This is a genomic window from Zhihengliuella salsuginis (genome assembly GCF_014651715.1).
Taxonomy (GTDB): domain Bacteria; phylum Actinomycetota; class Actinomycetes; order Actinomycetales; family Micrococcaceae; genus Zhihengliuella; species Zhihengliuella salsuginis.
In genome coordinates, this window is record NZ_BMXK01000009.1 from 55,669 (window position 1) to 112,412 (window position 56,744).

General features: G+C 70.2%; 55 protein-coding genes and 1 tRNA gene (2 of these 56 only partly in view). 43 read left to right on the top strand and 13 right to left on the bottom strand.

Annotation, left to right across the window (positions count from 1 at the left end; all coding sequences use genetic code 11):
• From glyA to IE069_RS11060, 3 genes are all read left to right on the top strand, one after another.
• Nucleotides 1-768, top strand: partial view of a serine hydroxymethyltransferase gene (gene glyA, locus IE069_RS11050; protein WP_189350491.1) — the 3' portion only. It extends 522 nt beyond the left edge of the window; only the last 768 of its 1,290 coding nucleotides appear in the window; its start codon lies off the left edge, out of view; it ends in the stop codon at nt 766-768.
• 20 nt (nt 769-788) lie between these two features.
• Entirely contained in the window at nt 789-1,676 is an 888-nt protein-coding gene (locus IE069_RS11055) for a bifunctional methylenetetrahydrofolate dehydrogenase/methenyltetrahydrofolate cyclohydrolase (protein WP_189350493.1), read from the top strand.
• A gap of 99 nt (nt 1,677-1,775) precedes the next feature.
• A complete protein-coding gene (locus IE069_RS11060) occupies nt 1,776-2,699 on the top strand; it encodes a macrolide 2'-phosphotransferase (RefSeq protein ID WP_189350495.1) in 924 nt (307 codons plus the stop codon).
• A gap of 74 nt (nt 2,700-2,773) precedes the next feature.
• On the opposite strand, the gene IE069_RS11065 is transcribed toward IE069_RS11060, so the two are convergent.
• Entirely contained in the window at nt 2,774-4,378 is a 1,605-nt protein-coding gene (locus tag IE069_RS11065) for a Na+/H+ antiporter NhaC family protein (protein WP_189350497.1), read from the bottom strand.
• A 158-nt stretch (nt 4,379-4,536) separates the two neighbouring features.
• Here IE069_RS11065 and IE069_RS11070 point away from each other — a divergent pair, with 158 nt between their 5' ends.
• The 10 genes from IE069_RS11070 to IE069_RS11115 all read left to right on the top strand — a co-directional run bounded on the left by IE069_RS11070 (nt 4,537) and on the right by IE069_RS11115 (nt 12,819).
• Complete coding sequence (locus IE069_RS11070; protein WP_189350693.1) at nt 4,537-5,508, top strand: ABC transporter ATP-binding protein; 972 nt, start codon at nt 4,537-4,539, stop codon at nt 5,506-5,508.
• Nucleotides 5,498-6,352: an ABC transporter permease gene (locus tag IE069_RS11075; RefSeq protein WP_229791098.1), complete on the top strand. Its 855-nt coding sequence runs from the start codon at nt 5,498-5,500 to the stop codon at nt 6,350-6,352. The genes IE069_RS11070 and IE069_RS11075 overlap by 11 nt, the downstream gene beginning before the upstream one ends.
• Nucleotide 6,353: 1 nt before the next feature.
• On the top strand, nt 6,354-7,175 hold the full coding sequence (locus tag IE069_RS11080) for an ABC transporter permease (RefSeq protein ID WP_189350499.1): 822 nt from the start codon (nt 6,354-6,356) through the stop codon (nt 7,173-7,175).
• Between the two features lie 50 nt (nt 7,176-7,225).
• The gene (locus tag IE069_RS11085; RefSeq protein ID WP_189350501.1) at nt 7,226-8,044 is read left to right on the top strand and encodes a DUF4232 domain-containing protein; all 819 of its coding nucleotides are present in this window, start codon (nt 7,226-7,228) and stop codon (nt 8,042-8,044) included.
• 109 nt (nt 8,045-8,153) lie between these two features.
• Nucleotides 8,154-8,510: a VOC family protein gene (locus tag IE069_RS11090; RefSeq protein WP_189350502.1), complete on the top strand. Its 357-nt coding sequence runs from the start codon at nt 8,154-8,156 to the stop codon at nt 8,508-8,510.
• A 126-nt stretch (nt 8,511-8,636) separates the two neighbouring features.
• Entirely contained in the window at nt 8,637-9,134 is a 498-nt protein-coding gene (locus tag IE069_RS11095) for a hypothetical protein (protein ID WP_189350504.1), read from the top strand.
• Between the two features lie 142 nt (nt 9,135-9,276).
• Nucleotides 9,277-10,017: an exodeoxyribonuclease III gene (locus tag IE069_RS11100; protein ID WP_373287814.1), complete on the top strand. Its 741-nt coding sequence runs from the start codon at nt 9,277-9,279 to the stop codon at nt 10,015-10,017.
• Between the two features lie 20 nt (nt 10,018-10,037).
• Nucleotides 10,038-11,108, top strand: coding sequence for a tryptophan--tRNA ligase (trpS, locus tag IE069_RS11105; protein WP_189350506.1), 1,071 nt, complete (start codon nt 10,038-10,040; stop codon nt 11,106-11,108).
• Nucleotides 11,109-11,144: 36 nt separating this feature from the next.
• On the top strand, nt 11,145-11,705 hold the full coding sequence (locus IE069_RS11110; protein WP_189350508.1) for a 2'-5' RNA ligase family protein: 561 nt from the start codon (nt 11,145-11,147) through the stop codon (nt 11,703-11,705).
• Complete coding sequence (locus IE069_RS11115) at nt 11,680-12,819, top strand: YihY/virulence factor BrkB family protein (RefSeq protein WP_189350510.1); 1,140 nt, start codon at nt 11,680-11,682, stop codon at nt 12,817-12,819. Before IE069_RS11110 ends, IE069_RS11115 begins: the two co-directional genes overlap by 26 nt.
• Nucleotides 12,820-12,823: 4 nt before the next feature.
• On the opposite strand, the gene IE069_RS11120 is transcribed toward IE069_RS11115, so the two are convergent.
• From IE069_RS11120 to sdhC, 5 genes are all read right to left on the bottom strand, one after another.
• On the bottom strand, nt 12,824-13,588 hold the full coding sequence (locus tag IE069_RS11120) for an alpha/beta hydrolase family protein (protein ID WP_229791100.1): 765 nt from the start codon (nt 13,586-13,588) through the stop codon (nt 12,824-12,826).
• Between the two features lie 101 nt (nt 13,589-13,689).
• Nucleotides 13,690-14,472, bottom strand: coding sequence for a succinate dehydrogenase iron-sulfur subunit (locus IE069_RS11125; protein WP_189350512.1), 783 nt, complete (start codon nt 14,470-14,472; stop codon nt 13,690-13,692).
• The gene (gene sdhA, locus IE069_RS11130) at nt 14,472-16,259 is read right to left on the bottom strand and encodes a succinate dehydrogenase flavoprotein subunit (RefSeq protein WP_189350514.1); all 1,788 of its coding nucleotides are present in this window, start codon (nt 16,257-16,259) and stop codon (nt 14,472-14,474) included. The genes IE069_RS11125 and sdhA overlap by 1 nt, the downstream gene beginning before the upstream one ends.
• Nucleotides 16,260-16,308: 49 nt before the next feature.
• A complete protein-coding gene (locus IE069_RS11135) occupies nt 16,309-16,761 on the bottom strand; it encodes a succinate dehydrogenase hydrophobic membrane anchor subunit (protein ID WP_189350516.1) in 453 nt (150 codons plus the stop codon).
• Nucleotides 16,762-16,764: 3 nt separating this feature from the next.
• Nucleotides 16,765-17,160 carry a succinate dehydrogenase, cytochrome b556 subunit gene (gene sdhC / locus IE069_RS11140; protein ID WP_189350702.1) on the bottom strand — a complete coding sequence of 132 codons (396 nt, stop codon included), beginning with the start codon at nt 17,158-17,160 and terminating at the stop codon, nt 16,765-16,767.
• Between the two features lie 248 nt (nt 17,161-17,408).
• Between sdhC and IE069_RS11145 the strand changes: the two genes are divergently transcribed.
• The 9 genes from IE069_RS11145 to IE069_RS11185 all read left to right on the top strand — a co-directional run bounded on the left by IE069_RS11145 (nt 17,409) and on the right by IE069_RS11185 (nt 27,868).
• On the top strand, nt 17,409-18,521 hold the full coding sequence (locus tag IE069_RS11145; protein WP_189350518.1) for a mannose-1-phosphate guanylyltransferase: 1,113 nt from the start codon (nt 17,409-17,411) through the stop codon (nt 18,519-18,521).
• Nucleotides 18,522-18,656: 135 nt separating this feature from the next.
• On the top strand, nt 18,657-19,862 hold the full coding sequence (locus IE069_RS11150) for an amidohydrolase (RefSeq protein WP_189350704.1): 1,206 nt from the start codon (nt 18,657-18,659) through the stop codon (nt 19,860-19,862).
• A 231-nt stretch (nt 19,863-20,093) separates the two neighbouring features.
• The gene (locus IE069_RS11155; RefSeq protein WP_229791101.1) at nt 20,094-21,155 is read left to right on the top strand and encodes a BMP family lipoprotein; all 1,062 of its coding nucleotides are present in this window, start codon (nt 20,094-20,096) and stop codon (nt 21,153-21,155) included.
• A 113-nt stretch (nt 21,156-21,268) separates the two neighbouring features.
• Nucleotides 21,269-22,849: an ABC transporter ATP-binding protein gene (locus IE069_RS11160; RefSeq protein ID WP_189350520.1), complete on the top strand. Its 1,581-nt coding sequence runs from the start codon at nt 21,269-21,271 to the stop codon at nt 22,847-22,849.
• Entirely contained in the window at nt 22,846-24,063 is a 1,218-nt protein-coding gene (locus IE069_RS11165; protein ID WP_189350522.1) for an ABC transporter permease, read from the top strand. The genes IE069_RS11160 and IE069_RS11165 overlap by 4 nt, the downstream gene beginning before the upstream one ends.
• Before the next feature lie 38 nt (nt 24,064-24,101).
• The gene (locus IE069_RS11170; RefSeq protein WP_189350708.1) at nt 24,102-25,331 is read left to right on the top strand and encodes an ABC transporter permease; all 1,230 of its coding nucleotides are present in this window, start codon (nt 24,102-24,104) and stop codon (nt 25,329-25,331) included.
• Nucleotides 25,332-25,334: 3 nt separating this feature from the next.
• On the top strand, nt 25,335-25,745 hold the full coding sequence (locus tag IE069_RS11175) for a cytidine deaminase (RefSeq protein WP_268245177.1): 411 nt from the start codon (nt 25,335-25,337) through the stop codon (nt 25,743-25,745).
• An 18-nt stretch (nt 25,746-25,763) separates the two neighbouring features.
• On the top strand, nt 25,764-27,071 hold the full coding sequence (locus IE069_RS11180) for a thymidine phosphorylase (protein ID WP_189350524.1): 1,308 nt from the start codon (nt 25,764-25,766) through the stop codon (nt 27,069-27,071).
• A 149-nt stretch (nt 27,072-27,220) separates the two neighbouring features.
• Nucleotides 27,221-27,868: a DedA family protein gene (locus IE069_RS11185; protein WP_229791102.1), complete on the top strand. Its 648-nt coding sequence runs from the start codon at nt 27,221-27,223 to the stop codon at nt 27,866-27,868.
• Nucleotides 27,869-27,877: 9 nt separating this feature from the next.
• Here IE069_RS11185 and IE069_RS11190 read toward each other — a convergent pair whose 3' ends face one another.
• Nucleotides 27,878-28,654 carry a GntR family transcriptional regulator gene (locus IE069_RS11190; RefSeq protein ID WP_189350526.1) on the bottom strand — a complete coding sequence of 259 codons (777 nt, stop codon included), beginning with the start codon at nt 28,652-28,654 and terminating at the stop codon, nt 27,878-27,880.
• A gap of 158 nt (nt 28,655-28,812) precedes the next feature.
• On the opposite strand from IE069_RS11190, the gene IE069_RS11195 reads away from it, so the two are divergent.
• From IE069_RS11195 to ilvA, 15 genes are all read left to right on the top strand, one after another.
• Nucleotides 28,813-30,255 (top strand): MFS transporter, encoded by a 1,443-nt coding sequence (locus tag IE069_RS11195; RefSeq protein ID WP_189350528.1) that lies wholly within the window; start codon nt 28,813-28,815, stop codon nt 30,253-30,255.
• Nucleotides 30,256-30,280: 25 nt separating this feature from the next.
• Entirely contained in the window at nt 30,281-31,264 is a 984-nt protein-coding gene (locus IE069_RS11200) for a nucleoside hydrolase (RefSeq protein WP_189350530.1), read from the top strand.
• Nucleotides 31,265-31,346: 82 nt separating this feature from the next.
• Nucleotides 31,347-32,522: an adenosine deaminase gene (locus IE069_RS11205; protein WP_373287815.1), complete on the top strand. Its 1,176-nt coding sequence runs from the start codon at nt 31,347-31,349 to the stop codon at nt 32,520-32,522.
• 11 nt (nt 32,523-32,533) lie between these two features.
• Entirely contained in the window at nt 32,534-33,298 is a 765-nt protein-coding gene (locus IE069_RS11210; protein WP_189350534.1) for a MazG nucleotide pyrophosphohydrolase domain-containing protein, read from the top strand.
• A gap of 64 nt (nt 33,299-33,362) precedes the next feature.
• The gene (gene eno / locus IE069_RS11215) at nt 33,363-34,643 is read left to right on the top strand and encodes a phosphopyruvate hydratase (protein WP_189350536.1); all 1,281 of its coding nucleotides are present in this window, start codon (nt 33,363-33,365) and stop codon (nt 34,641-34,643) included.
• 136 nt (nt 34,644-34,779) lie between these two features.
• Entirely contained in the window at nt 34,780-35,544 is a 765-nt protein-coding gene (locus IE069_RS11220) for an FtsB family cell division protein (protein ID WP_189350538.1), read from the top strand.
• A gap of 91 nt (nt 35,545-35,635) precedes the next feature.
• Nucleotides 35,636-36,292, top strand: coding sequence for a DUF501 domain-containing protein (locus tag IE069_RS11225; protein ID WP_229791113.1), 657 nt, complete (start codon nt 35,636-35,638; stop codon nt 36,290-36,292).
• A gap of 67 nt (nt 36,293-36,359) precedes the next feature.
• A complete protein-coding gene (locus tag IE069_RS11230) occupies nt 36,360-37,322 on the top strand; it encodes a Ppx/GppA phosphatase family protein (RefSeq protein WP_189350542.1) in 963 nt (320 codons plus the stop codon).
• Between the two features lie 47 nt (nt 37,323-37,369).
• Nucleotides 37,370-38,872 (top strand): S8 family serine peptidase, encoded by a 1,503-nt coding sequence (locus tag IE069_RS11235; RefSeq protein WP_189350544.1) that lies wholly within the window; start codon nt 37,370-37,372, stop codon nt 38,870-38,872.
• 86 nt (nt 38,873-38,958) lie between these two features.
• The gene (locus IE069_RS11240) at nt 38,959-40,428 is read left to right on the top strand and encodes an NAD(P)/FAD-dependent oxidoreductase (RefSeq protein ID WP_189350546.1); all 1,470 of its coding nucleotides are present in this window, start codon (nt 38,959-38,961) and stop codon (nt 40,426-40,428) included.
• 20 nt (nt 40,429-40,448) lie between these two features.
• A tRNA-Leu gene (locus IE069_RS11245) sits at nt 40,449-40,522 on the top strand.
• A gap of 201 nt (nt 40,523-40,723) precedes the next feature.
• Complete coding sequence (locus IE069_RS11250) at nt 40,724-41,530, top strand: Bax inhibitor-1/YccA family protein (RefSeq protein WP_189350548.1); 807 nt, start codon at nt 40,724-40,726, stop codon at nt 41,528-41,530.
• A gap of 250 nt (nt 41,531-41,780) precedes the next feature.
• A complete protein-coding gene (locus IE069_RS11255) occupies nt 41,781-42,719 on the top strand; it encodes an aldose 1-epimerase family protein (protein WP_189350549.1) in 939 nt (312 codons plus the stop codon).
• Complete coding sequence (locus IE069_RS11260; protein ID WP_189350551.1) at nt 42,710-44,005, top strand: AI-2E family transporter; 1,296 nt, start codon at nt 42,710-42,712, stop codon at nt 44,003-44,005. Before IE069_RS11255 ends, IE069_RS11260 begins: the two co-directional genes overlap by 10 nt.
• A 26-nt stretch (nt 44,006-44,031) precedes the next feature.
• Complete coding sequence (gene ilvA, locus IE069_RS11265) at nt 44,032-45,285, top strand: threonine ammonia-lyase (protein ID WP_189350553.1); 1,254 nt, start codon at nt 44,032-44,034, stop codon at nt 45,283-45,285.
• A 100-nt stretch (nt 45,286-45,385) separates the two neighbouring features.
• Here ilvA and greA read toward each other — a convergent pair whose 3' ends face one another.
• A complete protein-coding gene (gene greA, locus IE069_RS11270) occupies nt 45,386-45,877 on the bottom strand; it encodes a transcription elongation factor GreA (protein ID WP_189350555.1) in 492 nt (163 codons plus the stop codon).
• Between the two features lie 177 nt (nt 45,878-46,054).
• Complete coding sequence (locus IE069_RS11275; RefSeq protein WP_189350557.1) at nt 46,055-46,510, bottom strand: DUF4307 domain-containing protein; 456 nt, start codon at nt 46,508-46,510, stop codon at nt 46,055-46,057.
• 110 nt (nt 46,511-46,620) lie between these two features.
• On the opposite strand from IE069_RS11275, the gene mca reads away from it, so the two are divergent.
• From mca to IE069_RS11290, 3 genes are all read left to right on the top strand, one after another.
• Nucleotides 46,621-47,553, top strand: a complete 933-nt coding sequence (gene mca / locus IE069_RS11280; protein WP_268245178.1) for a mycothiol conjugate amidase Mca — start codon at nt 46,621-46,623, stop codon at nt 47,551-47,553.
• A 94-nt stretch (nt 47,554-47,647) separates the two neighbouring features.
• Nucleotides 47,648-48,007, top strand: a complete 360-nt coding sequence (locus IE069_RS11285) for a hypothetical protein (RefSeq protein WP_189350559.1) — start codon at nt 47,648-47,650, stop codon at nt 48,005-48,007.
• 44 nt (nt 48,008-48,051) lie between these two features.
• Entirely contained in the window at nt 48,052-50,226 is a 2,175-nt protein-coding gene (locus IE069_RS11290) for a thioredoxin domain-containing protein (protein WP_189350560.1), read from the top strand.
• Here IE069_RS11290 and trhA read toward each other — a convergent pair.
• Nucleotides 50,201-50,947 carry a PAQR family membrane homeostasis protein TrhA gene (gene trhA, locus IE069_RS11295; RefSeq protein WP_189350561.1) on the bottom strand — a complete coding sequence of 249 codons (747 nt, stop codon included), beginning with the start codon at nt 50,945-50,947 and terminating at the stop codon, nt 50,201-50,203. The two genes, IE069_RS11290 and trhA, sit on opposite strands and share 26 nt — an antisense overlap.
• Nucleotides 50,948-51,080: 133 nt before the next feature.
• On the opposite strand from trhA, the gene IE069_RS11300 reads away from it, so the two are divergent.
• Entirely contained in the window at nt 51,081-51,854 is a 774-nt protein-coding gene (locus IE069_RS11300; protein WP_189350562.1) for an isoprenyl transferase, read from the top strand.
• A gap of 287 nt (nt 51,855-52,141) precedes the next feature.
• Nucleotides 52,142-53,542 (top strand): RNA 5'-3' helicase PhoH2, encoded by a 1,401-nt coding sequence (gene phoH2, locus IE069_RS11305; RefSeq protein ID WP_189350716.1) that lies wholly within the window; start codon nt 52,142-52,144, stop codon nt 53,540-53,542.
• Between the two features lie 30 nt (nt 53,543-53,572).
• Here phoH2 and IE069_RS11310 read toward each other — a convergent pair whose 3' ends face one another.
• Together IE069_RS11310 and IE069_RS11315 are read right to left on the bottom strand one after the other, a co-directional pair.
• Nucleotides 53,573-54,214, bottom strand: coding sequence for a GNAT family N-acetyltransferase (locus IE069_RS11310; RefSeq protein WP_189350564.1), 642 nt, complete (start codon nt 54,212-54,214; stop codon nt 53,573-53,575).
• Nucleotides 54,208-55,056, bottom strand: coding sequence for a hypothetical protein (locus IE069_RS11315; protein WP_189350566.1), 849 nt, complete (start codon nt 55,054-55,056; stop codon nt 54,208-54,210). Before IE069_RS11315 ends, IE069_RS11310 begins: the two co-directional genes overlap by 7 nt.
• Before the next feature lie 59 nt (nt 55,057-55,115).
• On the opposite strand from IE069_RS11315, the gene IE069_RS11320 reads away from it, so the two are divergent.
• The gene (locus IE069_RS11320) at nt 55,116-55,616 is read left to right on the top strand and encodes a prepilin peptidase (RefSeq protein ID WP_189350568.1); all 501 of its coding nucleotides are present in this window, start codon (nt 55,116-55,118) and stop codon (nt 55,614-55,616) included.
• A gap of 3 nt (nt 55,617-55,619) precedes the next feature.
• On the opposite strand, the gene IE069_RS11325 is transcribed toward IE069_RS11320, so the two are convergent.
• Nucleotides 55,620-56,744: the 3' portion of a class II fumarate hydratase gene (locus IE069_RS11325; RefSeq protein ID WP_189350569.1), read on the bottom strand. 291 nt of this gene lie beyond the right edge of the window; 1,125 of the gene's 1,416 nt are visible here — the last part of the coding sequence; its start codon lies off the right edge, out of view; its stop codon occupies nt 55,620-55,622.

Sequence of the window (56,744 nt, forward strand, 5' to 3'; positions counted from 1 at the left end):
ATCATCGCCGGCTGGTCCGCGTACCCCCGCCAGCTGGACTTCGCGAAGTTCCGCGAGATCGCAGACGAGGTCGGCGCCAAGCTGTGGGTGGACATGGCCCACTTCGCCGGGCTCGTCGCCGCCGGCCTGCACCCGAGCCCGGTCCCGCACGCCGACATCGTCTCCTCGACCGTGCACAAGACCCTCGCCGGCCCGCGCTCCGGCCTGATCCTGACCAACGACCTCGAGCTGTTCAAGAAGATCAACTCGAACGTCTTCCCGGGCCAGCAGGGCGGCCCGCTCATGCACGCGATCGCCGGCAAGGCCGTGGCCTTCAAGATCGCCGCCTCCGAGGAGTTCCGCGAGCGCCAGGAGCGCACCCTCGCCGGTGCCCGCGCGCTCGCCGACCGCCTGAACCAGCCGGACGTCGCCGAGGCGGGCGTCTCCGTCCTGACCGGCGGCACCGACGTGCACCTGGCCCTGGTGGACCTGCGCAACTCGGAGCTCGACGGCCAGCAGGCCGAGGACCTCCTGCACGAGATCGGCATCACCGTGAACCGCAACGCCGTGCCGTTCGACCCGCGCCCGCCGATGGTCACCTCCGGGCTGCGCATCGGCACGCCGGCGCTGGCCACCCGCGGCTTCGGCGAGAAGGAGTTCATCGAGGTCGCCGACATCATCGCCACCGCCCTCATCAAGGGCCAGGAAGCGGACAAGGAGGCCCTGAAGGCGCGCGTCGACGCGCTGGCCGAGGCCTTCCCGCTCTACCCGGGCCACGAGGAATGGTAAGCGAGGCGGGCACCGGGACCATGACGGCACAGATTCTCGACGGCAAGGCCGCCTCAGCAGCCATCAAGGACGAGCTGGCCGAACGCGTCGCCGCGCTCAAGGCCCGGGGCGTCACCCCGGGCATCGCCACGGTGCTGGTGGGCGCGGATCCGGCGTCGCAGCTCTACGTCGGCATGAAGCACAAGCGCTCCGAGGCGATCGGGATGAACTCGATCCAGCGCGAGCTGCCGGCCGACGCCACGCAGGAGCAGGTCGAGGCGCTGATCGACGAGCTCAACGCGGACGAGTCCTGCCACGGGTACATCGTGCAGCTGCCGCTGCCGAAGCACCTGGACACCGACGCGATACTCGAGCGCATCGACCCGGCGAAGGACGCCGACGGCCTGCACCCGACCAACCTCGGGCGCCTGGTCCTCAACGTCAACGGCCCGATCGAAACGCCGCTGCCGTGCACGCCCCGCGGCGTGATCGAGCTGCTGCTGCGCAACGACTACGATCTGGCCGGCAAGCACGTCGTCGTCGTCGGCCGCGGCGTGACGATCGGCCGGTCGATGGGCCTGCTGCTGACCCGCCGACAGGTCAACGCCACCGTGACCCTCACCCACACGGGGACAGTGGACATGGCGCACCACCTGAAGCAGGCGGACGTGATCGTCGCCGCCGCCGGCGTCAAGCACATCGTCAAGCCGGAACACGTGAAGCCGGGAGCTGCGGTGCTCGACGTGGGCGTGACCCGCGAGGACGACCCGGAGACCGGCAAGCAGAAGGTCTACGGCGACGTCGATCCGGGAGTGCGCGAGGTCGCGGGCTTCCTCTCGCCGAACCCCGGCGGAGTCGGCCCCATGACGGTCGCGCTGCTGATGACCAACGTGGTGGAGACCGCCGAACGCCAGGCGGGAATCGCGTAGTCCCGCCCGCCCGGCACGACGGCGCCCCCGCACCGAACCCTGTTCGGTGCGGGGGCGTTCGCCGTTGTCAGCCGGACGCCGACATGCAAAAGTGAGGGCATGAACGACGAAACCGACCCACGTCAGGCCGACCTCGCCGACTCGCTCGTCCAACTCGCCGCACGGCACGACCTGGCTCTGCAGCCGGACTCGCTGCGCGTCAACGAGGCCGGGCTCGACTACCAGGTCGCCCTCGCCCAGGACGCCGCCGGCGACGGGTGGGTGCTGCGCGTCCCGCGCCGCGACGACGTCTCCGCCAAGATCCACGACGAGCGCCGAATCCTCGAATTCCTCGCCCCGCGCCTCAGCGTGGAGATCCCCGACTGGCGGGTCGCCGCCGCCGACCTCGTCGCCTACCCGCTGCTGCCCGGCGAGCCCGGGCTGACGATCGACGACGACGGGTCGCCCGTGATGCACTTCGACCCGGGCGCGCCCGAGTACCTGCGGTCCTTCGGCCGCCTGCTCGCCGAACTGCACGCGGTCGATGCCGACGAGGCCCGGATCGCCGGGCTCGTCATCGAGACGCCCGACGACGTCCGCACCGCCTGGCGGGCCAGGCTCGACGCCGCGGTGGCCGAGTTCGACGTCCCCGCGCCGGCCCGCGAGCAGTGGAGCCGGTGGATCGGCGACGACTCGATGTGGGCCGACGCTATGCGCTTCTGCCACGGCGAGCTCTACCCGGCGCACCTGCTCCTCGCCGACGACGGCCGGGTCCTCTCGGTCCTGGACTGGACGACGGCCAAGGTCACCGACCCGATCGCGGACTTCGCCCTGCAGCAGGCGATGTCCCCGCCGGAGGACTTCGAGATCGTGCTCGACGCCTACCGGGGCGCCGGGGGAGTGGTGCCGGACCGGCTGGCCGAGCGCGGGGCGGCGCTGATCGGGGCCAGCGCTCTCGGCTATGCCGAGTTCGCCCTGCTGACAGGGGAGGATGAGCACCGCGCGGCGACGCAGGCCCTGCTCGACGCCGCCGCCGGCGGTTGAAGAAGTCCGTCGTCAGTTTCGTCTGGTTCGCGCCGGCGGCGCCAGGTGAAACCGACGGCGGAACGGCCGGGGCGTCAGGCCGCCGTCGTGCCTGCCCGTACGGCGTCGCCGACCGGCGTCGACACCATTCGCATGACGACGACGAAGGCGACGAGCGCCACCGCGAGAGCGGACAATCCGATGACGGTGCTGCCCGTCAGGGCGAGCGCGACGTAGCCCAGCGCGGCGCACACGGCGGCGCTGGCGACGTACGGCAGCTGCGTGATCACGTGCGTGATGACGTTGCAGCTGGAGCCGGTGGCCGAGAGGATCGTGGTGTCCGAGATCGGGGAGGCGTGGTCGCCGGCGACGGCGCCGGCCAGGACCGCGCCGAGAACCGGCAGCAGCAGCGCCGGCTCGTCCATGGAGTTGATGATGCCGCCGGCGATCGGCAGGAGCAGCCCGAAGGACCCCCACGACGTGCCGGTCGCGAAGGCCATGGCCCCGGCGATGAGGAAGACGACGGGGGCGAGCCAGCCGGCCGAGATGTTGGAGACCTCGACGAGGTGTCCGAGGTAGTCGCCCGTGCCGAGCTGGGAGACGACGTCGCCGAGCATCCAGGCCGGCAGGAGGATCGCGATCGCCGGGAGCATCGACTTGACGCCCTCGAGCCAGCCCCGGGCGAACATCGACCCCGTGAACGCGGGGTCCCTGCGCGTGTTCCGCAGGTAGTAGTACACCGCCGCGGCGAGGCCGAGGACGCCGCCGACGACGAGGGCGGCGCTGGCATCGGTCTCGGCGAGGATGTCGATGATGTTCCACGTCCCCGCCGCGCGTCGGCCCGTCCAGACGATCCCGGCGAAGACGCCGAGCACGAGCAGCAGGAACGGGACGAAGAGCGCCCGCCGCGTGCCCGGTTCGTGCACGGGAAGGTCGTCGGAGAGCCGGCCGGGGACGGTGTCCTCCGGGTCGAACAGGTGCCCGTCGACGAGCGCGCGGCGCTCCTCCTTCCGCATCGGGCCGAGGTCGATCCGGAACACGATCACGAGCCACACCATGAGCGCGGCGGCGATGGCGTAGAAGTTGGCGACGGCGGCGCCCAGGAACGCCTGCACGCTGCTGATCGAGAGCGTCGACGCCGCGATGATCGGGGCCAGGATGCCCATGATGTACGCGCCCCAGCTGGAGAACGGGGACAGGACCGAGACGGGCGCCGAGGTGGAGTCGATGATGTAGGCCAGCTTGGCGCGCGAGACCCGGTGCTGGTCGGTGACCGGCCGCGAGATCTGGCCCACCGCCAGCGCGTTGAAGTAGTCGTCGATGAAGATGGCGATGCCGAGGACGGCGGGCAGGATCATCGAGCCCGGCCGCTTGCGGATCCGGCGCATCGCCCACGCGGCGAACGCCGTCGTGCCGCCCGACATCAGGACGAACGCCGCGATGACGCCGAGCAGCAGCAGGAACAGGAGGATGTAGACCGACCAGGTGTTGACGGCGCCGTCGGCCCAGAAGATCGCCGCGAACGCCTGCCACACCGTCAGAAGCGCGTCCAGCGGGTTCAGGTCCTGGATCAGCAGCGCGGCCGCCAGCACGCCGGCTCCCAGGCTGATCAGCACCTTCCTGGTGAGGATCACCAGGGTGAGCGCCAGCACCGGGGGTGCCAGTGTCAGGAGCGGGTACGACGTCGTGAGATCGGTCATGGTGCCTTTCCGAGGGTGGGAGGCGCGTCCCTGCCTCGGCAGACGAGGTTAGCAGAGGCCCGGTGCGGGCGGCGCAGGCCCCGACTGATTGGCTTGTGGCAATCAATCGAGAGGACTAGGCTCGCCGTGTGTCCGAAACCACTCCTTCAGTCCGCTCCCTGCCGCCCGAGCCGGCGCCCCGGCGCGGGGCTGCGGCCGCCGCCGAGCGCCCGGTCGTGATCCGCGCCGAGAACCTGGTCAAGCGCTACGGCGATTTCACCGCCGTCGACGGCATCTCCTTCGAGGTGCCGGCCGGCGAGTCCTTCGGTCTCCTCGGTCCCAACGGCGCCGGCAAGTCGACCACGATGCGGATGATCGGCGGCGTCTCCCGGCGCACGGGCGGCCGGCTCGAGATCATGGGGCTCGACCCGGAGGAGCAGGGCCCCGTGGTCCGTGCGCACCTCGGCGTCGTGCCCCAGCAGGACAACCTCGACGAGGAGCTGCGGGTCCGCGACAACCTGCTGATCTACGGACGCTATTTCGGACTGCCGCGCGCCTACCTCAAGCCGAAGGTCGAACAGCTGCTGGATTTCGCCCAGCTCTCCGACAAGGCGAATTCGCGCGTGGACGACCTCTCCGGCGGCATGAAGCGCCGCCTGACGATCGCCCGGTCGCTGGTCAACGAGCCGAAGATCCTCCTCCTCGACGAGCCGACCACCGGGCTCGACCCGCAGGCGCGCCACGTCCTGTGGGACCGGCTGTTCCGGCTCAAGGAGCAGGGCGTGACGCTCGTGCTGACCACGCACCACATGGACGAGGCCGAGCAGCTCTGCGACCGGCTCATCGTCGTCGACGAGGGCCGCATCATGGCCGAGGGCTCGCCCGCCGAGCTGATCCGCCGCTACTCGACCCGCGAGGTGGTCGAGCTGCGCTTCGGCGCGGACCGCAACGCCGCCGTCGCGCAGCAGATCGGCGACCTCGGCGACCGCGTCGAGGCTCTGCCGGACCGCGTCCTGATCTACGCCCGCGACGGCGAGGCCGTCCTGGAGGCCGTCGTCGCCCGCGGGCTGAGCCCCGTCACCTCGCTCGTGCGCCGCAGCTCGCTCGAGGACGTCTTCCTGAAGCTCACGGGCAGATCCCTTGCGGACTAGCACGACGCCGTCACCCCGCCCCGCGCTGCCGCCGCCGGGTCCCGAGGAACTCGCCCGCCGCGGGCGCCGGTTCGGCGTCTGGTACTTCGCCGAGCACCAGCTGCTCGCGATGCGCAGCTACCTGTCGGTGATCGTCGCTTTCTCGGTGGGGCACCCGCTGCTCTACCTGGTGGCGATGGGCGTCGGGCTGGCCTCCCTGGTCGACGCCAACGGGGGCGGCGACTTTGGCGGCGTCGACTATCTGGTCTTCATCGTGCCGGCGCTGCTGGCCACTGGCGCGTTCATGGCCGCCTCCGGCGAGTTCACGTGGCCGATCATGGACGGGTTCAAGTGGCACCGGCTCTACTACGGCCCGCTCGTCAGCCCGCTGCAGCCCTGGCAGATTGCCGCGGGCCACACCCTCGCAGTGGCGATCCGCCTCTTCTCCCAGTCGCTCGTCTACTACCTGATCGTCGCCGCCTTCGGGGCGGTGCCGAGCGGGTTCGGCATCCTCTCCGTGGTGACGGCGACGCTCGCGGGACTGGCGATCGGCACGCCGCTCATGGCGTACGCGGCGACGATCCGCGAGGAGAAGGCGCAGTTCGTGATGATCCAGCGCTTCGGTGTCATGCCGCTCATGCTCTTCTCCGGGACGTTCTTCCCGCTGACCAACCTGCCGGTCTTCCTGCAGTGGATCGGCTGGCTGTCCCCGCTCTGGCACGCCAGCGAGATCGGCCGCGTGTTCAGCTACGGGTACGACGAGCCGCTCTGGCTCTCCATCGCGCACGTGGCCTACCTCGTGGCGCTGGCCGCCGGGGGCCTCGCGCTCGCGTTCCGCACCTATCGGCAGAGGCTGGTGGACTGACATGACGGAACTGGCAACCCGGCTCGAACCCAGCCGGCGCCCGCTCGCGGGGCTCTACTCGGGCAACGTGCGCGCCGTCGTCGTGCGGGGTCTGATGGCGCTGAAGACCAACAACTGGGCGGTCTTCATCTCCGGATTCGTCGAGCCGGTTCTCTACCTGGCCGCGATGGGCATCGGCCTCGGCCCGCTGATCGGGTCGGTGGAGGGACCCGGCGGCGAGGAGCTGGCCTACAGTGCGTACATCGCGCCGGCCCTGCTCGCGGTCTCGGCCATGAACGGCGCGGTCTACGACTCGACGAACAACGTGTTCTTCAAGCTGCGCTTCTCGAAGCTCTACCAGAACATGCTCTACACCTCGCTCGGGCCGCTGGACGTCGCCATCGGCGAGATCTACCTCGCGCTGCAGCGCGGATTCCTCTACGCGACGGGGTTCATGATCATCATGAGCACGATGGGCCTGGTGACCACGCCGGCGGCGCTGCTGATGATCCCGGCGTCGGTCCTCATCGCCTTCGGGTTCGCCGCGCTCGGCATGGGCATCACGAGCTTCATGAAGCGTTTCCAGCACCTCGACTGGATCAACTTCGCCCTCCTGCCGATGTTCCTCTTCTCGGCCACGCTGTACCCGCTGTCCGTCTACCCGGGCGGGATCCAGCTGTTCATCCAGGCGCTGCCGCTGTGGCACGGGGTGGAGCTGCTCCGGTCCCTCTCGGTCGCCCACTTCACCACGGACATGCTCTGGCACGTCGCGTACTACGTGGTGATGATCGTGGTCGGCGTCGTCCTCACCACCTCGCGCCTGCGGACGCTCTTCCTGAAGTAGGGCCGGAGGGTCCGCAGGGCACGCGCCCGCGGCGGGATACGGTGTGTTGCATGAGACGCGCGCTGACCGCACTGCCCGTGGCCTCCCTCCTGCTGCTCGCCGGATGCGGCGCGGGGACGACGACGCCCGCGTCGCCTCCGGCTGATTCGCCGGCTCCGTCCGCCAACCCGCCCGGCGAGGTGGGGGAGGCCACCGAGGAGGAGGTGGGCGCCGGCTGGGACGAGGTCCCGGACACGCCGATCGCAGAGGAGGAGGACCTGTCCGACGACGAGCGCAGCGACTTCCTGCGGCTCGAGGCGACCGACCCCGCCCGAGAGACCAGCTGCCGCCCTGAAGACCTGACAGGGCAGCTGCGGTACTGGGACGCGGCGCTGGGGCATCGGTTCGGCTCGATCCTGTTGCGCAACGACGCCGACACCGACTGCACGCTCTCCGGCTTTCCGGGTCTGGGGGCACGCGGGGAGTGGGGCAACAAGTTCCACGTGGAAGCTGAGCAGGAGCTCTATCATCGGCCGGAGGAGCACCTCGCGCGGGACGTCGACGGCGAGGCGCCGCCTCCCGTGTCACTGGCGCCGGGGGAGATCGCGGAGGCCTACCTCGAATGGACCGGAGCGCTCGCCGGCTCGGGGTCCGAATGGGCGCAGACGCTCTACGTCCAGACCGATCGTGAAGCGACGCCCGTCGCCGTCCCGATGGATCTGCAGGCGATCGTCGAGGATCCGCAGGACCCCATGTATCCGGGGGAGCCCTTGTCGATCGACATCGGGATGTTCACGAAGCTGCGCGTCGGCCCGTTCGAGGAGCCCGGCGAGTATGTGTTCAGGTTGGCCGACGAGTACGAGCTCCTGCCGCCCGGCGACACACGCTGACGCCGGGGCCGGATCAGTCGTCGTGCCCGCCGCAGGCCTTCTCAGCGCCGGCCGTCCGGAGTAGCGTGACATCACGATCCGACGCGTGGCGACCAGGAGGGATCAGGTCATGATTGGTGCTTGGGAATCGGTGGTCTTCGACTGTGAGGATCCGGAGGCACTGGCGGTCTTCTACGAGCAGGTGCTCGGCATGGTGCGCGTCCAGACGGATGCTGACTGGGTCACGATCGGTGACGGTCCGGACCGTCCGGCCGTCGCCTTCCAGCGCGTGGACGTCTACGTCCCGCCGGAGTGGCCGGGGCACGTCCACCCGCAGCAGGCCCATCTGGACGTCAAGGTCCGGGACCTGGATCTGGCCGAGGAGCAGGTGCTGAAGCTCGGGGCGGTGGCGATGAACGCCGGAAACGAGAACTTCCGGGTCTACCTCGACCCCCAAAGACACCCGTTCTGCCTCGTCAAGTGGTGATCGCCCCGGACTTGTTCGCCTGCGGCCCAACGGGCACGCTCCGCCGTCCGGGTTTGAGACAATAGCCTCATGCAAACTCTTCCCGGCGGATCGGCCGCGACCAACGCGGCTGGAAAGAACAGGACCATGCAAGACAGCAAGATCACCATCAAGGCCAGCACGATCGCACTCGCGGTGATGGTGACGGTGTTCCTGGTGGCCGTCGTGTTCGCCGCCAATCAGAACGACGTGATCGGCTGGCTGGTCGTCATCATCTCGCTGGGCTGGCTGCTGCTCTCGGCCTTCCTCGTCTTCGGCATCTCCCGCGGTGCCAAGAAGATGCAGGAGCAGGTCGCCGGAGTGCGCGCCGACATGGCCAAGCAGACGGGCGGCGCGACCACGGTCGTCGACGAGTCGACTAGGGCCCGCGACATGAAGCTGGACCACTCGTTCAAGATCGTCGAGGTCCAGGCCGGCGTCGTGAAGGAGTACCTCGGCCAGGACGGCGAGGAGGCGCGGGGGATGGTCGACCGCGCCGTCGAGACCATCGAGATCACCGCCCACAACGCACGCGGCATGATGAAGGACGGCAAGGGGTCGAAGCGCGGGGACGGCGAGCCGCTCTCCGGCGACATCGTGGACTAGCCCACGCACCCGAACGGGTAATGTGGTCCAGGTGAGTGACGTCGTAGCTGCTGAAACCGTGAACCACCCCGCCAAGCCCGCCGGCGCCCTGCGTGTCGCGTCCGTGAACGTCAACGGGATCCGCGCGGCCTACAAGAAGGGCATGGCCGACTGGCTCGTCGACCGCGACGTCGACATTCTGAACCTGCAGGAGGTCCGCGCCCCCGACGCGATCGTGCGCGAGCTGATCGGCGACGGATGGCACATCCTGCACGCCGAGGCCGCCGCCAAGGGGCGCGCCGGCGTGGCCATCGCCTCCCGCGCGGAGCCGGTCGCCGTCCGCGGCGACATCGGCGAGGAGTACTTCGCCGATGCGGGCCGCTGGGTCGAGGCCGACTTCCGGATCGGCGGCGAGACGCTGACCGTTGCGAGCGCCTACGTGAATTCGGGCGAACTCGGAACCGAGAAGCAGGACGACAAGTACAAGTTCCTCGAGGCGATGATCGTGCGGATGCCGCAGCTGAAGGCGGCGAGCGACCACGTGCTCGTCACCGGCGACCTCAACGTCTGCCACACCGAGCGGGACATCAAGAACTGGAAGCCGAACCACAACAAGCGTTCGGGTGTCATGGACGAGGAGATCGCCTACTTCGACCGGTTCTTCGGCGAGGAGATCGGGTACAAGGACGTGGCCCGCGAACTCGCCGGCGACGTCGACGGCCCCTACAGCTGGTGGTCCTACCGCGGGCAGGCGTTCGACAACAACGCCGGATGGCGCATCGACTACCACATGGCCACGCCGGGGCTCCTGCCCAAGGCGGCCAACGCCGTCGTCGACCGGGCCCCGAGCTACGACACGCGCTTCTCCGACCACGCGCCCGTCGTGGTCGACTACCAGTTCTGAACCTCGCGCCAAGGAAGATCATGATGCTCGAAGCCAGCAGCACCCACCGTCCGCGCGTCCTGTCGGGGATGCAGCCGTCCGCCGAGTCCCTGCACCTGGGCAATTATCTCGGCGCACTCGTCAACTGGGTCAAGGCTCAGGACGAGTACGACGCCTTCTTCTTCGTCCCGGACATGCACGCCATCACCGCCGCCCACGACCCGGTCGAGCTGCGCGAGCGCACCCGCCGCACCGTGGCCCAGTACATCGCCGGTGGCATCGACGTCGACACGTCGACCCTGTTCGTGCAGTCGCACGTGCCCGAGCACGCCCAGCTGGCCTGGGTCATGACCTGCCTGACCGGCTTCGGCGAGGCCTCGCGGATGACGCAGTTCAAGGACAAGTCCGCCAAGGGCGGCGTGGAGAACGCCGGCGTCGGGCTGTTCACCTATCCGATGCTCATGGCCGCCGACATCCTGCTCTACCAGCCGCACGGGGTTCCCGTCGGCGACGACCAGCGCCAGCACGTCGAGCTCGCCCGCACGCTCGCCAACCGGTTCAACCACCGGTACGGCGAGACCTTCCGCGTCCCCGAGGCGTTCATCCCGCAGGGCGGGGCGCGCATCTACGACCTGCAGGCCCCGACGCGGAAGATGTCGAAGTCTGCTGAGAGCCCCAACGGCCTGATCAACGTCCTGGACCCGTCCAAGACGATCGCCAAGCGCATCAAGTCCGCCGTGACCGACGACCAGACGGTCGTCGCCTACGACCGCGAGAACAAGCCGGGCGTCTCCAACCTGCTCGACATCCTCGCCACCGTGACCGGCAGGACCGTGGAGCAGCTCGTGCCCGAGTACGAGGGCAGGATGTACGGGCACCTCAAGGTCGACGTCGCGGACGCCGTCGTCGCCGCCGTGGAACCGGTGCGCGAGCGCACGTTCGAGCTCCTCGACGACCCGGCCGAGCTCGACCGCCTGCTCGCCGTCGGCGCGTCGAAGGCCCGTCAGGTAGCCACACGGACGCTCGACGACGTGTACCGGAACATCGGGTTCCTCCAGCTCGGCAGGGACGCGGCCGCCGTCGTCAGCCGCGCCGGCGAGGGCACGGCCTAGCCCACGAGCCGGGCCGAACTCATTATGCTGGCGGGTATGGAGCAACGCGACGTGCCGATCGGCCGCGGGAGCGCCCGGTTCAGTCTGGGCATCGTGATCGCGCTGCCGCCTGCCCTCAGCGGCCGGATCGGCCGGCTGCGCTCGTCGTTCGGCGATCCCTTCGCGGATCACGAGGCCCCCCACATCACCCTGATCTCCGGTGCCGCCAGCGGCGCCTGGGACGAAGCGCACCGGCACGTCGCACGGGTGGCCGCGCAGACGGACGCCTTCACGATCCGGCTGCGCGGCACCGCCAGCTTCCGGCCTGCGAGCGAGGTCGTCTACCTCAAGGTCGCCCAAGGGGAGGGCGCCTGCAGGAACCTGCATGCGCGGCTCTGTGACGGGCCCTTGGAGCACCAGGTTGCGTTCGAGTATCACCCGCACCTTACCGTTGCACATGACGCACCACCGGACGGCATGGAACGGGCCCTCCACGAGCTTGCGGACTTCGACGCCGAGTTCGTCGTGGAACGCATCGGGCTCTTCTCGACCGATGACGATGGACAATGGACGCTCAGCGAGGAGCTGACTCTTGGCACGAACGGACGCGAAAACTAAGAATCCGGCGGACGGGCAGCAGGCCTCGGTCGCGGAGATCGAGGCGCTGGACCGCGCCCACCTGCGCCGGGCGGCGCTGGGCAAGCGCACGGACGTCGGCCGGAGCCGGCGCGAGGGGCAGTCCCTCGTCAAACGCCTGCTGGCCGTGGCCATGTGGCTGCTGGCCGAGCTGAAGGCGTTCCGGCCCATGCGCGTCTGGACGGTCTACACCCAGCGGCACGGGCCGCTCATGGCCGCGGGAGCCGCCTACCGCATGTTCTTCTCCATCGCTGCGCTGCTCGTGGCGGGGTTCTCCATCTTCGGCATCATCGCCTCCGGCAATCAGGAGCTGCAGGACACGATCGTGAGCACGGTCGACGAGAGCACGCCCGGCCTGATCGACACCGGGGACGGCGGACTGGCGAAACCAGAGCAGCTCTTCGACAACGGGCGTGGCTTCGGTTGGGCGCTCGCGATTTCGATCGCCGCCGGGCTGCTGACCTCGCTCGGCTGGATCAAGGGCCTGCGCGAGGGGATGCGCGGGGTCTCCGGCCTCGCCACGGTCGAGATGAATCCGGTGCTGGCCAAGCTCCGCGACTTCGGCGTCCTGCTCGTCCTCGGCGTCGGGCTCGTCGTCACGAGCGGCCTCGGCTTCGTGGCCGGCGCGGCGCTGGACTGGATCATCGACCTGCTGAACATCGACTCGTCGTTCGGGCGGGTCATGACCCGTTCCGTGCCGCTGCTGGTCATGCTGCTGCTGGACATGCTCGTCGCCGTCATCCTGTTCCGGCTCGCGTCGTCGATCAGCATGCCGCGGCGGGCCCTGTTCGAGGCCTCGTTGATCGCCGGCGCCGGGTCGACGCTCCTGCGGACCTTCTCTTCGGTTCTCCTTGGCAGCGTTGGCGACGGGAATGAACTGCTCGCCCCGTTCGCGGTGATCCTCGGCCTCTTCATCTGGTTCTTCCTGCTCAGCCAGGTCTACCTGATCGCCGCGTCGTGGGGCTCAGTGCGCTCCGCCGACGTGGAGGCGGAACGGCTCGCCGCCGGGGGAGCGCGCCTCAGCCTGCGCCAGAAGGCCCAGCTGCGGAGGGCGCAGGCCGCCCCGAGGACGGCTGAAGAGGGCTGGGAGGGCTAGGAGACTACTCCGAGTCGGCGAAGTACTGCTCGGCCCACGCCGCGATCATGTTCGCCGCGCGCTGGCCGTGGACCCGCTTGGTGAGCAGGTGGTCTGCTCCGTCGAGGGAGAAGAACGACTTCGGGTGCTTGGCTTTCACGAAGATCTTCCCGGCGTTCTCCAGCCCGACCGTGTTGTCCGTCGGGGAGTGGATCACCATGAGCGGGGCCTTGAGGCTGGAGATGAACCCGGTGAGGTCGTGGGCCTGGACGTCCTCGATGAACGCGCGGGTGATCTCGAGCCGGCGGGGGCCGAGCTTGAGCTCGGCGCTGCCGGCCGATTCGATCTCCTCCATGAGGTGTTCGAAGTTGTGGACGACGTGTCCGGGGTCGAATGGTGCGCCGATCGTCGCGATCGCGTTCGGCTGGATCTCCTGTGCGGCGGCGATGGCGGCGGCTCCGCCCATCGAGTGTCCGACGAGCAGCTCTGGCTCGTGGCCGCGCTCGCGGAGGGCCCCCGCCGCGCGGATCGTGTCCTGGACCTTCAGGCTGAAGGACGTGTCCGCGAAGTCGCCCTCGGATTCGCCGAGTCCGAGGTTGTCGAAGCGCAGCATGCCGATCCCGTGCTGGGCCAGGCCGCGGCAGACGCGCGCGGTCGCAAGCGAGTCCTTGCCGAGCGTGAACCCGTGCGACATGAGGCCCCAGCCCTTGACCGGGCCCTCCGGGTGGTCGATTGCGGCGGTCAACTCCGCGCCGCTTGCGCTGGTGAAAGTACATTTCTCGGTGGCCACGCACTCAGTCTAGAGCGGTCGTCACGTGAGCCCAAACGACGGCGGGGCCGGCGAACTCGTGGTGAATTCGCCGGCCCCGCCGTCGTCGGTGCGCGTCCGAGTTACATGGAGCGGGCCAGGACGGCCTGCTTGACCTCGGCGATGGCCTTGGTCACCTGGATGCCGCGCGGGCACGCCTCGGTGCAGTTGAAGGTGGTGCGGCAGCGCCACACGCCTTCCTTGTCGTTGAGGATCTCCAGACGCATGTCGCCGGCGTCGTCGCGGCTGTCGAAGATGAAGCGGTGCGCGTTCACGATCGCAGCCGGGCCGAAGTACTGGCCGTCGGTCCAGAACACCGGGCAGGAGGACGTGCACGCGGCGCAGAGGATGCACTTGGTGGTGTCGTCGTAGCGCTCGCGGTCCTCGGGGGACTGGTAGCGCTCGCCCGAGGGCTCGTGGCCCTTGGAGACGAGGAACGGCATGATCTCGCGATAGGACTGGAAGAACGGCTCCATGTCCACGATCAGGTCCTTCTCGACCGGCAGGCCCTTGATGGCCTCGACCGTGATGGGCTTGGACGTGTCCAGGTCCTTGAGCAGGGTCTTGCAGGCGAGGCGGTTGCGGCCGTTGATGCGCATGGCGTCGGACCCGCAGATGCCGTGGGCGCAGGAGCGGCGGAACGACAGCGAGCCGTCGTGCTCCCACTTGACTTTGTGCAGGGCGTCGAGGACGCGGTCCGTGCCGAACATCGTCAGCGTGAAGTCCTCCCACTCGGCCTCCTCGGAGACCTCGGGGTTGTACCGGCGGACGCGCAGCGTGATGTCGAACTGCGGGATCTCGCCCCCGCCGCCGCCAACGGCCGCGAGGTCGATCTTGGATGCTGGTTCTACTGCTTCAGTGCTCATTAGTACTTACGCTCCATCGGCTGGTAACGGGTGAAGGTGACCGGCTTCGTGTCGAAGCGCAGGCCCTTGATCCCCTGCATCTCGGCCGTCTCGTCCTTGTACACCATCGAGTGCTTCATGAACCGCTCGTCATCGCGGTCCGGGAAGTCCTCGCGGAAGTGTCCGCCGCGCGATTCCTCGCGGCCCAGAGCGGACACCGACATGACCTCGGCGAGGTCCAGCAGGAAGCCGAGTTCGACGGCTTCGAGCAGATCCAGGTTGAAGCGCTTGCCCTTGTCCTGGATGCTGATGTTGGCGTAGCGCTCGCGCAGGCCCTCGATGTCCTTGACGGCCTTCTTGATGGTGTCTCCGGTGCGGAAGACCTGCATGTTGGCGTCCATGGTGTCCTGCAGATCCTTGCGGATCGCGGCGATGCGCTCGGTGCCGTCAGCCTGGCGCACGTTGTCCAGGAGCGCCTGGGTCTCGACGAGCGGGTTCTCCGGGAGGTCCACGAAGTCCGCCGTCTTGGCGTACTCGGCCGCGTACGTGCCGGCCCGCTTGCCGAACACGTTGATGTCCAGCAGCGAGTTGGTGCCGAGACGGTTCGAGCCGTGCACGGAGACGCACGCGACCTCGCCGGCCGCGTAGAGGCCCGGGATCGTGTGGTCGTTGTCCTGGTGGACCTCGCCCTGGATGTTCGTCGGGACGCCGCCCATGACGTAGTGCGCGGTCGGGAAGACCGGGACCGGCTCGGTGTAGGGCTCCACACCCAGGTAGGTGCGCGCGAACTCGGTGATGTCCGGGAGCTTGGCATCGATGTGCGCCGGCTCCAGGTGCGTCAGGTCGAGCAGGACGTAGTCCTTGTCGGGACCGCAGCCGCGGCCCTCGCGGACCTCGTTGGCCATCGAACGGGCCACGATGTCGCGCGGCGCCAGATCCTTGATGGTCGGCGCGTAGCGCTCCATGAAGCGTTCGCCCTCCGAGTTGCGGAGGATGCCGCCCTCGCCGCGGGCCGCCTCGGAGAGGAGGATGCCGAGGCCGGCCAGGCCGGTCGGGTGGAACTGGACGAACTCCATGTCCTCGAGGGGGATGCCGCGGCGGAAGGCGATGCCCATGCCGTCGCCCGTCAGCGTGTGGGCGTTCGACGTCGTCTTGAAGACCTTGCCGGCGCCGCCGGAGGCGAACACGACGGACTTGGCCTGGAAGACGTGAAGCTCGCCCGTGGCGAGGTCGTAGGAGACGACGCCGGCCACGCGCTTCTGCAGGTAGGTGGAGCCGTCCTCGCGGGTGGCCTCCTCCTCGACGGTCAGGAGATCGAGCGCGTAGTACTCGTTGTAGAACTCGACGTTGTGCTTGACGCAGTTCTGGTAGAGGGTCTGCAGAATCATGTGACCCGTGCGGTCGGCGGCGTAGCAGGCGCGGCGGACCGGTGCCTTGCCGTGGTCGCGTGTGTGCCCGCCGAAGCGGCGCTGGTCGATCTTGCCCTCGGGCGTGCGGTTGAACGGCAGGCCCATCTTCTCCAGGTCCAGCACCGCGTCGATGGCCTCCTTGGCCATGATCTCGGCTGCGTCCTGGTCGACGAGGTAGTCGCCGCCCTTGATGGTGTCGAACGTGTGCCACTCCCAGTTGTCCTCTTCGACATTGGCGAGGGCGGCGCACATGCCGCCCTGTGCGGCACCCGTGTGCGAACGGGTGGGATAAAGCTTGGTCAGTACCGCCGTGTGAGCGCGCTGGCCGGATTCGATGGCTGCGCGCATGCCCGCGCCACCGGCGCCGACGATGACGACGTCGTACTTGTGTACCTGCATACCGGATGCTCTCTCTTCTGTAAAAGCTGGTTCGGCGCGAACGCCGGGGTTAGTTGCAGACCTCGAGCGGGGAGCCCGGGATGCACGGGTCGAACGTGAAGATCACCAGGGTGCCCAGCACCACGATGACGACCGTCGCGAAGTAGAGCACCATCTTCAGCCAGAAGCGGGTGCGGTCCTTGTCGGCGTAGTCGTTGATGATCGTGCGCACGCCGTTCGTGCCGTGCAGCATGGCCAGCCAGAGCATGGCCAGATCCCAGAACTGCCAGAGCGGGTCGGCCCACTTGCCCGCGACGAACCCGAAGTCGAGGCCGTTGATGCCGTCGCCGACCAGCAGGTTGGTGATGAGGTGGCCGAAGATCAGGACCACCAGGAACAGGCCGGAGATGCGCATGAAGAGCCACGCGACCATCTCGAAGTTGCCCTTCTTGCCAGGGACCCTGTTGTACTTCTTGTCGATCCGGCCGGAACGCGGGGGAACGAACTCTGTAGTCGTCGCCATGGCTTAGTGACCTCCGAGTGCGAGGGTGAGGTGGCGGGCGGCGAATCCGATGGTCGCGACGGCCCAGATGACGAGGACGCCCCACAGGAGCTGCCGGTGGAACTTCGGTCCCTGCTTCCAGAAGTCCACGAGGATCAGTCGCAGGCCGTTGAAGGCGTGGAACAGGATGGCGGCGACGAGGGCCGTCTCGCCGAAAGCCATCAGCGGATTCTGGTACGTGCCGATGACTGCGTCATAGGCACCCGGGGACACCCGAACAAGCGAGGTGTCCAGAACGTGTACCAAGAGGAAGAAAAAAATGACGACACCGGTAATCCGGTGCCCGACCCAGGACCACATGCCTTCGCGGCCGCGGTAGAGGGTGCCTGACGAAGTCTTCGACACTGAAATAACCTCCATGCATCGCAGGGCGCTTGTGCGGCTTCCGCACAAAGAATTAACGCCGGTGCGTGAGCGTTCCTGCCCGATCTTAGTGCACGAACACAATCCTGCTCCGACAATCGTGCCCGGCATGTGAGAAGGCTCACAGGGTCATGACGGAACCCGGAGAATTCGCGAATTTTCAGGTCAATTCCGCAACACAACCATGCGCTAAATCTCGGCCAGCCTGTATCCGAATCGAAACCGCGTCGTTTAGCCTTCTAGGCATGGCCACAGACATTCTTGATCGTTTTTACGGTGTTATCCCCGCCGGCGGTGTCGGCACCCGGCTCTGGCCGCTCTCCCGTGCGGCTGCGCCGAAGTTCCTGCACGACCTGACGGGGAGCGGCAGCACGCTGATCCGCGCCACGTACGACCGCCTGACCCCGCTGGCGGGGGAGCGGATCATGGTGGTCACAGGAACGGCGCACCGCGGGGCCGTCTGCGAGCAGCTCCCGGAGCTGGACGATCACAACCTGCTGCTGGAGAGCGAGCCGAAGGATTCGGCCGCCGCCATCGGCCTGGCCGCGGCGATCCTGCACCGCCGCGATCCGGAGACGATCATGGGATCGTTCGCCGCGGACCAGGTGGTGGGCCCGCTCGAGGTCTTCCTCGAGGCCGTCCGCGAGGCGATCCACACGGCGGCCACCGGCAAGATCGTGACCATCGGCATCCGGCCCACCCTGCCGTCGACCGGCTTCGGGTACATCCGCCAGGGCGGTCGCCTGGACATCGAAGGGGCGCCGAGCGCGACGGACGTCGCCGAGTTCGTCGAGAAGCCGAGCGAGGACGTCGCCCGCACCTACCTCGCCAGCGGCGACTACCTCTGGAACGCCGGCATGTTCGTCGCCCCGACGTCCCTGATGCTCAAGCACCTGGAACTCAACCAGCCGGAGCTCCACGCCGGCCTGCAGGAGATCGCCGCCGCGTGGGACGGCGACGACCGCCAGGCGGTCATCGAGCGCGTCTGGCCCACGCTGCCGAAGATCGCCATCGACTACGCCGTCGCCGAACCGGCCGCCGCGGCGGGCGACGTCGCCATGGTGCCGGGGATCTTCACGTGGGACGACGTCGGCGACTTCGCGGCGATCGGGCGCCTCAACCCGGCCAGCGAGAACAGCGACCTCACGGTCCTCGGCGACGGTGCCCGCGTCTACTCCGACCAGGCCTCCGGGGTCGTGGTCTCCGATTCGAAGCGCGTGATCGCCCTCATCGGGATCGACGACGTGGTCATCGTGGACACCCCGGACGCGCTCCTCGTGACGACCCGGGACCACGCCCAGCAGGTCAAACAGGCCGTCGAGGCGCTCAAGGCCTCCGGTCAGGTCGACGTACTCTGAATCAACCCGCGCACGGCGCGCGACGGGCCGACGCAATCAAAGCGGCCCGCCGCCGTCGTACGTATTAAGGTGTGGACTGTGAACGGCACAGGCGAGAATGCAACCCAGCACCCGGAGGGCGCGCCCGGGCGCGCCCTGACGACGGCGGGCGTGCCCGCGGTCGGACCCTGGGTGGACCCCCTCCTCGAGGACCTCGTCGCGTTCCGGCGCGACGTGCACGCGAACCCCGAGCTCTCCTTCCACGAGCACCGCACCACGGACAAGATCGTCGCGGCGCTGGCCGGCGTCGGGCTCGTGCCGCAGCGCCTCGAGGGCACGGGTGCGTGGGTCGACGTGGGCGAGGGCCCCGTCGCGCTCGCGCTGCGGGCCGACATCGACGCGCTGCCGGTCGTCGAGGAGACCGGCCTGGAGTACGCGTCCACCACCGCGGGGGTGTGCCACGCCTGCGGCCACGACATCCACACGACGGTCGCGCTGGGCGTGGCCCTCACGCTCAAGAAGATGCACGACGCCGGCAAGCTGGCCTCCCGTGTGCGGGTCATCTTCCAGCCCGCCGAGGAGCGCATGCCGGGCGGCGCCCTGGCCGTCATCCGGCAGGGGATCCTCGACGACGTCCCGCGCGTGCTGGCGCTGCACTGCGACCCGCGCATCGACGCGGGGACGATCGGCACGCGCATCGGCGCGATCACCTCGGCCGCCGACACCATCAAACTCGAGCTGACCGGGCGCGGCGGCCACACCTCGCGCCCGCACCTCACCGAGGACCTCGTGTTCGCCCTGTCCAAGGTCGCCGTCGACGTCCCCGCGGTGCTGAACCGCCGGGTCGACGTCCGCAGCGGCGTATCCGTCGTATGGGGCCAGATCAGCGGCGGCTCCGCGCCGAACGCCATCCCGTCCGCCGGCTACCTGGCCGGCACCATGCGCTGCCTGGACGCCGAGGTCTGGGAGGCCGCCGGCGACATGCTCGACGAGGTCGTGCAGCAGGTCGCCCAGCCGTTCGGTGTCGATGTGAAGCTCGAGCACCTGCGGGGCGTGCCCCCGGTCATGAACGCGTCGGCCGAGACCGAGCTGATCGAGTCGGCCGCCCGCGCCGAGATCGGCGCCCACGCGATCGTCCTGACGCCCCAGTCGATGGGCGGCGAGGACTTCGCCTGGATGACGCAGAAGGTGCCCGGGTCGATGCTCCGCCTCGGCACGCGGACGCCCGGGGGCGAGACGTACGACCTGCACCGCGGGGACTACACCCCGGACGAGCGGGCGATCGGCGTCGGCGTGCGCGTCATGGCCGCCGCCGCGGTCCGGGCCGCGCTGGAGGCCGCGACCGGCCGCCTCGCCGAGTAGGGCCCGCGAGGCCGGTGGTCTACCCGTCGGTAACGGATTCTCAACGATTGCTGCACGTCGGCCTCCGCAGGCTGACAGGGCGCACGCAAGGGCGTTACTCTTTGTTACATTCACCACTTCCGGTGGGGGGAGCCTTCGCAACCCCGGCCGGGCCCTATCCCGACTCGCACCAGGGCCTTCGAGAGTCGCCTTTCGGAGGCGGTCCTGAGGGGCACGTCAAACGGAGGAACATTGAAGAATTCACTGCGCATCAAGCGCTCCACGGGTGCAGCGGCAGCCATCCTCGGCGCGTCCGCTCTGGTCTTGACCGCTTGCGGTTCCGCACCGGAGGAGGGCGGCAGCGGAGCCGCCGAGGAGATCGACTACACCGCGTGCATGGTCTCCGACGAAGGCGGCTTCGATGACGGGTCGTTCAACCAGGCCTCCCACGAGGGCCTGCTGCAGGCCGAGTCGGAGCTGGGCGTGCAGACCCGCGAGGCCGAGTCGAACTCCTCGACGGACATGGGACCGAACGTCAACCAGATGGTGGATGCCGGCTGCGACATGATCGTCACGGCCGGATTTAAGTTCGAGGACCTTCCGGTCGACGCCGCGGAGGCCAATCCCGAGACCAACTTCGTGGTCGTCGACTACGGCTACGAAGAGCTGCCAGAGAACATGCGCACCCTGAACTACAACACCGCGGAAGCAGCGTACCTGGCCGGGTACACGGCAGCCGCCTACTCGAAGACGGGCAAGGTCGGCACCTTCGGTGGTGGGGAGATCCCCACGGTTACGGACTTCATGTTCGGCTTTGAGCAGGGAGTCATGAAGTACAACGAGGACAAGGGGGCAGAGGTCGAGGTCGAGGGGATGGACACCTTCGTCGGCGACTTCTCCAACACCGTCAAGGCCAAGCAGATCTCCGAGAACTTCCTGAACTCGGACGTCGACGTCATCATGCCGGTCGCCGGCCCGCTCGGGCAGACCGCGGTCGACGCGGTCAACGAGTCCGCGAACGAGGACGACGCCGTCGTCTGGGTCGACACCGACGGCCACGAGTACGCCAACGGCGGCGACACCGCCGTGTTGACCTCCGTCATGAAGAACATGGGCCTGACGGTCTTCGAGTCCATTGAGATGGACGTCAACGACGAGTTCGCCTCCGAGGCCTACGTCGGCACCCTGGAGAACGAGGGAGTCGGTATCGCCCCGTTCTACGAGTTCGAGTCGGAACTGCCGGACGGCCTGCAGGGCGAGCTGGACGCGCTGAAGGAGCAGATCATCGCCGGTGAGATCGACCCGCTCGGCTGATCGAATGACCAGATGACGGGTACGGCCGGGGGCGATAGGATCGCCCCCGGCCTTATTCGCGCCCCACTCACGGCAACCGCCACAGGCCACGGCAACTACGGTCGGGAAGACGCATGAAACTGGAACTCAAAGGCATCACCAAGGCCTTCGGCGGCTTCGTCGCCAACGACAGCATCGACCTGGTCGTCGACGAGGGGAAAGTGCACACCCTTCTCGGCGAGAACGGCGCCGGCAAGTCGACACTGATGAACGTCCTCTACGGGCTCTACGAGCCGACTGAGGGGGAGATCCTCGTCGACGGGAAGCCCGTGCACTTCCGCGGGCCCGGCGACGCCATGGCGGCGGGCATCGGCATGGTGCACCAGCACTTCATGCTCGTCCCGGTCTTCACGGTGGCGGAGAACGTCGCCCTCGGCGACGAGCGCACGAAGGGCGCCGGCATCCTCGACCTGGAGAAGACGCGGAAGGCGATCCGCGAGATCTCCGACCAGTACGGATTCCACGTGGATCCCGACGCACTCGTCGAGGACCTGCCCGTCGGCGTGCAGCAGCGCGTCGAGATCATCAAGGCGCTGGTCCGCAAGGCGGACCTGTTGATCCTCGACGAGCCGACGGCGGTGCTGACGCCGAAGGAGACCGACGAGCTGATGGACATCATCCGCCAGCTCAAGGGGGACGGCACCTCGATCATCTTCATCTCCCACAAGCTGCGCGAGGTCAAGGCCATCTCCGACGAGATCACGGTCATCCGGCGCGGCAAGGTCGTCGGGACCGCCGATCCGAGCGCCGACGCGATGGAGCTGGCCTCGCTCATGGTGGGGCGCTCCGTCGACCTCTCGCTGGGCCGCCAGCACTCCGACGGCACCGACGTCGCCCTCGAGATCCGCGACCTCACGGTCATCGACAGCCTGGGCGTGCCGACCCTCGACCACGTCTCGCTGGACGTGAGGAAGGGCGAGATCCTCGCCGTCGCCGGCGTCCAGGGCAACGGCCAGACCGAGCTCGTGGAGGCCGTCATGGGCCTGACGGACCACACGACCGGGTCGATCAGGCTCGACGGCGTCGAACTGCTGGGCCGCTCGACCAAGCAGATCGTGAACTCCGGCGTCGGCTACGTCCCCGAGGACCGCAGCACCGACGGCGTCATCGGCGACTTCACGATCGCCGACAACCTCATCCTCAACCGGTACGACCGCCACCCCGTGGCCAGGGGCGGCTCCCTGCAGCCCGCGTTCATCGCCGAGAACGCCGAGGCCAAGATCGGCGAGTTCGACATCCGCACCCAGTCGGCGCTGCACACGGCCAGCCAGCTCTCGGGCGGCAACCAGCAGAAGGTCGTGCTCGCCCGCGAGTTCTCGCGCGAGCTGAACCTGTTCATCGCGTCCCAGCCGACACGCGGCGTCGACGTCGGATCGATCGAGTTCCTGCACCGCCGAATCCTCGCCGAGCGCGACAAGGACGTACCGGTCATCGTGGTCTCGACCGAGCTCGACGAGGTCGCCGAGCTCGGCGACCGGATCGCCGTGCTGTTCCACGGCAAGGTCATGGGCATCGTCCCCGGCAACACCAGCCGCGACGTGCTGGGGCTGATGATGGCCGGGTCCACGGCGGAGGAGGCCCTCGCCGAGGCGGACGCCGCCAGACTGGCCACCACGGAAAACGACGAGCCGCAGCTGCCCGGAGGCATCGCATGAGTCCCGAAACCCCATCCTTCATCGACCGGCTGCGCGCCTCCGGCGCGGTCGTCTCCGTGCTGGCCATCGTCGCCGCCTTCATCGTCGGCGGCATCCTGATCGCCGCCACGGACGAGAAGACGACGTCGGCCACGACCTACTTCTTCGCCCGCCCGCTCGACACGCTCGCCGCCGCCTGGAACGCGGCCGCGAACTCGTACGCGGCCATGTTCCGCGGTGCGGTCTTCAACTACGACGCCTCGACGTTCACGGCGATGATCAAGCCGCTGACCGAGACGCTCACCTATGCGACGCCCCTGCTGACGGCCTCCCTCGGCGTGGCCGTCGCCTTCCGCGCCGGCCTGTTCAACATCGGCGCGCAGGGCCAGCTGATCCTCGGCGCCATGTTCGCCACCTGGATCGGGTTCACGCTGGACCTCGCCTGGCCGGTGCACCTGCTCCTGGTCATTCTCGGCTCGATCCTCGGCGGCGCCCTCTGGGGCGGCCTCGTCGGGTGGATCAAGGCGCGCACCGGTGCGCACGAGGTCATCCTGACGATCATGCTCAACTACGTGGCCCTGAACCTGCTGGCCTACCTCCTGAACACTCCCGTGCTGCAGCGGCCCGGGTCGACGAACCCGGTCAGCCCGCAGGTCAACGGGTCGGCCATGTACCCGGAGCTGCTCGGCGACGAGTTCCGCCTGCACCTGGGCTTCCTCGTCGCGGTGGCCGCGACCGCCTTGGTCTGGTGGCTCATGAACCGGTCGACGCTCGGCTTCGAGATCAAGGCCGTCGGATCGAACCGGCACGCCGCACGCACGGCCGGAATCAACACGTTCAAGGTCACGGTCCTGGCGATGGTGATCGCCGGTGCGCTGGCCGGCATGGCCGGCGCCGCCCAGGTGAACGGCACCGAGCGCTTCCTCACCGAGTCCGTGGCCGCGTCCATCGGCTTCGACGCGATCACGGTGGCCCTGCTCGGCCGCTCCAACCCGATCGGGGTCTTCTTCGCTGCGCTGCTCTTCGGCGCCTTCCGTGCCGGCGGCGTGACCATGCAGGTCGCGACCGGGACGCCGATCGACATCGTGCTGGTCGTCCAGTCGCTGATCGTGCTCTTCATCGCCGCACCGCCGCTGGTCCGCTCGATCTTCGGCCTCGGGCAGCGCAAAAAGAGGAAACCCCGGACGCCCGGCAGGGACGCCGCCGTCGCAGCCACCGCAGGAGGAGACAAGTGAGCACTGCAACCGCCTCCGCGACCGGCGCGGTCCACGTCATGAACAAGCGCGCGCTGACCCTCTACGGGCTCGGCGCCGCCGTCGGCCTCGTCCTCTTCGGGTTCCTCTCCCCGGGCGGCACCGCGTCCTTCCGTCTGTCCTCCTCGGGCGACGCCATCCAGCTGCCGCTGCTCACCGTGCCGGTCGCTGCGGCCGGGTGGATCATCGCCGTCCTGCTGATCGCCGGGGCCGCGTACGCCTTCTGGAGCGAGAAGAGCGCCCGCCGCCTCGCCGGTTGGGTGCCCGCGGTCTTCGCGCTCCTGTTCGTCATCGGCATTCTCATCTGGCTCGTCGGCTCCTCGCGGGCCTCGGCCATCTCGCTGCTCTCGCTGCTGACCGGTTCGCTCGCGCTCGCCCTGCCGATGGTCTACGGGTCGCTCGGCGGCGTACTGGCGGAGCGCTCCGGCGTCGTCAACATCGCGATCGAGGGGCAGCTGCTCCTGGGCGCGTTCGCCGCTGCGCTCGGCGGCTCGCTCTCGGGCTCGGTCGTCGGCGCCATGGTCTCGGCGGCCATCGGCGGCGTGGCCGTCTCCAGCCTCCTGACCCTGTTCGCGGTCAAGTACCGCGTCAACCAGATCATCGTCGGCGTCGTGCTCAACGTGTTCGTCTCCGGCCTGACCGGGTTCCTCTTCGGGACCCTGTTCTCGAACAACAGCGGCCTCAACTCGCCGCCGCGCCTGCCGTCGGTCGCGATCCCGGGCCTGAGCGAGATCCCGATCCTCGGCCCGCTCCTGTTCGACCAGACCGCGCTCGGCTACCTGATGTTCGTCGCCGTCGGCGTGCTGTGGTTCGGCCTCTACAAGACGCGCTGGGGCCTGCGCGTCCGCGCCGTCGGCGAGCACCCGAAAGCCGCCGACACGGTCGGGATCAACGTCAACCGCACCCGCGTGCTCAACGTGCTCCTGGGCGGCGCCGTCGCCGGCCTCGGCGGCAGCTTCTACACGCTGGTCTCCGTCTCGCAGTTCTCGCGCGACATGACCGCCGGCACCGGCTTCATCGCCCTCGCGGCCCTGATCTTCGGGCGCTGGAATCCGATCGGCGCGTTCTTCGCCTCGCTGCTCTTCGGCTTCGCGACCAACCTGCAGTACGTGCTCAGCCAGGCCGGCACGGACGTGCCGAGCCAGTTCCTGGCGATGCTTCCGTATGTCATCACGATCTTCGCCGTCGCGGGACTGGTGGGCGCCTCCCGGGCGCCGGCGGCGTCCGGCCAACCGTATGTGAAGGGGTAGCCCGTGAGCGCAGAGCAGATCACCGACGCCGAGTGGGACGGCCTGAGGGAGGCCGCCACGGAGGCCATGCGACGGGCCTACGCCCCGTACTCGAGGTTCCCGGTCGGCGCGGCCGCGCTCACCGACGACGGGCGCGTGATCAGCGGGTGCAACGTCGAGAACGCCGCCTACGGCGTGGTCCTCTGCGCCGAGTGCACCATGATTGGCCAGCTGCACATGACCGGCGGCGGCCGGCTCCGCGCCTTCTTCTGCGTCGGCGGCGACGGCGGGGTCCTCATGCCGTGCGGCCGCTGCCGGCAGCTGCTGTTCGAGCACCGCGCGCCGGGGATGGAGCTGATGACCGTCAGCGGCATCAGGACGATGGACCAGGTCCTGCCCGATGCCTTCGGCCCGGACGACCTCGTCGAGTACTGAACTACCGAAAGGCACACCATGAGCACCGAAGCGTTCGACGCCGTCGACATCATCCGCACCAAGCGCGACCGCGGCGCCCTCTCCGACGCGCAGATCGACTGGACCATCGATGCATACACGCGCGGGGCGATCGCCGACGAGCAGATGTCGGCGCTGAACATGGCGATCCTGCTCAACGGTATGAGCCGGGCGGAGATCGCCCGCTGGACGCACGCGATGATCGCCTCGGGCGAGCGCATGGACTTCTCGTCGCTGCGCACCCCGGGCGGCGCCGTCATGGCGACCGCCGACAAACACTCCACCGGCGGCGTCGGCGACAAGATCACGCTGCCGCTCGCCCCGCTCGTCGCCGCGTTCGGCGTGGCGGTCCCGCAGCTCTCCGGCCGCGGTCTCGGCCACACCGGCGGCACGCTGGACAAACTCGAATCCATCCCGGGCTGGCGCGCCGGCCTGAGCAACGAGCAGATGCTCGACCAGCTCCAGGGCACCGGTGCGGTCATCTGCGCGGCCGGGTCGGGCCTCGCACCGGCCGACAAGAAGCTGTACGCCCTGCGCGACGTGACCGGAACCGTGGAGGCCATCCCGCTGATCGCGTCCTCCATCATGTCCAAGAAGATCGCCGAGGGCACCGGCGCCCTCGTCCTCGACGTGAAGGTCGGTTCCGGGGCGTTCATGAAAGACGAGGCCTCGGCCCGTGAACTGGCCGAGACGATGGTCGCCCTCGGCACCGACGCCGGCGTGAAGACGGTCGCGCTGATGACCAACATGCGGACGCCGCTGGGCCTGACGGCCGGCAACGCGATCGAGGTCGAGGAGTCGGTCGAGGTGCTCGCCGGCGGCGGCCCCGCCGACGTCGTCGAGCTCACCGTGCGCCTGGCCGAGGAGATGCTGGCAGCCGCGGGCGTGCACGACGCCGATCCGGCCGCAGCGCTCGCGGACGGCCGGGCGATGGACGTGTGGAACGCGATGATCGCCGCACAGGGCGGGGACCCGCATGCCGCGCTGCCCGTGGCGAAGGAGTCCGAGGTGCTCTACGCGCCGGCCGACGGCGTGGTCGCGGAACTCGACGCCCTGCAGGTCGGCATCGCAGCGTGGCGGCTCGGCGCGGGCCGGGCGCGCAAGGAGGACGTCGTCCAGGCGGGAGCCGGCGTGCGCATGCACGCCAAGCCGGGCGACGTCGTCCGCCGCGGCCAGCCGCTCATGACCCTCCTGACCGACACGCCGGAGAAGTTCGGCCGGGCCGTGGAGGCGCTGGAGGGGGCCGCCGTGATCGTGCCGGAGGGCGACCGGCCCGACCAGCGCCTGATCATCGACCGCATCGCCTGAACCACGGGTGGGGGATGACCCGGGCCCGCCCCTGAATCATCCCTGCGGGGGAACCGAATGCCACCGCAACGCGTCAGAATAGGAGTGGGCGCCGAACGCATCGGACGGACGGCGCGGCAGCACACCGGCGAACAGCAAGGGGGGCACGAGTGCTCGAGGCGATCAACGACGCGATCATGTCCGCGTCCGGCGAATGGTGGGTCCTCGGCGTCGTCTTCCTCTTCTGCGGGATCGACGCGTTCTTCCCGCTCGTCCCCAGCGAGTCGCTGCTCGTCGGGCTCGCCAGCGTCTCAGTCACGGCCGGGACGCAGGACCTCGTCTGGCTCGCCGTCATCGGCGCGGTCGGGGCTTTTCTCGGCGATCAGGTCGCCTACCGGATGGGGGCCGCCATCGGCGTCGACCGGGTCGGCTGGATGCGCGGCCCCCGCGCGCGGAAGGTGCTCGCCTTCGCCCGCAGGGAGCTCGTGGTCCGCGGGGCCCTGCTCGTCTTCACCGCGCGGTTCATCCCCCTGGGCCGGACGGCCGTGAACTTCACCGCCGGGGCGACCCGCTACCCCTGGCGCCGGTTCGCCTCGCTGGACGCGGTGGCCTGCACCGTGTGGGCGGCCTACTCGGTGGCGATCGGCGCCCTCGCGGGGCGCTGGTTCGAGGAGCACAAACTGCTCGCAGTCGTCGTCTCCGTGCTCATCGCCTTCTTGATCGGCTATCTGATCGACCGGATCATCTACGCCGTCCTGCGCCGCCGCCAGATCCGCCGTACCGCCCGCGGTCCGGTCGTCGGCGGGACCGAATCCTGACCTGTCGCGTCAGGTCTGCTTGAGCGTCAGGTGCCCGGCGCGCGCGGGGACAGCGCACTTGGACAGGTAGAACGGGGCGTTGCCGCGGGTCACGGTCTGCGTCAGCACGAGAACCGGGTCCTCGTCCGCCAGGGCGAGGGGCTCTGCCCGCGTGGCCCCGACCGGCGCCGCCGAGATCTCGCACTCGCCGCGGCCGAATCCCGGTCCGAGGGCGCGGAGGAACCGGGCGAGCAGCGTCGACTGCTCCGGGGCGCCGGCCGTCTCCTCCGCCGTCGCCACCGCCCGAGGCCCCTCGAGGGCCGCGACGGCGACGTGCTCCTGCAGATGGGCGACCGGCTCGCCGGCGCGCGCGAGCACCGATTCCCACATGACGCACTCGGTCCCGATGGCGACGCCGATGCGCGGCGCGACGAAGTCCGACGCCGGCTGGCGCAGGATCGAATGGGACACGATCGCGACGGGCTGTCCGTCTTGGGCGAAGACCTCTTCGTAGGGGTGGATGCGCTCGATCCCGATGCGCGGCAGCGACGGCGAGACGAAGCGGCCGACCCCGCGGCGGGCGCGCACCAGGCCGTCCTCCTCGAGGAGCATGAGGGCCTCCCGCACCACGGTTCGGGACACGTTCATGAGCTGCCCGAGCTCGCTCTCCGTCGGCAGGAGCGCCCCCGGAGCCAGCTGGCCATCACGGATCGCCTCGGAGATGCGGGAGTAGGCGGCGACGCGCAAAGGTACCCCCGGGGTCGCCTGGACGGGCAGAGCCCACGGGAAATCGCCGGGAGAGTACATGCCACCTCGAGTCGACTGGTCCTGGTGCGGTCTCGACCAGTCTAGGGGAGGGGCGGCAGAGCCAGGGCACCGGCTATTGCACATAGCTGTCATTCATGGTTGTATAACAACTCGCAGCAGAGAGTGTCTTGGATCACCATGATGAAGGAGTGCAGACCGTGCCTGAACCCACCACCACCCCGAGCGACGCTCGCGGGGCCGCCGCGGCGCCGGCAGCGACCCACGAGACCGCACCCCCGGGGCGCCGCCGGCCCGGCACCGTCGCGCTCGTGGGCGCCCTGCTGCTGGGCGTCCTGTCCTTCCAGCTGAACGCCTCCATGGTGACGCCGGCGCTCCCGGACATCGCCGACTACTTCGGCGTCGGCCCCGAGTCCGTGGCCCAGGTCCAGTCGCTGTTCTTCCTCGCCGGTGCGATCTCCGGCCCCCTGATGGGCCGCTGGAGCGACTTCATCGGCCGCCGCCGGGCGCTCCTGATCGTCATCGCGGTCATGTCGCTCGGAACCATGCTCTGCCTCGCGGCTCCGACCCTCGAGATCCTGGTGGCCGGCCGCTTCCTGCAGGGATTCTCGAGCGCGATCTTCGCCCTCAGCTACATCGTGATGCAGGAGAACCTGACGCGCGCCGCCTTCGGAACGGCGGTCGGCGTCCTGGCCTCGGTGAACGGCGGCGTCGCCGGATTCGACGGCTACCTCGGCGGCCTCATGACCGAGTCCTTCGGTTTCCGCTCGATCTTCTGGGTCGTCCTCGGCCTGGCCGCCATCGCGGCCGTGGCGATCGTCAGGATCGTCCCGGCCAAGCACGCGCAGGCCTCGACCGGCCGGATGGACTGGTGGGGCGCGACCCTGCTGTCGGCCTTCCTCATCGCCTTGACCTACTTCGTCAACGCCGGCTCCGAGTCGGGCTGGGCCTCGCCGAAGGCCCTCGCGCTGCTCGCCGCGACGGCCGCCGCGTTCGCTCTCTTCATCGTGGTGGAGCAGCGCCGCTCGTCCCCGCTGATCGCCGTGCACCACCTGCGCTCCCGCCCCGTGTGGACAGTCGTCGCCTCCACCGTCCTGACGCTCGCCGGCATCTTCGCCATCATGAACTTCACGATCGTCGTCCTCAGCCAGGACTCCGAGCACGGCTTCGGCCTGGCCCCGTCGACGGCCGCGCTCCTCTACCTGACGCCGGCGGCGCTGATCGGCGTCTTCGCCGCCCCGCTGGCCGGCTGGCTGACCGCCCGCATCGGCTGGGTCACCACGCTGCGCATCGGGTCCGGATTCACGCTGCTGGTGGCCGCCGTCGCCGCGGTCTTCGTCGAGGAACGCTGGGTTGTCCTCGCGGCCGTCGCCGCCCTGGGCATCTTCTACAACGGCTTCTTCCTCACCGCGATCAACGGCCTCTCCGCCCTCCTGTCCCCGAAGGAGGCGCCCGGGACCCTGCCCGGGATCAACGGCGCCTCCTTCGGCATCGGCGCCAGCCTCGGCGTCGTCCTCGTCGCCCCGTCCGTGGCCCGCGCCGCCGACACCGGCTACGGGCCCGCCCTGTGGATCTCCGTCTCCATCGCCGCCGCCGCGTTCGCGGTCGGGCTGCTGATCCCGAAGCCGGACGCCGATGCCTGAACCGCTTCCCCTGAAAGGAACCCACATGACCCGCACTCCCGTCTACCTCGATTGCGACACGGGGATCGACGACGCCCTCGCCCTCGCCTACCTCGTCGCGCAGCCGAACGCCGACCTGCGGGGCGTAGGCACCGTCAGCGGCAACACCGACGCCGCGCAGGCGGCCCGCAACACGCTCGACCTGCTGGCCGTGCTCGGGCGCGGCGACGTCCCCGTCGCCGTGGGAGAGCACGACTTCCTGACCCGGGCGTACGCGGGCGGGGCGCCGCACGTGCACGGCGGCAACGGGATCGGCGGGGTGCGGCTCGAGCCGGCGCACCGGCCGGTCGAGGAGACGACGGCGGCGGAGCTGCTGGTCTCGCTCGCCCGGGAATCCCCGGGCGAGCTGCGGGTCATCGCGATCGGTCCGCTCACCAACCTCGCGCGCGCGCTCGAGCTCGAACCGCGGCTGCCCGAGCTGGTCGCGTCCGTCACCGTGATGGGCGGCGCGGCCCTCGCCCCGGGCAACGTGTCCCCGGTGGCGGAGGCCAACATCGCCAACGACCCCGAGGCCGCGCAGGCCGTGATCGCGGCCGGCTGGCCCGTCACGCTGGTGCCGCTCGACGTGACGATGGCGCACCTGCTCGAGGAGCCCCACCGGCAGCAGCTCGCCGGATCCGACCAGCCGGTGGCGCGCCTGCTCGCGGAGATGCTCGGCCACTACTTCGAGTTCTACCGGGACGTGTTCGGCCGCGGCTGCTCCGCCATGCACGACCCGCTCGCAGTGGCGATCGCCCTGGGCGGCGCGGTCCCGGACACCGCCCCGCTGGTGCCCGTCGTCGTCGACACGGGGGAGGGGCCGGGGCGCGGCCAGACGATCTGCGATCTGCGCGGACGCTACCGTGGCCTCGCGGACGTCCCCGGGGCGACGTGCCGGGTGGTCCTGCGCGTCGGGGCCGACTTCCCGGGGCACCTGACGCAGGCCCTGTCGGCGCCCGTGACGGCTGAACCCGCGGAGGCGGCGCGATGACCAGCAGGCACCTCGCCCCGGCCTGCGCGGGGGACTGCAAACGAGCCCCCGCACCCCTACACTTGGAGCTGTGACTGACGAGATGATCCACACCGCGTACTCGCCCGAATTCGACTTCCGTTCCCTCCCCAAGGTTTCGCTGCACGACCACCTCGACGGTGGACTGCGACCTGCCACGATCATCGAGCTGGCCGCCGAGGCCGGCCACGAGCTGCCCGCCACCGACGCGGAGGAGCTGGGCCGCTGGTTCCTCGAATCCGCTGACTCCGGCTCCCTCGAGCGCTACCTCGAGACGTTCGACCACACCATCGCCGTCATGCAGACCAAGGAGGGCCTGACCCGCGTCGCCCGCGAATTCGTCGAGGACCTCGTCGCCGACGGCGTCGTCTACGGCGAAGTCCGCTGGGCGCCCGAGCAGCACCTGCGCAACGGCCTGAGCCTGGACGACGTCGTGGAGGCGGTCCAGTCCGGTATCGACGACGCCATGGAGGCGGCCGAGGCCGCCGGGACCCCGATCCAGGTCGGGCAGCTCATCACCGCGATGCGCCACGCCGACCGGGCCACCGAGATCGCCGAGCTGGCCCTGCGCCACCGCTCGCGCGGCGCCGTCGGCTTCGACATCGCCGGTGCGGAAGACGGCTTCCCGCCCTCGCGTCACGCGGAGGCCTTCACACTGCTGGCCGAGAACATGTTCCCCACGACGATCCACGCGGGCGAGGCCGCCGGCCTCGACTCCATCCGGGAGGCCCTCGTCGTCGGCCACGCCACCCGGCTCGGCCACGGCGTCCGCGTCGCCGAGGACATCGAGATCGAGTTCGGCGGAGTCGACGACGACGGCGAACCAGTCGACGAGTCGACCGGGCTCGTCTCCCTGGGCCCGGTGGCCAACTGGGTGCGCGACCGCGGCATCCCGCTGGAGGTCTGCCCGTCGTCCAACCTGCAGACCGGCGCCATCGCCGAGTTCGGCGACAGCATCGACTCGCACCCGATCGACCTCCTGTACCAGACCGGCTTCAACGTCACCATCAACACCGACAACCGCCTGATGTCCGGCGTCAGCCTCTCCGACGAGTTCGAGCTGCTCGTCGAGGCCTTCGACTACGACCTGGACGACTTCCTCGAGCTGACCCTGAACGCCGCCGAGGCGGCCTTCCTGCCGCTCGAGGAGCGCGAGGTGCTCGTCGACCACATCAACCAGGCCTACGCCGAACTGACCGCCGACGAGGACGACGCGACCGCAGAAGCCGGCACCGAGTAGGACCGGGGACCATGCCGAACCAGGACCCCGACCTTTCGGCACGGGCCAGCCGGGTCGCCGCGGACCGCACGCCTGACGCGCTCGATGCGCGGCGTGCGGCCGCGGCGACCCGGCTTCTGCGCGTCGTCGACGCGCTGCGCACGCACTGCGCCTGGACCCGGCGGCTCACCCACGGAGCCCTCGTCGAGTACCTGGTCGAGGAGAGCTACGAGCTGGTGGAGGCCATCGAAGACGGCGAGCCCGCCGACGAGGTCCGCGGAGAGCTCGCCGACGTGCTGCTCCAGGTGGTGCTCCACTCCGCCATCGCCGAGGAGGACGGCGCGTTCGACTTCGCGGACGTCGCCGACTTCCTGAGCGAGAAGATGATCCGCCGCAACAAGCACGTCTTCGCCGCCGACGGCTCGCTCCTGGGGGAGTACCCGGAATCGATCGAGGAGATCATCGCCTCCTGGGACCAGGCCAAGCGGGCCGAGCGGCCCCGGCAGCGGGACCCGTTCGCCTCGCTGCCGCGCCACCTGCCGGCGCTGACGCTCGCCGACAAGACGCTCGGGCGGGCGGAGCGCTGGGACGCGCCCGCCGCCGTCGTGCCCCGGGTGGACCACGGCGAATCGGCCGGTGGCCCGCCGGGGAGTGTTACCCCTGCCACAGAAGCCGAACTGGGCGGCGAACTCCTGCGGATCGTCGATCTGGCTAGGAGAAACGGGTGGGACGCGGAGCGCGCACTGCGCGGCGCCGTCGCACGCTTTACCGAGGACGTCACGCGCGCGCTAGGCTAGGTGACGTGGCCCACCGGTGTGCCAGTGATAAGGCCGAATACAACCTGTTTGAGGAGTTCCTTCCATGGCCCTGATTGATGCCATCCACGCCCGCGAGATTCTCGATTCCCGCGGCAACCCGACCGTCGAGGTCGAGGTCCTGCTCTCCGACGGCTCCCTCGGACGCGCCGCCGTGCCGTCCGGCGCATCCACCGGCGAGTACGAGGCAGTCGAGCTGCGCGACGGCGACAAGGGGCGCTACCTGGGCAAGGGCGTGCAGAAGGCCGTCGACGCGGTCATCGACACCATCCAGCCGGCCCTGATCGGGCTGGACGCGACCGACCAGCGCGCCATCGACCAGACGATGATCGACCTGGACGGCACGCCGAACAAGGCCAAGCTGGGCGCGAACGCCATCCTGGGCGTCTCGCTCGCCGTGGCCAACGCCGGCGCCGAGGCCTCCAACCTGCCGCTGTACAAGTACCTGGGCGGACCGAACGCCCACGTGCTGCCGGTCCCGCTGATGAACATCCTCAACGGCGGCTCCCACGCCGATTCCGACGTGGACATCCAGGAGTTCATGATCGTCCCCATCGGCGCGGCCACGTTCTCCGAGGGCCTGCGCTGGGGCGTCGAGATCTACCACTCGCTGAAGTCGGTGCTCAAGGAGCAGGGCCTGGCCACCGGGCTGGGCGACGAGGGCGGCTTCGCGCCGAACCTGTCGAGCAACCGCGCCGCACTCGAGCTGATCGTCGAGGCCATCAAGAAGGCCGGCTACACCCCGGGCGAGCAGATCGGGCTGGCACTCGACGTCGCCTCGTCCGAGTTCTTCGAGAACGGCGCCTACCAGTTCGAGGGCAAGGCGCTCTCGGCCCAGGAGATGAGCGACTACTACGGCCAGCTCGTGGCCGACTTCCCGCTGGTCTCGATCGAGGACCCGCTCGACGAGAACGACTGGGACGGCTGGAAGACCCTCACCGACGACATCGGCGACAAGGTCCAGCTCGTGGGTGACGACCTGTTCGTCACCAACCCGGAGCGCCTCGGCGACGGCATCGGCCGCGGCACCGCCAACTCGCTGCTGGTGAAGGTGAACCAGATCGGCTCGCTGACCGAGACCCTGGACGCCGTGTCCCTGGCCCAGCGCGCGCAGTACACGACGATCACCTCGCACCGCTCCGGCGAGACCGAGGACACCACGATCGCCGACATCTCCGTGGCCACCAACGCCGGCCAGATCAAGACCGGCGCCCCGGCCCGCTCCGAGCGCGTCGCCAAGTACAACCAGCTCCTGCGCATCGAAGAGGAGCTCGGCGACGCCGCCGCCTACGCCGGTCGCGACGCCTTCCCGCGTTTCAACGGCTAGCAGCCGGTCCCAACGCGTAAAGTCTGAGGGGAGCTTCCCATGCGGGAAGCTCCCCTCAGGCGTACCCGGTGCGGGAGCCATCCGAGGCATAGTCGAATAGTCCCCTACTGTTGCCGAGTCCCGTCAGGAGCCCGTCGTGTCCAGCCGCCGCCCGAACATGCCGCGCGTCAACCGTGATGCGCAGCGTGCTGCCGAGCGCCGGGAGGCCGAGGAGCGGGCCCGCCGCGAGCAGGCGGAGGCGGGGGCCGGCGGGCGGCCCCGGAGTTCCGGCGCGGAGCGCGGCGGTGCCAAGAGGCCCGCGGGGCCGGCTCCCCGCGGCGCGACGGCCGGCAGGGCGTCGAAGAAGGAATCCGGCGCCGCTGCGGCCACCGACGGGTCCGGCCAGCCGAAGGTCATCAAACTCCCCAAATCGCAGGCCCGCCTGCGCGAGCGCGCCGCCCTCTCGGACGGTATCCGATCCGGTGGGCCGCGCACGGGCGGCAAGCGCCCCGCGGAGCGCGACGACGTCAACCCGGTGCCCGCGCGCAGCTTCTCAGGCCGCCTCATCGCCCTGGCGGTCGTGCTGGCCGCCGTGACGATCATGCTGCTGCCGACCGTGGGCGTCTATATGGACCAGCGTGGCGAGCTGCAGGAGCTGCGCGCCACCATCGCCGAGCTCGAGGAAGAGCAGGAGGGGCTGGAGTCGCTGATCACCCGGTGGGAGGATCCGGCCTACATACGGCAGCAGGCCCGCGAGCGGATAAACTTGGTCATGCCCGGCGAACGCAAGTACATGGTGGTCGGGGAACCGGCGGCCGAGGAGTCCCCGCTGCCGGAGAACGCCAGCCCGTCCGACGTGCGCACCGACCTGCCCTGGGTCGACGCGCTCTGGGACTCCGTCAAGCGGGCGGCGACCGATTAGAGAAGACCTTTGAAGGAGACCCGTGCCCGAGACGCCCGGAACCGGCGGCCAGCCGGCTGAACGCCACGAGACCCTCGACGCCGAGCAGCGCGTGCCCACCGAGCAGGACCTGGACACGTTGAGCCGTCAGCTGGGCCGTCCGGTGCGCGACGTCGTCGAGATCGGCGCCCGCTGCGTGTGCGGCAACCCGCTCGTCGCGACGACGGCCCCCCGCCTGAGCTCGGGCATCCCGTTCCCCACCACGTTCTACCTCTCCCACCCGGTCATCACCGCGGCCGTCTCGCGGCTCGAAGCCGCCGGCCTCATGGCGGAGATGACGGAGCGGCTCGAGAGCGACGAGGAGCTCGCCGCGGCCTACCGCGCCGCCCACGAGGACTACCTCGCCGCCCGCGACGCCATCGGCGCCCGGACCGGTGTGGGCGAGGTCCCCGAGATCGCCGGCGTGACCGCCGGCGGCATGCCGAACCGTGTGAAGTGCCTGCACGTGCTGGTCGGCCACTCGCTGTCCGCCGGCCCGGGCGCGAACCCGCTGGGCGACGAAGCCCTCGAGGGAATCGCCGAGTGGTGGACCGCGGACCGCTGCTACTGCGAGGGCGCCTGGGCGACCACGGGCGAGGCCCCGAACCGTGACCGCAGCCGTCACGTCAAGACCCAGGAGCAGCAGGACGTCGAGGCGAAGAAGCACGCCCGGGCCGAGGCGCGCCGTCGTCGTGCCGAGGACGGTTCCGGCGGCGGCGAAGCCGAGTAGACTTCGGGCCGGACAGCATCCTCGCCGCGCGGGTCCCCGACCCGCCGAACCGACCAGGAGGTCACCCATGCGCGTCGCCGCCATCGATTGCGGAACGAACTCGATCCGCCTGCTCATCGCCGACGTCGTCCACGACAACGGAACCGTCCGCCTCGAGGACGTGGCGCGCGAGATGCGCGTGGTCCGGCTCGGGCAGGGGGTCGACGCCACGGGGCGGTTCGACGACGAGGCGCTGGAGCGGACCTTCGCGGCCCTCGACGAGTACCACGAGCTGATGACGCGGCACGAGGTTCCGGGCGCGGCCGTCCGGTTCGTCGCCACGAGCGCGACGCGCGACGCCGCGAACCGCCAGGTCTTCATCGACGGAGTACGCGAGCGGATCGGCATCGAGCCGGAAGTGGTCTCCGGCGACGAGGAGGCCGCACTGAGCTTCGCGGGGGCCGTGTCCGTCCACCCGCCGCGCGCCGGCGAGCAGGTCCTCGTCGTCGACCTCGGGGGCGGATCCACGGAGTTCGTCCTCGGGACCGGGGCCGGCGTCGCCGCCGGACGCAGCATCGACATGGGCTGCGTCCGCTTCACCGAGCGCTTCCTGCACGGGGATCCGCCCACGGCGGAGCAGATCGCCGCGGCCGAGGCCGAGGTCGCCCGCTTCCTCGACGAGGTCCAGCAGGACGTCGACCTGACGCGCGTCGACCGGCTCATCGGCGTGGCGGGAACCATCACGACCATCACCGCGCACGCCCTCGACCTGGACCAGTACGTCCCCGAGGAGATCGACGGCGCCGCCCTGCCGCTCGGCGTGGTCGCCGCGGCGGCCACCGAGCTGCTGGAACTGCCGCGGGACCGGCGCGCCGCGCTGCCGTTCATGCACCCGGGCCGCGTCGATGTCATCGGCGCCGGCGCCCTGATCTGGCGGTCCGTCGTGCGCCATGTCGGCGACGCGACCGGCGGCCGGGTCGTCGCCGCGGCCACCAGCGAACACGATATTCTCGACGGGATCGCCCTGAGCGTGCCCGCCGTCGCCCCGTAGCGGCACCGCCGGGCGGCACTGCCGCCCAGTACTTGTGAGGAGGATGGATGGCCCAGCACGCCACCCGATCGACCCGAGGCCCGGGCCTGCGCCGCATCCTGGGGGCGTTCACGGTCCTGACCGTCGCCGCCGGCGCGGTCCTCGCCGCCCCGGCGGCCGACGCCGCCCATCCGCGCGACAACCAGTACTGGCTCGAGGACTACGGCATCAAGGAGGCGTGGAAGGTCAGCCGCGGCGATGGTGTCAAGGTCGCCATCATCGACACCGGTGTCGACGACTCGCACCCGGACCTCCGCGACGCCGTCGTCGGCGGGACGGACTCCTCGGGGGCCGGAGCGCCCGACGGGACGGAGGCGATTGGCCCCCTGCCCGAGCACGGCACGCTCGTCGCCACGATGCTCGGCGGGCGCGGCAACAACTCCGCCGAAATCAAGCAGGCCGAAGCCGACGCGGAGAAGCAGAGGATCGCCTACGAGCGGGCCAAGAAGAAGGCCGAGGAGGAGGACGAGGAGCCTCCGGAGAAGCCCGAGCCGGTCGAGATCCCGGAGCCCGGTCCCGGCGACGAGGGGATCATCGGCGTGGCCCCCGCAGCCGACCTGCTGACGGCCTCGGTGTGGCTCGGCGCGGAGAACCCGGCCGGGGTGAGCATCGAGGAGCAGATCCCGAACGCCGTGCGCTGGGCCGTGGACCAGGGGGCGGAGGTCATCAACCTGTCGATGGGGTCGACGAGCACGTCCTGGCCGCAGTCGTGGGACGACGCGTTCCTGTACGCGGAGAAGAACGACGTCGTGGTGGTCGCCGCCGCAGGAAACCGCGCCGGCGGCATGACGCAGGTCGGCGCCCCGGCCACCATTCCGGGCGTCCTGACCGTGGCCGGTGTGGACCGCGAGCGGGAGGCCAGCTGGGACGCGTCGACGCAGGGCATCACGATCGGCGTGGCGGCCCCGGCCGACCCCCTCGTCGGCGGGCTGCCGGGCGGCGGCTATGCCGGATGGTCGGGTTCGTCCGGCGCCGCGCCGCTCGTCGCCGGCGTCGCCGCCCTCATCCGCTCCGCCGAGCCCGACCTCAGCGCGGGAGACGTCATCAACAGGATCCTCGCCACGGCCCAGGACGCCGGGGAACCGGGATTCGACAACATCTACGGGTACGGCATCCTCGACGCCGAGGCCGCGCTGACCGCCGACGTCGAATCCGTCGGGACGAATCCGCTCGGCACGATCGCGGAGTGGATCAGGGTGCACCGCCGCGCGGACACCGCGCCGGAGCCGGTGCCGTCGGCCCCGGTCGACCAGGCCCCGTCCACCGTCGAGCCCATCGCCGCGCCCGACGCCGTCGCCCCTCCCGGGCGGGGCGAGGTCATGGCACCCGCGGTGCTGTTCGGCTTCGGCGCGCTCGCGCTCCTCGTGATCGTCATCGGCTCCGTCCGGCTGCACCGGACCCGTCGTCTCGCGCTGGCCGAGCGGGCCAGCGAGGGGACGATCGCCAGCAGCAAGTGGAAGGTCGCGCGGGGCCACGACCCGTTCGACGACCTGCCCGAGAAGACCGAGTGACCATCGGCGCCGACGCCACGTGAACTTTTTCACCCAGTCCTAGTGAATGTTTTCACAAAAGCGCCGAAACGGGCTATGCTGGAGTCATGCCTAACACTCACCAGCTCTCGGACCGTCCGCGTATCCTCGTCGTCGGCGGCGGCTACGTCGGCCTCTACGTCGCGAAGAACCTGCAGAAGAAGGTCAAGGCCCACGGCGGCATCGTGACCGTCGTCGACCCGCTGCCCTACATGACGTACCAGCCCTTCCTGCCGGAGGTCGCCGGCGGGCAGATCGAGCCGCGCCACGCGATCGTCTCCCACCGCACCCACCTGGGCGACGCGGAGCTCGTCACCGGCCGCGTCACGGCCGTGGACCACGCCAACCGCAAGGCCGTCGTCGTGCCGACCGAGGGCGAGCCGTTCGAGCTCGAATACCAGGACGTCGTCATGGCCGCCGGTGCCGTGACCCGCACGTTCCCGATCCCGGGCCTCGCCGAGAACGGCATCGGCCTGAAGACCATCGAGGAGGCCGTCGCCCTGCGCAACAAGGTCCTCGAGCGCGTCGAGACAGCCTCCATGCTGCCGGCCGGCCCGGCCCGCGAGCGCGCCCTGAACTTCGTCGTCGTCGGCGGCGGTTTCGCAGGCATCGAGGCCATCACCGAGATCGAGGACATGGTCCGCAAGGCCGTCTCCAAGAACGACCGCGTCGAGCAGGACGAGGTCCGGTTCAAGATGGTCGAGGCCATGGGCCGCATCATGCCCGAGGTCACCGAGGAGCAGGCCGAGTGGGTCGTCGGCCACATGCGCTCGCGCGGCATCGAGGTCCTGCTGAACACGTCGCTGGCCAAGGCCGAGGACGGCGAGCTGGAACTGACCGACATGAAGGACAAGTCCTCCGCCGGCAGCTTCGGCGCCGACACCCTCATCTGGACCGCAGGCGTCATGGCGAACCCGATGGTCCGCTCGACCGACTTCGTCGTCGAGCAGCGCGGGCGCCTCGTGACCGGGCAGGACCTGCGCCTGACCAACGAGGACCGTACCGAGGTCATCGAGGGCGCCTGGGCCGCCGGCGACATCTCGGCTGTCCCGGACGTGACCGGCGGCCTGCCGGACGGCACCTGCGTGCCGAACGCCCAGCACGCCGTCCGCCAGGCGAAGCTGCTCGCCAAGAACATCTACGCGCACCGCTACGGCGTCGGCCGCATCAAGAAGTACGAGCACAAGAACCTGGGTGCGGTGGCCGGGTTCGGCGCCTGGAAGGGCGTCGCCAAGATCATGGGCATCAAGATGAAGGGCGCACCGGCCTGGGTCGCGCACCGCGGCTACCACGGCCTGGCCATGCCGACCTTCGAGCGCAAGTTCCGCGTCGTCGGCGGCTGGTTCCTCCAGCTGTTCTTCAACCGCGACACCACGCAGATCTCCGACCTGCAGGAGCCGCGCCGCGCCTTCGTCGAGGCCGCCACGCCGAAGCCGAAGCCGGAGGCGAAGAAGGACGACGCCAAGGCTGAGGCGCCGAAGTCCGAGGAGAAGGGCTCGGCGGCGAACGCCGAGGGCAAGTCCGAGGTCGCGGCCTAGTCCGAGTAGACTGGCAGGGCGCCCCTATAGCCCAATTGGCAGAGGCGGGAGACTTAAAATCTCTGTGTTGTGGGTTCGAGTCCCACTGGGGGTACCCCGTCGCCGCGCTGGAAGCGCGGCGCCATGAATCAGCCCCGCGGCCCGGTGTCACCGGCCCGCGGGGCTTTTTCGCGCCCGGGTGGCGGCCCGGCCGGGATTCGGCTCAGGGCGCAGGCCGCGGGCGGGAACTCGCGGTGCCGGCCGGGCGTTGAACCGGTAGGCTGAGAAGCACGATCAACTATTGAGGAGCACACTCATGGCACTTGGGGGAAACCCGGTCTTCAACTCGCGGAACTTCCGCGAGCAGACGGGCGGAGGCGGCGTCGCCGCCGGCCCGCGTCAGTCGCAGGACATGAGCGCCGACCAGCTGCGCGATCTCTACAGCCAGCGCTCGGCCGGCCCGGCCGAGACCGGCCGCATGACCTACGGCGACGTCATCAACAAGACGATCTTCTGCTTCCTCGGGATCCTGGCCGGCGCCGTCGTCGGCTGGCAGCTGCCGGGCCTGATGCTCATCGGCCTCATCGTCGGCCTGGTCCTGGGCCTGGTGAACTCCTTCAAGAAGGAGCCGTCGCCGGTCCTGATCATGCTCTACGCGCTCGCGGAGGGCCTGTTCCTCGGCGGCATCTCCGGGGTCATCGACAACCTCTACCCGGGGGCGGCCATGCAGGCCGTGCTCGCGACCCTTTCGGTGTTCGCGGTGACGCTGCTGCTCTACCGCTCGGGCAAGTACCGCGCCACCCCGAAGATGACCCGCATGTTCACGATCGCGATGGGCGCCTACCTGGTGTTCTCGCTCGTGAACCTCGGCCTGATGATGTTCGGCGTCACGGACTCCATGTTCGGCCTGCGCTCGGGCTGGATCGGTCTCGCGATCGGCGCCCTGGCCGTCCTGCTGGCGACCTACGCCCTGGTCCTCGACTTCACGTCCATCCAGCGCGGCGTCGAGCACGGCGCTCCCGCCAAGTACTCCTGGTCCGCGGCCTTCGGCCTGACGGTCACCATGGTCTGGCTCTACGTCGAGATCCTGCGCATCATCGCGATCCTGCGCGGCGACGAGTAGCCGCCCACCCCGTACGACGACGGCGCCTTGCAGCGTCCGTGTCCCGCACCTTCCGCCGGTCCTCCGGCGGCGCGGGACCGGCAGCGGGGCGCCGTCGCCGTGTCATGGCCGTTCGTCACCCTGCCGGGAGCGGCAGCCGGACATGCGGCAATCTGACCACCCCCGTCCCGAAGGTGTCACGCATTCCGCGTGATTCGTGTTCGGGCGCTAACGTGGAGCCATGAGCGCGCGCGAGTATTCACCAAGCAGCATGAACGCCACATCCAGCGCGGCCGGCGCCTCGATCTCCGGCGAGCAGTTCAGCATCCGCCGCGGGGGAGGTCAGGCCGTGATCGCCGCGCTGGCCGGGGCCCTGCGCGAGTACCGCCGCGACGGCGTCGACCTCGTCGAGAGCTTCGACGCCGATGCGACGCCGCCCTTCGCCGCGGGCATCCTGCTCGCCCCGTGGCCCAACCGCATCGCCGGCGCCGCCTGGGACCTCGACGGCGCCACCCAGCAGCTGGACGTGACCGAGGCCGCCACGGGCAACGCGATCCACGGCCTCCTGCGCAACACCGGCTACCGCGCTCTCGAGCACGGGGACCACCATGTGACGATCGCCGCCGAGATCTACCCGCAGCACGGCTACGCGTACCGGCTCACGCACACGGCGCGCTACGAGCTCGATGCCGACGGCCAGCTCGCCGTCACCCAGCGGCTCGCGCACCACGGCTCGCTCGACGGCGGCCCCGCGCCCGCCGCGCTCGGCGCCCACCCGTTCCTGCGGGTGGGGGACGTGCCCACGGACGAGCTGCGTCTTACGACGACGGCCACGTCCTTTCTGCCGGTCGACGAGAAGATGATCCCCGTCGGCACCGCGGACGCCGCCGGAGACATGGACTTCCGCAGCGGCCGGTTGCTCGACGGCTTCCGGACCGACACGGCCTTCGGCGGGCTCTCCCTCGACGACGACGGCCGCTACCACCACCGCCTCGACGCCCCGGACGGCCGGGGCGTGGAGCTCTGGGCCGACGCCACATGCCCCTACGTGCATATCTTCGTGACGGACAAGTTCCCGGGCCGGGACGCGGCGATCGCGATCGAGCCGATGACCGCCCCGGCCAACACGTTCAACACGGGGGAGGGGCTGACCTGGCTGGCCCCCGGCGAGGAGCTCGTCGCGCACTGGGGCATCACCTCGTGGCTGTAGAACCCGAGGCCCGCGCCCCGCGCCGGACGGACTCCGCCGACTCGGTCTCCTTCGGCGTCCGCGTCGCCGCCTCGTGGGCGTGGCGCCTGGCGATCGTCATCGGCACCACGGGCCTGCTGGTCTGGCTGCTCGGACACCTGTCGCTGCTGATCGTCCCGCTGATGATCGCCGCCCTGCTCTCCGGGCTGCTGAGCCCCATCGTCAGCCGCCTGCGCCGGATGCGCGTCCCGTCCGGACTCGCCGTCGGAATCACGCTGGTGGCGTTCCTGGGCCTCGTCAGCGCCCTCGTGACGGTCGTCAGCCGGACAATGGCGCGGGGGTTCGAGCCGCTCTGGCTCCAGGCCGTCGACGGCCTGCAGACGGTCGAGGAGTGGGTCTTCACGGGGCCGCTGCAGTTCTCCAACGACGACATGGCCGACCTGACCAACGAGACGCTGGAGCAGCTGCGCAACAACAGCTCGGAGATCCTCTCCGAGGCGCTCTCGTGGGGCTCGACCCTGGGCCATATCGTGGCGGGCATCCTGCTGGCGCTCTTCGCGCTCATCTTCTTCCTCCTCGAGGGGCAGCGGATCTGGGCCTTCATCGTCCGGCTGCTGCCGGGCCAGGCCCGTCTCCCGGTCGACGGCGCAGGCCGCCGCGGCTGGCGGAGCCTCGTCAACTACGTGCGCGTGCAGCTCTTCGTCGCCTTCGTCGACGCGCTCGGCATCGGCATCGGGGCCGTGATCCTCGGCGTCCCGCTCGCGGTCCCCCTCGGCGTGCTCGTGTTCATGGGCTCCTTCATCCCGATCCTCGGCGCGCTCGTCACCGGGACGGTGGCCGTGCTGCTGGCCCTGGTCGCCAACGGCTGGGTCAACGCCCTGATCATGCTGATCGTGGTCCTCGCGGTGCAGCAGGCGGAATCGCACATCCTGCAGCCGCTCGTGATGGGCAAAGCCGTCAGCCTGCACCCGCTGGCGGTCGTGCTCGCCGTCGCCGGCGGCACGATGCTCGCCGGCATCGCCGGCGCCCTCTTCGCAGTGCCGCTGCTGGCGATCGCCAACACCGTCATCAAGTACCTCGCAGATCGCGGTTGGGAGCACGACCCCTCGCTCCCGCCCGCGGCGGCGGGCCCACCCCCGGCCCCCGCCCCGGCGACCGGCAGCGCCCCGCGCGTGCCGGACGCCGCCCACGCACCGTCGTCGTCCACTGCCGACGACGGGCCCGCCCCCGCGGACCTCGACGGCGAAGAACCGCCGGGCGCGGAGGACACCCCCACCCGAAGTCCGAGTGAGAGGCACGGAGCATGAGCCCCACCGACACCCAGAAAGACCCGATGACCACCCAAGATGCACTCCCCGTGTCCGTGACCGACGTCGAATCGGCGGCCGAACTGCTCGCCGGCGTGGTGGACCGGACCCCGATCCAGCACTCCCGGGCGCTCGGGCTGCTCAGCGACAGCGAGGTCTTCCTCAAGTGCGAGAACCTGCAGCGGGCCGGCTCCTTCAAGGTGCGCGGCGCGTACGTGCGCATGGCGCGCCTCTCGGACGAGGAGAAGGCGCGCGGCGTCGTCGCCGCGTCCGCCGGCAACCACGCCCAGGGCGTGGCGCAGGCCGCCCGGGCGCTCGGGATCAAGGCGCGGATCTACATGCCGCTCGGCGTCGCGCTGCCGAAGCTGACCGCGACCAAGGACCACGGGGCCGAGGTCATCCTGCACGGCCACAACGTCGACGAGGCCCTCGCCGAGGCCAAGCGGTACGCGGACAGCTCGGGCGCCGTGTTCGTGCACCCCTTCGACAACGCAGACATCATCGCGGGCCAGGGCACGATCGGCCTCGAGCTCCTCGAGCAGCTGCCCGACGTTGACACGGTGGTCATGGGCGTCGGCGGCGGCGGGCTCCTCGCCGGCGTCGCGACGGCGGTTAAGGCGAAGGCCCGCGAGCTCGGCCGGGAGATCCGGGTCGTCGGCGTGCAGGCCGAGCACGCCGCCGCGTACCCGCCGTCGCTGGCCGCGGACGCGCTTGTGCCGCTGGAGAAGGTCTCCACGATCGCCGACGGCATCGCCGTGGGCACGCCCGGCCAGCTGCCGTTCCAGATCATCAAGGAGCTGGTCGACGACGTCGTCACGGTCTCCGAGGACTCCCTCGCCCAGGCGCTGGTGTTCCTGCTCGAGCGCTCCAAGCTCGTCGTCGAGCCGGCGGGCGCGGTCGGCGTGGCCGCGCTGCTGGAGGGCAAGCTGGCCGAGGCCGGCATCGACTCGAAGAAGACGGCGGTCATCCTCTCCGGCGGCAACATCGACCCGCTGCTGATGCTCAAGGTCATCCAGCGCGGCCTCTCGGTCGCGGGCCGCTACCTGACCGTGCGGATGATGCTGGAGGACCGGGCCGGCGAGCTCGCGACCATCTCCCGCGTCATCGCCGAGTCGGACGCCAACGTGACCCGTGTGGACCACACGCGCATCGGCGGCTCGCTGTCGATGGGCGACGTCGCCATCACCATCGACATGGAGACCAAGGGGCACGTGCACTCGGAGACGGTGCTGAACAACCTGCGCGCCGAGGGCTTCCAGCCGGTCATCGTCAAGCTCTAGCGTCCCGGCCCCGGGGCGGCCGGCGGGTACGACGACGTCGGGGCGGCCACCTGCGAAAGGTGGCCGCCCCGACGTCGTACTGCTGGGTTCGTGCTCCGGGTCAGCCGGTGAACGGCTCGGCCGAGAGGATCTCGACCTCGATCGTGCGGCCGTTCGGCGCCTCGTAGGAGAGCTTGTCGCCGACCTTCTTGCCGTGCACGGCGGTGCCGATCGGGGACTTCTCGCTGTAGACCTCGAGGTCCGAATCGCCGGCCACCTCGCGGCTGCCGAACACGAACGTGGTCTTGTCTCCGGCGATGGTGGCCTCCACCAGCATGCCGGGCTCCACGACTCCGTCGTTGGCCGGGGATTCGCCGGCGTTGGCCTTCTCGAGGAGGCTCTTGAGGTAGAGGATGCGGCCTTCGGCCTTGGACTGCTCCTCGCGGGCGGCGTGGTAGCCGCCGTTCTCCTTCAGGTCGCCCTCGGAGCGGGCCTGCTCGATGCGGTCCACGATCTCCTGGCGACCTGGACCCTGCAGGTGCTCGAGCTCAGCGCTGAGGCGGTCGTAGGCCTCCTGGGTGAGCCACACTGCGGCTTCGTTGTTCGTAGACACGTGTCTCTCCTTGATATGTCATAGACCACGGCAAATAACCGTGAATCATTCGAAGTATCCTAGCCAGATACGGTGAAAGTCCCAAGAAACGCGGCGCCGCCGGGTCGAAAGCGGGTTAAACGTGCATTTGCCGGCCGCTGTCGTTACAGTCCGTCGATGACGACGGCGTGGGACGGGTCACAGCGACCAGCACTCGCCCACATTACCCGAAACTCCGAGATATTCGGTGCGCACGTCCACGGTGCGCCGCGTCGACTCGCGCCCGTCCTCGCCGCTGGCCTCGAGTGTCACGGTCTTCCAGCCGACAACGGCATAGGTCTCGTCCAGGACCTGGACCCCGCACTGTACGACGTCGGCGGCGTTCTTCTCCACGTGGAACGTCACCCGGGCGCTGGTCTCCGACTCGATCTCGAACGCCACGTCATCGTAGTTGATCTGGTTCGTGTTGGCGATCCCGGCGTACGCCGCGAGCCCGACACCGACCGTGAGGGCGCCTGCCACGAGCACCGTTTTCAGGCGCCGGCTCATCGACCGCTTGGGGGCGCCATAGCGATTGGCTAGGCTGGGAGCCGGATCGGTGGATCCGGTCTCGCCGGGCGCGGTCGTTGCGTTTTCGGCAGATCGGGAAGTCATCGGCACCAGTTTACGTTGTCAGAGGGTGGAAGGGTGTCGCGCGAGTGGCGCGTCACCCGCGAACAACCGGCAACGTATCGACGATCATGGTTTGAGGGAGACGCACACGCGTGGACAATTCTCGGAAGATCCCAGTTCCCAACTCGGAGGGGCTGCGGCTCCTCGCGGTGCACGCGCACCCGGACGACGAGTCCAGCAAGGGCGCGGCGACGATGGCGGCCTACCTCGGCGCGGGGGCCCGCGTCATGGTGGCCTCCTGCACGGGTGGTGAGCGCGGGGACATCCTGAACGCGGCGGTCGGCGAGCTGGCGCACGCCCACCGCGACCTGCCGGGCGTCCGCCGCAAGGAGATGGCGGAAGCGGCGGCCGCGATCGGGGTCGAGCACCGCTGGATCGGGTACGTCGACTCGGGCCTGCCCGAGGGCGACCCGCTGCCGGCGCTGCCGCCGGGCAGCTTCGCGCTGCAGCCGGTCGAACGGGCAGCGGCGCCCCTGGTGAAGCTGATCCGCGAGTTCAAGCCGCAGGTCATGACGACCTACGACGAGAACGGCGGCTACCCGCACCCGGACCACATCCAGTGCCACAACGTCTCCGTCTTCGCCTACGAGGCGGCGGCCGATCCGGAGTTCCGGCCGGAGCTCGGCGAACCGTGGAGCGTCTCGAAGGTCTACTACGACCGCGGATTCTCCCCGGACAAGTTCATGACACTGCACCGCGGCATGCTCGATGCCGGCATGGAGTCGCCGTACGCGGAGCGGGTGAAGTTCCTCGAGGAGAACGAGGACCACCAGATGTTCAGCTGGGTCAAGAGCCACCCCACCACCACCAAGGTGTACTCGGGCGAGTTCTTCGACGCCCGCGACGCGGCCCTGAAGTCCCACCGCACGCAGATCGACCCGGACGGCTTCTTCTTCGCGGTCCCCAACGAGATCGCCGCCCTGCACTACCCGTGGGAGGACTTCACGCTCGCCAGGCACCGCATCGACGGCTACGAGCTCGCCGACGGGGCGCCGGAGTCCGATCTGTTCGAGGGGCTGCGCTAGCCCCCGCCATTTCGACATCTGGTAGAACAGCTGGCGTAGAATGGTGCGGGGCCGGATGCCGCCGGCCCCGCACCGCTTGCACCGCAAAGAAAGTGTGATCATCTCCGTGAACTTCATGCTGGTCATGGCCTCGGCCGACCCGTCCCTCCTCGAGGCCCCCACCGGCGACGCCGCCCGCGAGATCGGCCCGGGCTTCGCCGGGTTCGTCGCGACGGCCCTGATGGTGGTCGCCGTGATCTTCCTGATCCGCGACATGGTCCGCCGCATCCGCCGGGTCCGCTACCAGGGCGAGGCCGAGCAGCGCCAGAGCGACCTCGTCGAGCGCGGCAGGCAGTACGGGCAGGACGACGAGGACGAGACCGGCTCGGGCAGCGCCGGGACCCGGGGCCAGGGGACCGGCGACGCGGGGACCGACGACGCCGGGCACGGCGGGGGCCAGACGCCCCGCACGTAGGCCGCGGCCTCCCGCGCGAGCGGTGTCGATGCCACAATGGCCGCATGACCAACCGGCTGTCCGACGCGCACTCCGCCTACCTCCTCCAGCACGCCCACCAGAGCGTCGACTGGTGGCAGTACGGCGAGGCCGCGTTCGCCGAGGCCGCCCGCCGCGATGTGCCCGTCTTCCTGTCCGTCGGCTACGCCGCATGCCACTGGTGCCACGTGATGGCGGCCGAGAGCTTCGACGACGAGACGGTGGCCGGCTACCTCAACGAGCACTTCGTCGCGATCAAAGTCGACCGCGAGGAGCACCCCGACGTCGACTCGGCCTACATGGCGGCGACGCAGACGCTGACCGGGCAGGGAGGGTGGCCCATGAGCGTCTTCGCGCTGCCCGACGGCCGGGCCTTCCACGCCGGGACCTACTTCCCGCCCGCCCCGCGGCAGGGCCTGCCGTCCTTCGGCCAGGTCCTCTCCGGCGTGCACGAGGCCTGGACCGGGCGGCGCGACGCCGTCGAGGAGCAGGCCGGCCACCTGGCCGACTACCTCGGCGAGATGGCCGACGCCCAGCGGGATCTGCTCGGCCTCCCGGCCGGGGACGACGACGGCGCGCCCGGCCCGCTCGATCCCGTCCACCACGCCGTCCTCGCGCGGCTGGCAGCCCAGGAGGACCCGGCCGGCGGATTCGGGCCGGCACCGAAGTTCCCGCCGTCGTCGTCCCTGGACTACCTGCTCGAGCTCGCCTCCGCCGGCGAGCACCCGGAGGCCCTCGCCCTCGCGGGCCGCACCATCGCCGCGATGTCCGCCGGCGCCCTGTTCGACCACGTCGGCGGCGGCTTCGCCCGCTACTGCGTGGACGGCGACTGGCGCGTCCCGCACTTCGAGAAGATGCTCTACGACAACGCCCAGCTGCTGCGGCACACGGCCCGCTTCGCCGTCCTCGCCGACGACCCCGACCAGCGGGAGCTCGCGACCCGGCTCGCGGCCGGCACGGCCGATTGGATGCGCCGCGAGCTGTTGCTGGTCGACGAGTCGGGGCGTCCGGCGGGGCTCGCCTCGTCGCTCGACGCGGACACGGTGATGGCGGACGGCCGCCACGTCGAGGGCGGCACCTACCTCTTCAGCCGGTCCGCGCTCCGCGCCGTGTCGGAGGACGCGGGGGTCTGGGAGACCCTGGCGCCGGTCCTGTCCGGGCGCTCGCCCGAGGAGCCGGGCGCGCCGGCGGCGCGGGTGGCCGCGGCCGGGTACGACGACGTCCCGGTCACCATCGCGTTCGCCCGCACCCCGACGGCCGAGCAGTGGCGGGCCTGGGACGCGGTGGTCCCGGCGTTGCGTGCGGAGCGCCGGGAGCGCCCGCAGCCGGCCCGCGACGACAAGGTCGTGGCCGGGTGGAACGGGCTCGCGGTCCGGGCCCTCGCCGAGGCGGGCCTCCTGCTCCGCGCACCCGATCTGATCGACGACGCCGCACGACTCGGCGAGTACCTCTGGCGCGAGCACTATTCCCGGACCGACGCGTCGCTCGCCCGGCTGGCCTACCGCCCCGGCGGCGGGCTGCTCGAGGACTACGCGGGCGTCGCCCTCGGCTTCCAGGCCCTCGCGACGGCCGCGGGGCAGGCGCCGGCCGGCGGCGGAGGGGCGGACCCCGCGCTCTGGGTGCAGCGCGCACACGAGGTGCTCTCCGCCGCCGAGGAGCGCTTCGGCCTCCTCCCCGGCGGCGAGGCGACGGACGCGCCGCTCACGGACCTCCTGTCGGCGGCCCGCGGCGGCAGGGCGCCGATGGAGGGCATGGACTCCGCGACGCCGAGCGCGCTCGCGCTCTACGCGACGGCGCTGCTGAACCAGGGCGGCTTCGAGGCCGACGGCGCCCGGATCCGGCGGGCGGCCTCGCTCGTCGACCACGTGCGCCGGGTGGCGGAGAAGGCCCCGGCCCAGTTCGGGACGGCGCTGGCGGCGGCCGTCCGCGGGGAGCGGGACGCGAGCCTGGCCGTCGCCGGCGGCACGCGCGCCCAGCGCGCCGAATGCCTGCGGCTCGCCGTGCGCGGCGGGACGGTGGCGCTCGAGGCGGGCGGCGGCGTCGTGCCCGACGGCGGTTCACCGCCCGCCCTGGCGCGGGACAAGGCGGCCGGGGACGACGGCGGACTGCGCGCCTACCTGTGCCACGGGCACGTCTGCGCCGCCCCGGTGGAGGACGTGACGACGCTCGAGGAGGCTATGCTCCGAGGACCGCGAACATGATCGCGATGTAGTGGCAGACGAAGCCGCCGACCGTGAAGGCGTGGAAGAGCTCGTGGAAGCCGAACCACTCCGGGTGCAGGTTGGGGCGCTTGAGGGCGTAGAAGACCGCGCCGGCGATGTATGCGGCGCCGCCGGCGCACACGAGGACGGCGGCCGGGACGCTCGCGGCGAAGAAGTCGCCGATGAAGATCAGCGAAGCGAGCCCGAGCAGGACGTAGACCGGGACGTAGAGCCAGCGCGGCGCGTGCGTCCAGATCAGACGGAACGCGATGCCCAGCACCGCGCCCGTCCAGACGCCCGCCAGCAGCCACGTGGCCTTGGTCTGGGGCAGGAGGAAGGCCGCCAGCGGGGTGTAGCTGCCGGCGATGATGAGCATGATGTTCGTGTGGTCCAGCCGCTTGAGGACCAGCCTGACCTTCGGCGACCAGTTGCCGCGGTGGTAGACGGCGGAGACGGAGAACAGCAGCAGGCCGGTGACGGCGTAGACCGTGGTGGTGACCTTGCCGAGGGTGCCCGGGGCGAGCACGATGAGCACGATGCCCGCGGCCAGGGCGACGGGGACCATGCCGGCGTGGATCCAGCCGCGCAGACGGGGCTTGAACTCGTCCAGATCGATTGTCCGGATCTTCAGCTTGGTGCGGAGCCGGCGCGCGGCCGTGGTGCTGAGGGGACGCCCGGTTCGACCGGTCGGGCGGGGCCCCGAGGGGGCGCTGTTCTGCATGGTTCCAGCCTAACCTACCGGGTGGTAGCAGTCTGTGGCGCGCCTCTCGATACGGAGGCGACTCCGGGGAGGCGCCGGGAGGCGGTAGCGTATGAGGGTGCACCACGGGCGCGAGGTGACGGAAGGAGGCGCCGTGAAACTGCCGACGGTCCTCTACCGGTACTACGAGCGACGGCTGACGAAGTTCCTCACACGGGAGCTGCCCGCCGACAAGCTGCCCGCCCACATCGGGATGATGGTCGACGGGAACCGGCGGTGGGCCAAGCTCGCCGGCGCGCCGACGTCGCACGGCCACCAGGCCGGCGCGGACAACATCCTGCAGTTCCTCGACTGGTGCGACGACCTCGGGATCCGCAACGTCACGCTGTACATGCTCTCGACCGACAACATGAAGCGATCGGCCGGGGAGATCGAGATCCTGGTCTCGATCATCGCGAACCTGCTCGACCGGCTGGGGGAGAACCCGAGCCGGCGCGTGCACCCGGTCGGCGCCCTCGAACTGCTGCCCGACTACCTGGCGGAGAAGCTCTGCGATCTGGCGGACCGGACGCAGGCGGCCGACGGGCTGGTCGTGAACATGGCGGTCGGCTACGGCGGGCGCCGCGAGATCGTCGACGCGATCAAGGAGCACCTGCGCACGGAGGCCGCCGCGGGGAAGACTGCGGAGGAGATCGCCGACGCGCTCGTGATCGACGACGTCTCCCGGTACCTCTACACCCGCGGGCAGCCGGACCCCGACCTGGTGATCCGCACGTCGGGGGAGCAGCGCCTCTCCGGCTTCATGACGTGGCAGAGCGCCTACAGCGAGTTCTACTTCTGCGAGGCCCTCTGGCCCGACTTCCGCAAGGTGGACTTCCTGCGCGCCCTGCGCGACTACGCGCGGCGCCAGCGCCGCTTCGGCTCGTAGCCCCGGCTCTGCCCGTTCACTCGAAATTAACGGCGCCTTCCCTAGGAAAACTACAACCATGGGATTAGCGTGGGCAGCAGGACGGCAAAACGCCGTCCCACCGGAAACGCCACCTGAAAGAGCATGATCATCCGCATCTCGCTCGTACCACCCCAGGGAGGCCGGACCCGGCCTCACGGCCGCCCCGGCGAACCCGAACCAAACCACCGGGGGCCACGCGCACCCGAGTGGGTGACTGATGGGGAGTGACAGTGGCTGCAAACGCTGAAACCACCAACGAGCGCACGATGCCGGATGGGGAAGTCCGGGGTAGCGCACACGGGGAGCAGACTGAAGTGGAACCGTCCACCGGCCCGCTGGCGGCAGCGGCGGAGGCCGTCGCGGTGGCCGAACGGCAGAGCGTCGGCACGAAGTCCTACGTGCTGGACACGTCGGTGATGATCTCCGACCCGAAGGCCGTCCTGCGCTTCGCCGAACACGAGGTGATCGTCCCGATCGTCGTCATCGCCGAGCTGGAGAAGAAGCGGCACGACGGCGAGATCGGCTACTTCGCCCGCCAGGCGCTGCGGCTGCTGGACGAGATGCGCGTGACCAGCGGGGGCCTGGACAAGCCGATCGGGCTCCCCGGCGGCGGCTCGCTGCGCGTCGAGCTCAACCACGTCTCGACCGAGGTGCTGCCCGTGGGCTTCCGGGGCAGCGACAACGATTCGCGGATCCTGGCGGTCGCCAAGAACTTCGCCGACGAGGGGCGCGACGTCACGGTCGTCTCCAAGGACCTGCCGATGCGCGTGAAGGCCTCGGCGATGGGCCTGCAGGCCGACGAGTACCGCAACGAGCTCGTCGCCGATTCCGGGTGGACCGGGACCGCCGAGGTCGCCGTCGTGGACGACGACGTCAGCGAGCTCTACAGCGGCCAGGCCGTGCACATCGCGGAGGCGGCCGGGATGCCGACCAACACCGGCCTGGTCATCCAGTCCAATCGCGGCTCGGCGCTCGGCAGGGTCTGCGACGACGGCCTGACCCGGCTCGTGCGCGGCGACCGGGAGGTCTTCGGCCTCCACGGCCGCTCCGCGGAGCAGCGGCTCGCGATCGACCTGCTCATGGACCCGGAGGTCGGGATCGTCTCCCTCGGCGGCCGGGCCGGCACCGGCAAGTCGGCCCTCGCGCTCTGCGCGGGGCTCGAGGCCGTGCTGGAGCGGAACGAGCACAAGAAGATCGTGGTCTTCCGCCCGCTCTACGCGGTCGGCGGCCAGGAGCTCGGCTACCTGCCCGGCAGCGAGAACGAGAAGATGAACCCCTGGGCCCAGGCCGTGTTCGACACGCTCGGCGCGCTCGTCAGCCCCAACGTCATGGAGGAGGTCGTGGAGCGCGGCCTCCTCGAGGTGCTCCCGCTGACCCACATCCGCGGGCGCTCGCTGCACGACTCGTTCGTCATCGTCGACGAGGCCCAGTCGCTCGAGAAGAACGTGCTGCTGACGGTCATGAGCCGGATCGGCCAGAACTCGAAGATCATCCTCACCCACGACATCGCCCAGCGCGACAACCTCCGGGTCGGCCGCCACGACGGGGTCGCCGCCGTCGTGGAAACCCTCAAGGGCCACCCGCTCTTCGGGCACATCACCCTCACCAGGTCGGAGCGCTCGCCGATCGCCGCGCTCGTCACCGAGCTGCTCGAGGGCACGGCCTGACCTTCCCGCGCCTGCCCCGGCCCGCCCGGGTCAGGGCAGGCGCAGGAACGCCGCCACCGACTCGTGCCCGCGCACGCCGAGCCTCCAGGCGGGGCGGCGGAAGGTCTCCGGGGTGACGCGCACGTACGCCACGTCCTCGATCTTCTCGCCCCACAGCTCGCGCCGCACGCCGTTCTCCTCGTAGCCGAGGGTGCGGGAGACGCCGAGCGAGGCCTCGTTCCAGGACGCGGCCTCCGAGCCGGCCAGCGTGGCCCCGAGGACGTCGAACGCGTAGAACAGCCCCGCCGCGCGCATCTCCTTGCCCAGCCCCCGGCCCTGGGCGGAGGTCCGCAGCCAGGAACCCGTGCCGACGCTGCGCAGCGCGCGGAAACCCCGCGCGGTGATGTCCTGCACGCCGACGAACGTCCCGTCGGACCAGACCCCCAGCGGCAGCGTCCACGCGTCCGGGGTCGTCTCGGCGCGCGTGCGCCACACGTGGACGGCGGTGTTGGCGGGCAGATCGACGACCGGCGCCGACGTCCAGGGGACGGAGAACGGGCTGCGCTCCGGCGGGTGGATGCCCGACTGCACGGCGTCGACCATCGCGTCCAGGTCCTCGTCCCGGATCACGCGCATCTGCAGGCGCGGAGTGGTCAGCTCGAGGTCGAAGAGCGGCCAGAGGGGCCTCACCATTCGCCGACCACCCACGGGATGTGGTCGCGGACGTCCGTCAGGTCCACCGAGTGCTCGACGAAGAGGTCGTCGAGCATGTACTCGTCGACGGCGTGGATGGACAGGGTGTGTCCCGCGCCGGCGCCGTCCCCGTCGAGGACCTCCGCCTCCACGCAGACGCTCGTCGCCTCGTCGATGCGCACACGGGTGCGGGGAGCGGGACCGCCCGCACCGATCAGGGGCTGGCCCTCGCAGGCCGGGGCGTAGGAGCGGTTGGGGGTGAGCACGGCCTCGAGCGCCGGGCGCCCGGCATGGATCACGGACGCGAGGCGGTGGAGCTCCACGACGTTCTCGAAGGCGGCCTCGATCGGCACGTCGGCGTTGCCTGCCAGCTCGACGGGGTCCAGCATGGCCGCCCACCGCCCGTCCCCGAACACGGGGTCGCCGTACCGGGCCTCGGGCCGGCGCTGGACCAGGCCCTCGTCGTCGTACACGGGCTGCACCAGCCGCGGCGGCAGCAGCCACGGGGACCGCGAACCCGTGACGTAGAACGCGTCCTTGGACTCGTTGATCCGCGTGGTGCTGAACAGCAGGCGGGAGCCGGCGGACTCGACCCGCAGGGCGTCCGGGCGCCGCAGCCACGCGTTCACGCGCGGAACGGGCACGACGTCGTCGCCCGCCGCCGGCTCGTCGCCCGCCGCCGGCTCGTCGCCCGCCCTGTGCGGGGCGCGCCATTCGACGCTGAAGCGCAGGGTCTCCCAGCGCCAGGGCGAGGACCGGCAGAGTCGCCGGAACCGCGTGGCGTCGCCGGAGGCGACGTTCGAGTCGTCGAGGGCGTTCGGAGTTTCGGCATCGGGGGACATGTCCACAGCCTAAACGCTCGAGGTCCCGGCGTCACCGGGCGTGCAGTAGCGTGAGCAGCATGGTCTCCGTGTTCTCCGCGTACGCGCCCAGCCCCCTCGCCGTGTGGCTGCTGGCGCTCGCCGTCGTCGCCTACGTGTTCACCGGCACCCGACTGGCGATCCTCGACGCCCGCACCCACAAGCTGCCCAACCGGATCGTCGGCCCCTGGTATCCGGTGGCCGCCGGACTGCTCGGCGCGGCGGCCGTCGTCGCCGGTCACGGCGGCGACGCCTGGCGGATGCTCGCGGGCGGGGGGATCCTGTTCGGCGTCTACCTGCTGCTGCACCTGATCCAGCCGAAGGGCATGGGCATGGGCGACGTGAAGCTGTCCGGCGTCCTCGGCTTCTACCTGGGTCTGACCAGCTGGGAGCACCTGCTGCTGGGAACGTTCGCCACGTTCCTGATCGGCGGCATCTACGCGGGGGTGCTGGTGGCGGCGAAGAAGGCGACCACGAAGTCGTCGATCCCGTTCGGGCCGTTCATGATCGTCGGCACGGCGGCCGCCCTCCTCATCGGGTAGCGGCTACCCGTTCGGCCCGGTCATGGTGGTGACGTCCAGCGCCGCGTCCAGCTGCTCCTCCGTGAGCTCGCCGCGCTCCACGAAGCCGAGGGCCAGCGCGGCCTCCCGGACCGTGAGCGACTCGGCGACCGCCTTCTTCGCGATCGCCGCCGCGTTCTCGTAGCCGATGAGCTTGTTCAGCGGGGTGACGATCGACGGGCTGGCCTCCGCCAGGAAGCGGGCGCGCTCCTCGTTGGCGGCGAGGCCGTCGATCATCTTGTCCGCCATGAGCCGCGTGGTGCTGGTCAGCAGCCGGATCGACTCCAGCAGGTTGGCGGCCATCACCGGGATGCCGACGTTCAGTTCGAAGGCGCCGTTGGTCGAGGACAGGGCGATGGTGGTGTCGTTGCCGATGACCTGGGCGGCGACCTGGATCGCGGCCTCGCTGATCACGGGGTTGACCTTGCCGGGCATGATCGAGCTGCCCGGCTGCAGGTCCGGGATCGCCAGCTCGCCGAGCCCCGTGTTCGGGCCCGAGCCCATCCACCGCAGGTCGTTGTTGATCTTGATCAGCGAGTAGGCGATGGTGCGCAGCTGGCCCGACGCCTCGACCAGGCCGTCGCGGTTGGCCTGCGCCTCGAAGTGGTTGCGGGCCTCCGTGATCGGCAGACCCGTGTCCTCGGCGAGCAGGGAGATGGCCTTCGCTGCGAATCCGGCCGGCGTGTTGATGCCGGTGCCCACGGCCGTGCCGCCGAGCGGGACCTCGGCGACGCGCGGCAGGGAGGCCTCGATGCGCTCGATCCCGTAGCGGATCTGGGCCGCGTATCCGCCGAACTCCTGGCCCAGGGTCACCGGGGTGGCGTCCATCAGGTGGGTGCGGCCGGACTTCACGACGGCGGCGAACTCGTCGGCTTTCCTCTCCAGCGAGACCGCGAGATGTTCGAGGGCCGGGATCAGGTCGGCCGTCAGGGCGCTGGTCGCGGCGACGTGCACGGAGGTCGGGAACACGTCGTTGGAGGACTGGGACGCGTTCACGTGGTCGTTCGGGTGGACGCTCTTGCTGCTGCCGGCGCCCTGCAGGAAGCGGGTCGCGAGTTCGGCGAGGACCTCGTTGGTGTTCATGTTCGAGCTCGTTCCCGAGCCCGTCTG

Excerpts from the sequence above, each read along its gene's own strand:
- ilvA (WP_189350553.1), top strand. The coding sequence starts at position 44,032 with ATGACCACCCAAGATGCACTCCCCGTGTCCGTGACCGACGTCGAATCG.
- IE069_RS11235 (WP_189350544.1), top strand. The coding sequence starts at position 37,370 with ATGGCCCAGCACGCCACCCGATCGACCCGAGGCCCGGGCCTGCGCCGC.
- IE069_RS11090 (WP_189350502.1), top strand. The coding sequence starts at position 8,154 with ATGATTGGTGCTTGGGAATCGGTGGTCTTCGACTGTGAGGATCCGGAG.
- IE069_RS11240 (WP_189350546.1), top strand. The coding sequence starts at position 38,959 with ATGCCTAACACTCACCAGCTCTCGGACCGTCCGCGTATCCTCGTCGTC.
- IE069_RS11160 (WP_189350520.1), top strand. The coding sequence starts at position 21,269 with ATGAAACTGGAACTCAAAGGCATCACCAAGGCCTTCGGCGGCTTCGTC.
- IE069_RS11145 (WP_189350518.1), top strand. The coding sequence starts at position 17,409 with ATGGCCACAGACATTCTTGATCGTTTTTACGGTGTTATCCCCGCCGGC.
- sdhA (WP_189350514.1), bottom strand. The coding sequence starts at position 16,259 with ATGCAGGTACACAAGTACGACGTCGTCATCGTCGGCGCCGGTGGCGCG.
- eno (WP_189350536.1), top strand. The coding sequence starts at position 33,363 with ATGGCCCTGATTGATGCCATCCACGCCCGCGAGATTCTCGATTCCCGC.
- IE069_RS11110 (WP_189350508.1), top strand. The coding sequence starts at position 11,145 with ATGGAGCAACGCGACGTGCCGATCGGCCGCGGGAGCGCCCGGTTCAGT.
- IE069_RS11085 (WP_189350501.1), top strand. The coding sequence starts at position 7,226 with ATGAGACGCGCGCTGACCGCACTGCCCGTGGCCTCCCTCCTGCTGCTC.
- trpS (WP_189350506.1), top strand. The coding sequence starts at position 10,038 with ATGATGCTCGAAGCCAGCAGCACCCACCGTCCGCGCGTCCTGTCGGGG.
- IE069_RS11170 (WP_189350708.1), top strand. The coding sequence starts at position 24,102 with ATGAACAAGCGCGCGCTGACCCTCTACGGGCTCGGCGCCGCCGTCGGC.
- IE069_RS11095 (WP_189350504.1), top strand. The coding sequence starts at position 8,637 with ATGCAAGACAGCAAGATCACCATCAAGGCCAGCACGATCGCACTCGCG.
- IE069_RS11230 (WP_189350542.1), top strand. The coding sequence starts at position 36,360 with ATGCGCGTCGCCGCCATCGATTGCGGAACGAACTCGATCCGCCTGCTC.
- IE069_RS11055 (WP_189350493.1), top strand. The coding sequence starts at position 789 with ATGACGGCACAGATTCTCGACGGCAAGGCCGCCTCAGCAGCCATCAAG.
- IE069_RS11205 (WP_373287815.1), top strand. The coding sequence starts at position 31,347 with ATGATCCACACCGCGTACTCGCCCGAATTCGACTTCCGTTCCCTCCCC.
- IE069_RS11135 (WP_189350516.1), bottom strand. The coding sequence starts at position 16,761 with ATGGCGACGACTACAGAGTTCGTTCCCCCGCGTTCCGGCCGGATCGAC.
- IE069_RS11310 (WP_189350564.1), bottom strand. The coding sequence starts at position 54,214 with ATGGTGAGGCCCCTCTGGCCGCTCTTCGACCTCGAGCTGACCACTCCG.
- IE069_RS11290 (WP_189350560.1), top strand. The coding sequence starts at position 48,052 with ATGACCAACCGGCTGTCCGACGCGCACTCCGCCTACCTCCTCCAGCAC.
- IE069_RS11125 (WP_189350512.1), bottom strand. The coding sequence starts at position 14,472 with ATGAGCACTGAAGCAGTAGAACCAGCATCCAAGATCGACCTCGCGGCC.
- IE069_RS11190 (WP_189350526.1), bottom strand. The coding sequence starts at position 28,654 with ATGTACTCTCCCGGCGATTTCCCGTGGGCTCTGCCCGTCCAGGCGACC.
- IE069_RS11080 (WP_189350499.1), top strand. The coding sequence starts at position 6,354 with ATGACGGAACTGGCAACCCGGCTCGAACCCAGCCGGCGCCCGCTCGCG.
- sdhC (WP_189350702.1), bottom strand. The coding sequence starts at position 17,160 with ATGGAGGTTATTTCAGTGTCGAAGACTTCGTCAGGCACCCTCTACCGC.
- IE069_RS11255 (WP_189350549.1), top strand. The coding sequence starts at position 41,781 with ATGAACGCCACATCCAGCGCGGCCGGCGCCTCGATCTCCGGCGAGCAG.
- IE069_RS11210 (WP_189350534.1), top strand. The coding sequence starts at position 32,534 with ATGCCGAACCAGGACCCCGACCTTTCGGCACGGGCCAGCCGGGTCGCC.
- IE069_RS11320 (WP_189350568.1), top strand. The coding sequence starts at position 55,116 with ATGGTCTCCGTGTTCTCCGCGTACGCGCCCAGCCCCCTCGCCGTGTGG.
- IE069_RS11275 (WP_189350557.1), bottom strand. The coding sequence starts at position 46,510 with ATGACTTCCCGATCTGCCGAAAACGCAACGACCGCGCCCGGCGAGACC.
- IE069_RS11315 (WP_189350566.1), bottom strand. The coding sequence starts at position 55,056 with ATGTCCCCCGATGCCGAAACTCCGAACGCCCTCGACGACTCGAACGTC.
- IE069_RS11200 (WP_189350530.1), top strand. The coding sequence starts at position 30,281 with ATGACCCGCACTCCCGTCTACCTCGATTGCGACACGGGGATCGACGAC.
- IE069_RS11060 (WP_189350495.1), top strand. The coding sequence starts at position 1,776 with ATGAACGACGAAACCGACCCACGTCAGGCCGACCTCGCCGACTCGCTC.
- trhA (WP_189350561.1), bottom strand. The coding sequence starts at position 50,947 with ATGCAGAACAGCGCCCCCTCGGGGCCCCGCCCGACCGGTCGAACCGGG.
- phoH2 (WP_189350716.1), top strand. The coding sequence starts at position 52,142 with ATGCCGGATGGGGAAGTCCGGGGTAGCGCACACGGGGAGCAGACTGAA.
- IE069_RS11065 (WP_189350497.1), bottom strand. The coding sequence starts at position 4,378 with ATGACCGATCTCACGACGTCGTACCCGCTCCTGACACTGGCACCCCCG.
- IE069_RS11180 (WP_189350524.1), top strand. The coding sequence starts at position 25,764 with ATGAGCACCGAAGCGTTCGACGCCGTCGACATCATCCGCACCAAGCGC.
- IE069_RS11250 (WP_189350548.1), top strand. The coding sequence starts at position 40,724 with ATGGCACTTGGGGGAAACCCGGTCTTCAACTCGCGGAACTTCCGCGAG.
- IE069_RS11100 (WP_373287814.1), top strand. The coding sequence starts at position 9,277 with ATGGCCGACTGGCTCGTCGACCGCGACGTCGACATTCTGAACCTGCAG.
- IE069_RS11165 (WP_189350522.1), top strand. The coding sequence starts at position 22,846 with ATGAGTCCCGAAACCCCATCCTTCATCGACCGGCTGCGCGCCTCCGGC.